At 62.6% G+C, this 53,398-nt stretch carries 50 protein-coding genes and 5 pseudogenes (1 of these 55 cut by a window edge); 19 read left to right on the top strand and 36 right to left on the bottom strand.

Going from position 1 to position 53,398, the window contains the following annotated elements:
* A protein-coding gene (locus ABIA65_RS31080; protein WP_354525971.1) for an amidohydrolase crosses the window boundary here: on the top strand, window positions 1-583 show its 3' end. 1,046 nt of this gene lie to the left of the window's left edge; 583 of the gene's 1,629 nt are visible here — the last part of the coding sequence; its start codon lies off the left edge, out of view; it ends in the stop codon at window positions 581-583.
* A 419-nt stretch (window positions 584-1,002) separates the two neighbouring features.
* Window positions 1,003-1,599: a TetR/AcrR family transcriptional regulator gene (locus tag ABIA65_RS31085; RefSeq protein ID WP_354526022.1), complete on the top strand. Its 597-nt coding sequence runs from the start codon at window positions 1,003-1,005 to the stop codon at window positions 1,597-1,599.
* A 41-nt stretch (window positions 1,600-1,640) separates the two neighbouring features.
* On the opposite strand, the gene ABIA65_RS31090 is transcribed toward ABIA65_RS31085, so the two are convergent.
* The 9 genes from ABIA65_RS31090 to ABIA65_RS31130 form a co-directional block, all read right to left on the bottom strand.
* Window positions 1,641-2,882, bottom strand: a complete 1,242-nt coding sequence (locus ABIA65_RS31090; RefSeq protein ID WP_354525972.1) for an argininosuccinate synthase — start codon at window positions 2,880-2,882, stop codon at window positions 1,641-1,643.
* Window positions 2,879-4,402 carry an argininosuccinate lyase gene (gene argH, locus ABIA65_RS31095; RefSeq protein ID WP_354525973.1) on the bottom strand — a complete coding sequence of 508 codons (1,524 nt, stop codon included), beginning with the start codon at window positions 4,400-4,402 and terminating at the stop codon, window positions 2,879-2,881. The genes ABIA65_RS31090 and argH overlap by 4 nt, the downstream gene beginning before the upstream one ends.
* Complete coding sequence (locus ABIA65_RS31100; RefSeq protein ID WP_354525974.1) at window positions 4,399-4,998, bottom strand: GNAT family N-acetyltransferase; 600 nt, start codon at window positions 4,996-4,998, stop codon at window positions 4,399-4,401. The genes argH and ABIA65_RS31100 overlap by 4 nt, the downstream gene beginning before the upstream one ends.
* Before the next feature lie 54 nt (window positions 4,999-5,052).
* On the bottom strand, window positions 5,053-5,907 hold the full coding sequence (locus ABIA65_RS31105) for an EamA family transporter (RefSeq protein WP_354525975.1): 855 nt from the start codon (window positions 5,905-5,907) through the stop codon (window positions 5,053-5,055).
* A 46-nt stretch (window positions 5,908-5,953) separates the two neighbouring features.
* The gene (locus ABIA65_RS31110) at window positions 5,954-7,351 is read right to left on the bottom strand and encodes an aspartate aminotransferase family protein (RefSeq protein ID WP_354525976.1); all 1,398 of its coding nucleotides are present in this window, start codon (window positions 7,349-7,351) and stop codon (window positions 5,954-5,956) included.
* A 16-nt stretch (window positions 7,352-7,367) separates the two neighbouring features.
* On the bottom strand, window positions 7,368-8,180 hold the full coding sequence (locus ABIA65_RS31115; protein WP_354525977.1) for a dihydrodipicolinate synthase family protein: 813 nt from the start codon (window positions 8,178-8,180) through the stop codon (window positions 7,368-7,370).
* Window positions 8,170-9,381 (bottom strand): aminotransferase class I/II-fold pyridoxal phosphate-dependent enzyme, encoded by a 1,212-nt coding sequence (locus ABIA65_RS31120; RefSeq protein ID WP_354525978.1) that lies wholly within the window; start codon window positions 9,379-9,381, stop codon window positions 8,170-8,172. The genes ABIA65_RS31115 and ABIA65_RS31120 overlap by 11 nt, the downstream gene beginning before the upstream one ends.
* A gap of 2,060 nt (window positions 9,382-11,441) precedes the next feature.
* Window positions 11,442-11,915 carry a hypothetical protein gene (locus ABIA65_RS31125; RefSeq protein WP_354525979.1) on the bottom strand — a complete coding sequence of 158 codons (474 nt, stop codon included), beginning with the start codon at window positions 11,913-11,915 and terminating at the stop codon, window positions 11,442-11,444.
* 455 nt (window positions 11,916-12,370) lie between these two features.
* Window positions 12,371-13,720, bottom strand: a complete 1,350-nt coding sequence (locus ABIA65_RS31130) for a hypothetical protein (protein ID WP_354525980.1) — start codon at window positions 13,718-13,720, stop codon at window positions 12,371-12,373.
* Between the two features lie 323 nt (window positions 13,721-14,043).
* Here ABIA65_RS31130 and ABIA65_RS31135 point away from each other — a divergent pair, with 323 nt between their 5' ends.
* Together ABIA65_RS31135 and ABIA65_RS31140 are read left to right on the top strand one after the other, a co-directional pair.
* Entirely contained in the window at window positions 14,044-14,208 is a 165-nt protein-coding gene (locus ABIA65_RS31135) for a hypothetical protein (RefSeq protein WP_241404070.1), read from the top strand.
* Between the two features lie 28 nt (window positions 14,209-14,236).
* Window positions 14,237-14,727 (top strand): annotated as a pseudogene (locus ABIA65_RS31140) (IS30 family transposase); the annotation flags it as partial.
* Window positions 14,728-15,160: 433 nt separating this feature from the next.
* Here ABIA65_RS31140 and ABIA65_RS31150 read toward each other — a convergent pair.
* Both ABIA65_RS31150 and ABIA65_RS31155 read right to left on the bottom strand, forming a co-directional pair.
* Window positions 15,161-15,355, bottom strand: coding sequence for a hypothetical protein (locus ABIA65_RS31150; protein WP_354525981.1), 195 nt, complete (start codon window positions 15,353-15,355; stop codon window positions 15,161-15,163).
* Window positions 15,356-15,395: 40 nt separating this feature from the next.
* Window positions 15,396-16,595, bottom strand: a complete 1,200-nt coding sequence (locus ABIA65_RS31155) for an MFS transporter (RefSeq protein ID WP_354525982.1) — start codon at window positions 16,593-16,595, stop codon at window positions 15,396-15,398.
* 82 nt (window positions 16,596-16,677) lie between these two features.
* On the opposite strand from ABIA65_RS31155, the gene ABIA65_RS31160 reads away from it, so the two are divergent.
* Window positions 16,678-18,903: a S9 family peptidase gene (locus ABIA65_RS31160; RefSeq protein ID WP_354525983.1), complete on the top strand. Its 2,226-nt coding sequence runs from the start codon at window positions 16,678-16,680 to the stop codon at window positions 18,901-18,903.
* On the opposite strand, the gene ABIA65_RS31165 is transcribed toward ABIA65_RS31160, so the two are convergent.
* The gene (locus tag ABIA65_RS31165; RefSeq protein WP_354525984.1) at window positions 18,886-19,623 is read right to left on the bottom strand and encodes a helix-turn-helix domain-containing protein; all 738 of its coding nucleotides are present in this window, start codon (window positions 19,621-19,623) and stop codon (window positions 18,886-18,888) included. The two genes, ABIA65_RS31160 and ABIA65_RS31165, sit on opposite strands and share 18 nt — an antisense overlap.
* 378 nt (window positions 19,624-20,001) lie before the next feature.
* On the opposite strand from ABIA65_RS31165, the gene ABIA65_RS31170 reads away from it, so the two are divergent.
* Both ABIA65_RS31170 and ABIA65_RS33550 read left to right on the top strand, forming a co-directional pair.
* Window positions 20,002-20,697: a CPBP family intramembrane glutamic endopeptidase gene (locus ABIA65_RS31170; RefSeq protein WP_354525985.1), complete on the top strand. Its 696-nt coding sequence runs from the start codon at window positions 20,002-20,004 to the stop codon at window positions 20,695-20,697.
* 17 nt (window positions 20,698-20,714) lie between these two features.
* A complete protein-coding gene (locus ABIA65_RS33550; protein WP_502919643.1) occupies window positions 20,715-20,912 on the top strand; it encodes a hypothetical protein in 198 nt (65 codons plus the stop codon).
* Here the strand turns inward: ABIA65_RS33550 and ABIA65_RS31175 are convergent.
* Window positions 20,839-21,446: pseudogene (locus ABIA65_RS31175) on the bottom strand (IS3 family transposase); the annotation flags it as partial. The gene ABIA65_RS33550 and the pseudogene ABIA65_RS31175 sit on opposite strands and share 74 nt — an antisense overlap.
* Window positions 21,447-21,704: 258 nt before the next feature.
* A complete protein-coding gene (locus ABIA65_RS31180) occupies window positions 21,705-22,601 on the bottom strand; it encodes an NADP-dependent oxidoreductase (RefSeq protein ID WP_354525986.1) in 897 nt (298 codons plus the stop codon).
* Between the two features lie 69 nt (window positions 22,602-22,670).
* On the opposite strand from ABIA65_RS31180, the gene ABIA65_RS31185 reads away from it, so the two are divergent.
* On the top strand, window positions 22,671-23,273 hold the full coding sequence (locus ABIA65_RS31185; RefSeq protein WP_354525987.1) for a TetR/AcrR family transcriptional regulator: 603 nt from the start codon (window positions 22,671-22,673) through the stop codon (window positions 23,271-23,273).
* Window positions 23,274-23,327: 54 nt separating this feature from the next.
* Here ABIA65_RS31185 and lipA read toward each other — a convergent pair whose 3' ends face one another.
* The 14 genes from lipA to ABIA65_RS31255 form a co-directional block, all read right to left on the bottom strand.
* On the bottom strand, window positions 23,328-24,266 hold the full coding sequence (gene lipA, locus ABIA65_RS31190) for a lipoyl synthase (protein WP_354526023.1): 939 nt from the start codon (window positions 24,264-24,266) through the stop codon (window positions 23,328-23,330).
* The gene (locus tag ABIA65_RS31195) at window positions 24,250-25,134 is read right to left on the bottom strand and encodes an HpcH/HpaI aldolase/citrate lyase family protein (RefSeq protein WP_354525988.1); all 885 of its coding nucleotides are present in this window, start codon (window positions 25,132-25,134) and stop codon (window positions 24,250-24,252) included. The genes lipA and ABIA65_RS31195 overlap by 17 nt, the downstream gene beginning before the upstream one ends.
* Window positions 25,131-26,366, bottom strand: coding sequence for a CaiB/BaiF CoA transferase family protein (locus tag ABIA65_RS31200; RefSeq protein ID WP_354525989.1), 1,236 nt, complete (start codon window positions 26,364-26,366; stop codon window positions 25,131-25,133). The genes ABIA65_RS31195 and ABIA65_RS31200 overlap by 4 nt, the downstream gene beginning before the upstream one ends.
* Before the next feature lie 19 nt (window positions 26,367-26,385).
* A complete protein-coding gene (locus ABIA65_RS31205; RefSeq protein ID WP_354525990.1) occupies window positions 26,386-27,888 on the bottom strand; it encodes an aldehyde dehydrogenase in 1,503 nt (500 codons plus the stop codon).
* 107 nt (window positions 27,889-27,995) lie between these two features.
* Complete coding sequence (locus ABIA65_RS31210; RefSeq protein ID WP_354525991.1) at window positions 27,996-28,634, bottom strand: 2-oxo acid dehydrogenase subunit E2; 639 nt, start codon at window positions 28,632-28,634, stop codon at window positions 27,996-27,998.
* 1 nt (window position 28,635) lies between these two features.
* A complete protein-coding gene (locus ABIA65_RS31215) occupies window positions 28,636-28,875 on the bottom strand; it encodes a biotin/lipoyl-containing protein (protein WP_354525992.1) in 240 nt (79 codons plus the stop codon).
* The gene (locus ABIA65_RS31220) at window positions 28,865-29,935 is read right to left on the bottom strand and encodes an alpha-ketoacid dehydrogenase subunit beta (RefSeq protein ID WP_354525993.1); all 1,071 of its coding nucleotides are present in this window, start codon (window positions 29,933-29,935) and stop codon (window positions 28,865-28,867) included. Before ABIA65_RS31220 ends, ABIA65_RS31215 begins: the two co-directional genes overlap by 11 nt.
* A complete protein-coding gene (locus ABIA65_RS31225) occupies window positions 29,922-30,854 on the bottom strand; it encodes a thiamine pyrophosphate-dependent dehydrogenase E1 component subunit alpha (protein ID WP_354525994.1) in 933 nt (310 codons plus the stop codon). The genes ABIA65_RS31220 and ABIA65_RS31225 overlap by 14 nt, the downstream gene beginning before the upstream one ends.
* 167 nt (window positions 30,855-31,021) lie before the next feature.
* Window positions 31,022-31,882, bottom strand: coding sequence for an enoyl-CoA hydratase/isomerase family protein (locus ABIA65_RS31230; RefSeq protein ID WP_354525995.1), 861 nt, complete (start codon window positions 31,880-31,882; stop codon window positions 31,022-31,024).
* A complete protein-coding gene (locus ABIA65_RS31235) occupies window positions 31,882-32,874 on the bottom strand; it encodes a branched-chain amino acid ABC transporter permease (protein ID WP_354525996.1) in 993 nt (330 codons plus the stop codon). Before ABIA65_RS31235 ends, ABIA65_RS31230 begins: the two co-directional genes overlap by 1 nt.
* A 59-nt stretch (window positions 32,875-32,933) precedes the next feature.
* Complete coding sequence (locus ABIA65_RS31240) at window positions 32,934-33,806, bottom strand: branched-chain amino acid ABC transporter permease (protein ID WP_354525997.1); 873 nt, start codon at window positions 33,804-33,806, stop codon at window positions 32,934-32,936.
* Window positions 33,803-34,603, bottom strand: coding sequence for an ABC transporter ATP-binding protein (locus ABIA65_RS31245; RefSeq protein WP_354525998.1), 801 nt, complete (start codon window positions 34,601-34,603; stop codon window positions 33,803-33,805). Before ABIA65_RS31245 ends, ABIA65_RS31240 begins: the two co-directional genes overlap by 4 nt.
* Complete coding sequence (locus tag ABIA65_RS31250) at window positions 34,600-35,349, bottom strand: ABC transporter ATP-binding protein (protein ID WP_354525999.1); 750 nt, start codon at window positions 35,347-35,349, stop codon at window positions 34,600-34,602. Before ABIA65_RS31250 ends, ABIA65_RS31245 begins: the two co-directional genes overlap by 4 nt.
* Before the next feature lie 7 nt (window positions 35,350-35,356).
* Complete coding sequence (locus tag ABIA65_RS31255) at window positions 35,357-36,526, bottom strand: amino acid ABC transporter substrate-binding protein (protein WP_354526000.1); 1,170 nt, start codon at window positions 36,524-36,526, stop codon at window positions 35,357-35,359.
* 330 nt (window positions 36,527-36,856) lie between these two features.
* Here ABIA65_RS31255 and ABIA65_RS31260 point away from each other — a divergent pair, with 330 nt between their 5' ends.
* The 4 genes from ABIA65_RS31260 to ABIA65_RS31280 all read left to right on the top strand — a co-directional run bounded on the left by ABIA65_RS31260 (window position 36,857) and on the right by ABIA65_RS31280 (window position 40,431).
* A complete protein-coding gene (locus ABIA65_RS31260; RefSeq protein ID WP_354526001.1) occupies window positions 36,857-37,552 on the top strand; it encodes a helix-turn-helix domain-containing protein in 696 nt (231 codons plus the stop codon).
* 60 nt (window positions 37,553-37,612) lie between these two features.
* Window positions 37,613-38,626 carry an alcohol dehydrogenase catalytic domain-containing protein gene (locus ABIA65_RS31265; protein ID WP_354526002.1) on the top strand — a complete coding sequence of 338 codons (1,014 nt, stop codon included), beginning with the start codon at window positions 37,613-37,615 and terminating at the stop codon, window positions 38,624-38,626.
* Entirely contained in the window at window positions 38,623-39,735 is a 1,113-nt protein-coding gene (locus tag ABIA65_RS31270; RefSeq protein ID WP_354526003.1) for a zinc-dependent alcohol dehydrogenase, read from the top strand. The genes ABIA65_RS31265 and ABIA65_RS31270 overlap by 4 nt, the downstream gene beginning before the upstream one ends.
* 321 nt (window positions 39,736-40,056) lie before the next feature.
* Window positions 40,057-40,431 carry a hypothetical protein gene (locus tag ABIA65_RS31280; RefSeq protein WP_354526005.1) on the top strand — a complete coding sequence of 125 codons (375 nt, stop codon included), beginning with the start codon at window positions 40,057-40,059 and terminating at the stop codon, window positions 40,429-40,431.
* Between the two features lie 107 nt (window positions 40,432-40,538).
* Here ABIA65_RS31280 and ABIA65_RS31285 read toward each other — a convergent pair whose 3' ends face one another.
* From ABIA65_RS31285 to ABIA65_RS31300, 4 genes are all read right to left on the bottom strand, one after another.
* Entirely contained in the window at window positions 40,539-41,201 is a 663-nt protein-coding gene (locus ABIA65_RS31285) for an MspA family porin (RefSeq protein WP_354526006.1), read from the bottom strand.
* 155 nt (window positions 41,202-41,356) lie between these two features.
* A complete protein-coding gene (locus tag ABIA65_RS31290) occupies window positions 41,357-42,025 on the bottom strand; it encodes an MspA family porin (protein ID WP_502919640.1) in 669 nt (222 codons plus the stop codon).
* An 80-nt stretch (window positions 42,026-42,105) separates the two neighbouring features.
* On the bottom strand, window positions 42,106-42,648 hold the full coding sequence (locus ABIA65_RS31295; RefSeq protein ID WP_354526008.1) for an Rv2240c family protein: 543 nt from the start codon (window positions 42,646-42,648) through the stop codon (window positions 42,106-42,108).
* Window positions 42,649-43,348: 700 nt separating this feature from the next.
* Window positions 43,349-43,621 carry a hypothetical protein gene (locus tag ABIA65_RS31300; protein ID WP_354526009.1) on the bottom strand — a complete coding sequence of 91 codons (273 nt, stop codon included), beginning with the start codon at window positions 43,619-43,621 and terminating at the stop codon, window positions 43,349-43,351.
* 744 nt (window positions 43,622-44,365) lie between these two features.
* On the opposite strand from ABIA65_RS31300, the gene ABIA65_RS31305 reads away from it, so the two are divergent.
* On the top strand, window positions 44,366-44,728 hold the full coding sequence (locus ABIA65_RS31305) for a hypothetical protein (RefSeq protein ID WP_354526026.1): 363 nt from the start codon (window positions 44,366-44,368) through the stop codon (window positions 44,726-44,728).
* Window positions 44,729-44,764: 36 nt separating this feature from the next.
* Here ABIA65_RS31305 and ABIA65_RS31310 read toward each other — a convergent pair.
* Window positions 44,765-44,884: pseudogene (locus ABIA65_RS31310) on the bottom strand (TetR family transcriptional regulator); the annotation flags it as partial.
* Window position 44,885: 1 nt separating this feature from the next.
* Here ABIA65_RS31310 and ABIA65_RS31315 point away from each other — a divergent pair.
* Window positions 44,886-45,508: pseudogene (locus tag ABIA65_RS31315) on the top strand (alpha/beta hydrolase family protein); the annotation flags it as partial.
* A gap of 42 nt (window positions 45,509-45,550) precedes the next feature.
* On the top strand, window positions 45,551-45,745 hold the full coding sequence (locus ABIA65_RS31320) for a DUF3159 domain-containing protein (RefSeq protein WP_354526010.1): 195 nt from the start codon (window positions 45,551-45,553) through the stop codon (window positions 45,743-45,745).
* A 169-nt stretch (window positions 45,746-45,914) separates the two neighbouring features.
* Here the strand turns inward: ABIA65_RS31320 and ABIA65_RS31325 are convergent, their stop codons facing one another.
* Both ABIA65_RS31325 and ABIA65_RS31330 read right to left on the bottom strand, forming a co-directional pair.
* On the bottom strand, window positions 45,915-46,769 hold the full coding sequence (locus ABIA65_RS31325; RefSeq protein WP_354526011.1) for a class I SAM-dependent methyltransferase: 855 nt from the start codon (window positions 46,767-46,769) through the stop codon (window positions 45,915-45,917).
* A 118-nt stretch (window positions 46,770-46,887) separates the two neighbouring features.
* Window positions 46,888-47,481 (bottom strand): helix-turn-helix domain-containing protein, encoded by a 594-nt coding sequence (locus ABIA65_RS31330; protein WP_354526012.1) that lies wholly within the window; start codon window positions 47,479-47,481, stop codon window positions 46,888-46,890.
* Between the two features lie 107 nt (window positions 47,482-47,588).
* Here ABIA65_RS31330 and ABIA65_RS31335 point away from each other — a divergent pair, with 107 nt between their 5' ends.
* The 3 genes from ABIA65_RS31335 (at window position 47,589) to ABIA65_RS31345 (ending at window position 52,052) form a co-directional block, all read left to right on the top strand.
* A complete protein-coding gene (locus ABIA65_RS31335) occupies window positions 47,589-48,620 on the top strand; it encodes an NAD(P)/FAD-dependent oxidoreductase (protein WP_354526013.1) in 1,032 nt (343 codons plus the stop codon).
* Between the two features lie 109 nt (window positions 48,621-48,729).
* Window positions 48,730-49,164 carry an MmpS family transport accessory protein gene (locus ABIA65_RS31340; protein ID WP_354526014.1) on the top strand — a complete coding sequence of 145 codons (435 nt, stop codon included), beginning with the start codon at window positions 48,730-48,732 and terminating at the stop codon, window positions 49,162-49,164.
* Window positions 49,161-52,052, top strand: a complete 2,892-nt coding sequence (locus ABIA65_RS31345; protein ID WP_354526015.1) for an MMPL/RND family transporter — start codon at window positions 49,161-49,163, stop codon at window positions 52,050-52,052. Before ABIA65_RS31340 ends, ABIA65_RS31345 begins: the two co-directional genes overlap by 4 nt.
* A gap of 753 nt (window positions 52,053-52,805) precedes the next feature.
* Here ABIA65_RS31345 and ABIA65_RS31350 read toward each other — a convergent pair.
* Window positions 52,806-53,108, bottom strand: a complete 303-nt coding sequence (locus ABIA65_RS31350; protein ID WP_354526024.1) for an IclR family transcriptional regulator domain-containing protein — start codon at window positions 53,106-53,108, stop codon at window positions 52,806-52,808.
* A gap of 166 nt (window positions 53,109-53,274) precedes the next feature.
* On the opposite strand from ABIA65_RS31350, the pseudogene ABIA65_RS31355 reads away from it, so the two are divergent.
* A pseudogene (locus ABIA65_RS31355) lies at window positions 53,275-53,398 on the top strand (IS3-like element ISMyma8 family transposase); the annotation flags it as partial.

Genomic DNA, 53,398 nt, shown 5'->3' on the forward strand with positions numbered 1-53,398 from the left:
GGTGCGGGCCTCGCTGGACGCCGTTGAGGTTGCCCAGGTCCGTAACGGCGCTGGCGACAACCGTCACCACATCGCCCACGTTCAGCTGGTCCACCCAGATGACATCCACCGATTCCGCGCCCTCGGAGTAGTTGCCAACTGTCAGACGTTCTGGGCAAAAGCGGATGCGACGATCACTGACATGACTGCGCCCCAGATCGGAAAGAGTCGCCTCCGGGCGATGTATCCCTTCGGGGACCTCGCACGCGCGGGCGCCACGCTAGCAATGGGTAGTGATTGGGCGGTCACAACCGCCAATCCCCTGGAGCAGATCGAGGTCGCGGTCACTCGTACCGACCCAGCCGATCGCGGTGCACGTCCATTTTGTCCCGACCAAGCCCTCACACTGCCTGCCGCGTTGAGGGCTTTCACTGCCGGTAGTGCCTACGTGAACCACGACCGTGGCGGCGGTTCCATCGAGGTGGGAAAGCGCGCTGACTTCGCCATCATTGACCGTAACGTCTTCGACCCGAAGACTGGTTCGGTAGGCGAGGCCGAAGTCATCTACACGGTCCTGTCCGGCGCCGTCGTCTACGAACAGTAGGCAGATGCGACTTAGCCGCCGCGGCCCATCAACCGCTGGCGCGACGCTCCGTGCGCCACGGTCGCGCGGTGAGGAATCAATCCTCCAATTCCGTTCACATAAAACCAATCTGATGGTTGGCTGCGGCTAACGAGGTGTGAGACCAACTCGAATCTGACAGCGGCGGTTTGGTTGCAGGGACGCGACCGAGCGGTGAGGCCCCGCGATCGCTGAATACGACCGAGACAAGCATTGGCCGCAATCGTGCCATCGGCTGAGCAACCGCTGACCTGCCCGGGACGCTGCCGGTGGCCAATGCGATGGCGGGCAAACTCAGGCCGCGCGGCGCCCGGTCGTGGAGACGATACAATTGCAACCTGATTCACCGGTCAACCAACCCGGAGGAAGGAGAGGTCAGCGATGACCGCAACCCGCCGGTCATGACGGCTAAGAATCAGAGTCGCAGAAATGCGATCATCCACGCTGCAGCCTTGACGCTCATCGAGCGAGGATATAGCGACACCCGCATTGCCGACGTTGCCCAGCGGGCAAACGTCAGCACCGCCCTGGTGTTCTACCACTTCGAAACGCGGGAGAATCTCCTGCTGGAGACACTCAAGCGCTCGGAGTCCGACTTCCGCGAGGCGGCCCTGGTGAGGCTTGGCCGCGCGAAATCTGTCAAAGACCGATTGACCATACTCATCGAGATGGCGTGCGCAGCGGACGACGACGATACTCGTATGCAGTGGGGGTTGTACTTCGAGTTGTTGGCCCAGGCTCAACGCCACGTCGAGATAGCAGAGGCGCGCGCGTTCCATGCACGTGCGTGGCGAGACCTCATCACCCATGTCGTTCGCGAGGGCCAGATCAACGGAGACATCGATGCCTCCGTCGACGAGCGTGAGTTCGCGGTGGTAATGGCCGCAATGCTCGACGGCATGACAGCCCAAGTAGCCCTTAACGACTCGGAAGTCACCGAGAGTCGCGCACGGGAGCTTGCGCAGAAAGCCGGCTTTGAGCTTCTCGGTCTCCGGTGACGGACCTCTACGGAGGCCTACCATTCGGCGAGCGACTTGCCCTAGGCCATTGCGCTGAGAGGTGACGAGTGAACCTCGCTCCAGACGCGGTTAGAGAGACCGAAGATGTCGATGAACCCTTCGGCGCTGCTCTGGTCGAACTGCGACCCTGAGCCATAGGTGACGAGGTTGGGTCGATACAGGCTCTTTGGTGCGGTCCGCCGCACGACGGAGGAGCTTCCCTTGAACAACTTGATTGTGACTTCACCAGTGACGTAACAGTCTGTCCTGTCTATGAAGCCGTCGAGTGCCGAACGCAGGAGCGAGAACCACATCCCGTCATAGATCATCCTGGCGTACGCCGGCTCAAGTGCAGCTTTCTGGGCGAGCACATCGGCCGGCAACGCTAGGTTTTCGATCTCACGATGCGCCAATAGCAGCAGGTGCAGTCCCGGCACCTCGTACAGTTCGCGCGATTTGATACCTACGACGCGGTTCTCAATCATGTCGACGCGCCCGACGCCGTTGCGGCCGCCGATGTCGTTCAGTGTTCGGATCAACTCGAAGCCGCTTTGCAGTACACCGTTGACCATCGTGGGCCGTCCTCTATCGAAGGCCACGCTGACATACTCGGCGACGTCGGGGCAGCTCTCAGGATTGGTGACTAGGTGCCACACTTCTTCGGTCGGCTCCCATTCGAGGTCTTCTATTGAGCCTGCCTCCACGTTTCGACCCAGAATGTTCATGTCTATCGCCCACGGACTCTCGGTCGTGACATGTGGCGCTATCCCGTGCTTCAACGAGTATTTGATGGTGTCGGCACGCGAGAACTCCCACACTCGGGCCGGGGCGATCACCGTTAGCCGAGGGTCGAGCAGCCGGATCGCAAGGTCAAACCGCACTTGGTCGTTCCCCTTGCCCGTTGAGCCATGCGCGACGGCACCGCAGCCGTGGTCGTGGGCGATCTTCACCAGCTCGGATGCAATCAAGGGTCGCCCCAGGGCGGAGCACAAAGGATAATGACGGTCGTAAACCGCGTTCGCCGCAATTGCACGCAGCGCAAAATCGGACACAAGGGAATCCTTGCAATCGACGATAAGCGCCTGGTCCGCACCCGCATCGAGTGCCTTCTGCCTTAGCCCGTCGAGATCTTCGGGCTGCCCCAGATCGACGAGCACTGCGACGATGTAGCTGCACCGCATTTCGTGTCTCAGATACGGGATGCAGGCAGTCGTGTCAACACCCCCGGAGTACGCTAGCGCCACTCTATCGGTGCGATCTGTCGCAGATTGGCCGTTCGTCATCGGGTTGGACCTCCTTCACACTCGTCGAATAACGCCGTTGGGCATTGTCGGTATCTCGCACTGGCCTCACGAAGGCGTTCGGCCGCGACCCGCACGTTCTCTGGCGACGTGCCTCCCGGTGAACTGCGGCGGCGGATGGCATTTTCAACAGAGAGGAGTTCGGCCGGGGCGCCACCGAACAGCGGCTCAATGGATGCCAGCTCGTCGGTGTCGACGTCGGACAGTTCCAGTCCGCGTTGCGCCAACGTCTTGACGACGAGGCCCACTGTGTGGTGCGCCGAGCGAAACGTCAGCGATCGTTCTGTCACCAGCCAGTCCGCAAGGTCGGTGGCGAGCGAGTTTCCCACGGCAGCTTCGGCTCTCATCCGAACGACGTCAAAGCGCATGCCCTCGGTCAGACGCATGGCGGCCTCCGTGCACAGTTCCAGCGTGTCGGCCGCGTCGAAGAGCGCTTCCTTGTCCTCCTGGAGATCGCGACTGTAGGCGAGAGGAAGCCCTTTGAGCACGGTGAGCAATCCGATCAAGCTTCCGATAACGCGGCCAGCCTTCCCGCGGATCAGCTCGGCGACATCAGGATTGCACTTTTGCGGCATGATCGACGAGCCGGCTGACAGCCCTTCGGAGACGGTTACGAAGCCAAACTGCCGCGATGCCCAGATCACGATTTCCTCACCCAGGCGCGACAGGTGAACTGCGAGCTGTGCACCGGCTGCTAAGTAGTCGATGATGAAGTCGCGGTCGGAGACGGCGTCGATGGAGTTCGCGAAGAGACCAGAGAACCCTAGGTCGGCTGCAACAGCAGACGGATCGATCGAGTGACTGGTCCCAGCCAGGGCTGCGGCCCCCAACGGCGAGACGTCGGTGCGATTGCGGACGCAGACAAATCGGTGACGGTCCCGTAGGAACATCTGGGCATAAGCCAGCAGATGATGGCCTATGGTAACGGGTTGCGCCACTTGAAGATGAGTGAATCCGGGCATCGCGTCGTCGGCATGCTCCAGAGCGCGTATGGCGAGCTGCTCGATGAGACTATCGAGGGCGACGTCGATACGGCCGATCGCCTCCAAGGTCCACATCCGTGTGTCCAGCACCACCTGGTCGTTTCGCGAACGGCCGATGTGAAGGTTGCCGGCCACGGGGCCGATCAGCTCACTCAATCTTGCTTCGACGTTCATGTGTACATCTTCGAGTTCAGGATCGAGTCGAAGTGTGCCTGCCTCGGCCTCGGCGCGGATCGCCTTCAGTCCGCCAATTATGATGTCGGCATCGACCGGTTCAATGATGTTCTGCTGGCCAAGCATTCGTGCATGGGCGATCGATCCTTGGATGTCTTGAAGCAGTAGTCGCCAGTCGAAATGAACTGTGGAGTTGATTCTCGTCAGCAGGTCGCTTCCGCCGCCATCAAATCGTCCACCCCACATCGGATTCGGGACACGCTGATCGTCAGTCATTGGCGTCGAATGCCGTTCGCTACTATGCGAGAGCGACTGTCCATCACTCAGCTTCTCGTGGTCGCTCACTGCGGTTCCCCTCGTTCGATGACGCCAATCCTGAAGTCGAAGCCGCTGCCCAGCTCTCGGCGTTTACGGGCCATCTCGCGGATTCTGTATGTGTTCAGCAGCCAGAGCGGTTTGTACATGGCCGTGTAATAAAGGCGCCGGGACCACTGATAGGCACAGTAATCAGCCAAGCTTGGGTAGGTCGTGAACCCAGCTGCGGTGACGATCAGGTGCATCTGATCATCGGAGTAGAAGATGATCTTCGTGCGACCATCGCCGCGCATTGTTCGGAGACCGAAGCGGATCAATTGCTTGGCGAGGCCGAAACCGCGGAACTCCTCGAGGACAAACACGACGGCAAGTTCGCTCACGCCGCCGGGCAGTCGGTGGATCAACATGGCGGCAACTGCGCGCTGGCTGGCTCGGTCCACCGTGACGAACACATCCCGACGGCCCGTCCATTCGCGATAGCTGTATCCCGTGATGCACGAGGAGCTACGAATCTCGGCCATGAAGACTCGGGCTTCGTGGGCAGAGAGCGGTCTTCGTTGCACTTCCGTATAGCGCTCGCGGGCTTCCGATTTTGTGTCGAGACGTCCGTGCAGGAGATCAGACATGTCCACCCCCAGAATCTGTTCTTCATTTGATGGTTGGAAGGTCGCACCTGTGGTTTAAGAACTGAGCGCCAGTAGCGTCACGGCGAGCCCCGCAGTCAACAGCCCACCGAACTGGACTCGCGAGACCGTCTCTCGCAGCACGAGGCGAGCGAGCACGATGGTGCCCGCCGGGTAGAGCGCCGTGATCACAGCCACGACAGCGAGGTCGCCTGCGCGGACAGCGAGTAAGAACGCGATCGTGGCGAGTGAGTCCAGGACTCCAGCCGCGATGGCTGCGCTCCAGTCGCGCAGTCGTCCGTCGCTGCCGATGCGGGCGCGGACCAAGGGAACGGCAGTCCACACCAGCAGGGTCGCGACGGCACTGCCAGCGACTATCGGCGCCATGCCGCTCTCATGCGGTGCCCGATCGAGACATATGAGCTGCAATGCAACTGCCGCTCCGGCTCCGATCGCCGCTCCAAGGGTCAGCATTGTGGGGCGAGTGGATACCTCTCGCGATTCGTCGCCAGATAACCCCAATAGGAATACCGCCACGATCGCGATCACGGTGCCAGCGAGTCCCACGCTGGTCAGTGTCTCGCCGAAGGACAATCCCGCCGCCACTGGAATGAGTGCAGAAACAGTCGCACTGACGGGAGACAGCACGATGATCGGCCCGTTTGCCAGGCACCAGTAGAGCAGACCGAAACCCACGGCATAGGCCGCACCTGAGATCCCTCCCCATGCGGCGGCACTGACCGACCATGTGCCACCGAAGGCATGCCATGCCGCGAGATCGATGATCAAGGTGGCGGGCGCCGCCACCACCAGCACCTTGAGTGTTGCGAATCGTCGGCTGGCAAGCCCCCCGCAGAAGTCCGAACCGCCAAAGGCGATTGAACTTAGAGCGGCGAACAAGACTACGGTCATATGGACCCTGCGCAATGAGTGAGTGACGCTGGCAGCGTGGTCCTCATCATTTGACGAGTTCGGCCGCCATCGAGTCCAGGTTCGATATGTAGCGTTCTATGGCCTCTGGTGGATGAACGACCGACAGAGTCCATTCCTGATCCCTGTCCGGTGTCGTGAAGATGCCTCGGTTGAAGTTGAATAGCCAGGCGAGGTCGCTGAGTTCGTGATCTTCATTGGCGTGAAAGCTGGCGTAGTCCGTGATCTTCGAGTCAGAGAAGACGACGCACCCTTTCGCGCCCAGGCCCGTGGCGTATCCCCCGATCGAATAGCGTTGCAGCACCTTGTTGCAGCCGTCGACGAGCGACTGATTCAGTAGGGACATGCGTTCGTAGGCCTCGGGCGTAAGTACTTGTGTCAGGCTCGCTCGCGCAGCGGCGGCGACCAACGGATTCCCGTTGAAGGTGCCGACTTGGTAGACGCGGCCGTCCTCGACAACGGACATGATGTCCGCGGTTCCACCGATGGCGCCACTGGGTAGTCCGCCGCCTAGGGCCTTGGCCAGGGTCACCATATCGGGCATCACACCAAATACCTCGGTGGCTCCGCCGGCTGCCAGACACAGCCCTGTCTTCACTTCGTCGAATATCAAGACGATGTCATGGCGGCGGGTGATATCACGTACCTGCTGGAGGTAGCCGTCCTCAGGCAGGATGATCCGCATATTCATCAGCGCTGCCTCCATGATCAGGCACGCCGGCTTTCGCCCTTCCCCTTCGAGTTTCACGATCCGCGCTTCGAGTGCCGCAGCGTCGTTGAAGGGCACCGCGACCGTCAGTTCCACCGTCGAAGCCGGAATACCCGCCCCGTAGGGCAGGGACGCCAGGTTGTCGGGCGCACCGATCGGCTGGTCATAGCCAACCGCGATCGACACCATCACTGCGTCGTGGTGGCCATGGTACGAGCCAAATATCTTCAATATCGTGTCTCGGCCGGTGTAGGCGCGGGCGATCCGGATGGCGTCCATGGTCGATTCGGTCCCCGAGTTGGTGAATCGCCACTGAGGTAGGCCCCATCGCCGCTGCAGCTCCTCAGCGACGATCACGGCGTCCTCGGTGGTCGCGCAAAAATGGGTTCCGATCCTCGATCGCTCCGTGATGGCCGCGGCGATCACGGGATGGCCATGTCCTTGAACCATGGACCCGTATCCATTGTGGAAGTCCCACATTGCGTTGCCGTCAACGTCCCAGACGCGGGCGCCATACCCTGTGCTGAGGTACACCGGCCAAGGGTCGTGAAACTGGTAGGAGGAAGTCACCCCACCAGATAGCGAGCGCTTCGCACGGTCGAGCATCGCCGCAGACTTCGGCGTGGCTTCCCGAAACGCGCGTTCTTCGCGGGCGGTGAGATCCGCAATTCGCTCTCGATCAATTCGAACGGCGGCTGACTGGCTCATCTGCTGCATGAAAGTTCTCCTGGCTCTAGATGTTGGAAACGCGCGGATCCGGCGAGGGGGAGGTAGCCAGCGAGTCAGCCGAAGTGATGACTCGTCGCCGGTGCAGTTCTTCCTTGAGATGCTGATACCAATTCGGAGCTAGCAGTTGATATCGCGCAACTGCGGCTGCAATGCCTTCTGCCGCTCGCGGTTTAGACGTGAGAGTCTGCCTAATCAGTGCGGGTTCGAGGTTCGCCAAGCCAACGATTGCCCCATCTGCTGGGTCAGTGTGGAGCAGAGTTTCATTACCCTGCAGTCGCCGAATGGGCGGCAATCGTCTCCAGGGGTACGCACCGCCACTTCCGCTGGAGTCCTTGATAGCGGCTATATCGGCTCGCTGAATGACCTCCGCGAGTACATCACTGTCCAGCAAGGTCTTTGCGAGAGCATCTTCGTGGTAGAGAATGATCGGGAGCCCGCAGTCCTCGTAGATGCTGGCGAAGTGCCGGATGGCGTCGTGGGCGTCGACATGAATTCCGAATGGCTGGGTGACGACAACCCCTTTGACACCGAGACCCGGCGCTAGGCGCGCAAGGCGGCACACTTCATCTGTTGTCGGTCTCAAGATTCCGGCGTACACGGGAACTCTGCCCGCATGCGCGACAGCTGACTCGGTTAGCGCCACCCACTGCGATTCCGTGAGCTTCCAGCCTTCACCGGTGCTCAAGCCGGTGATGTAGCCGTCAACCCTGCCGGCCAGAGTGCCGATCAGCGCACTCAGACATGCCGTCGACACCTCACCCGCTGAATTGACGGGCGTGACGAGCGGCACGACGACACTGGCCGTGTCAGCGGTCACGGGCAATCTTGTTCAGCGCATCGGCGAGTGCGGCGACAGCCTCGCGAAACATCTCGGGTTCCCGCGCCAGCGCCACTCTCACATGCCGGTCGCCCAGTTCCGGTGAATTCCAGAAGAAATACGTTCCGGGGAGGACATAGACGTCGTGTTCGACCAGCATCTGTTGCAGCCGCGTCGCGTTCAAGTCAGGGTCCTGGATCGCGAACCAAGCCACGCTCGTCTCCACCACCGGTGGTACGTGCTCGAGGATTGTCCCCGAGAGTGCCTCAATCGCAGCCTGCCGGTTCGTTGTGATCGTTTCCCGAACGGACGCAAAGCCATCGGAGATGGAATCGCGCACATACCTCTCAAGGACGTTCAGCGTGAAGGGCGAAACATTGAGTATCACTGTCGTCTGCGTGTTGTAGACGTCGTCGAAGAGGTCCCTGCTCGTCGTCACCAAAGCGCACTTGGCATCTTGAACTGGCCATGTCTTGCCACTATCTTCGATGGCGATGTACGACACACCGGATGACTCGAGCAGTCCATAGATGGGGATCCTGCCGATCTTTGGATCACAGAGCGCGAAGGACGCGAAGCAGAAGTCCATGATCAGCGTCTTCTGGTAATCGACGCAGTACCGAATGAGCTCGGCGAAGGACTCCTCGCCGTTGGCCAGCATTGTGAACCCCGAGGGATTATTGGGGTCGACGATGCACACGGCGTCCGTTTGCACTGTGGCGACAAGCTTCTCGTAGATAGTTGAGGGATTCGCGAGGACATCTTCGGGAAGTGGGGACAGGCCCACCTGGAGTTCCTTCAAGAGATCCGCCAGGTTGTCGAAGCAAGGCTCGATCAACGACACAGTCAGGTTCCGCCGCTTGAGGTACATGCCGACGATCACCATGCTGACCGACGCCGCATATGCCAGCAGCGTCCGGTTCATGGCCGGCACATCCTTCTGGCCGTGAAGCTCAAAGAATGCTTCGATGAACTTCTGCTCGAAGTGGTGTTGGGATTTCTGCTCGGCTTCGAACCACAACGTGGGTAACGACTCAACGATGTCGCGTTGCGAACGCGACTGTTTCTGATGCGTGTGGGCGTCGGCCAGGTTGTGCTGGGTCCTAAGTGCCACGATTTCATGCTGCGTGAGGTCCTCGAAGGTCTTCTCTTCGTCCTGGCCGCTGGCGATGCGTTCAAGTCCGCTAACGCTCACTGTCATCTTCCCTTCCAACTTCTATCGCTGCAACGGATATCACTCAACGTCAGGGGACGTCAGGGGAATCTATGTGCCCGGGCCGGTAATTGATTCGCGCCGTACGAAGTTCGATTACGCAAGGACCGACTCATACTGGCTAGGTACGTGCGGCGTGGATGAGCACGATCTTGGCTCGACCCCGGATGGGGATCCGACGCCTGCGCCGTTCCAGGTCGTAAAGCGACGATTGCGGAGACTGGCGCTCCGCCGTCATCAGTCCGTCTCACCTTGGGTCCGGAGCTGATCTGATTCTGAGTTGTGCAGTGCCACCTTCCTCTCGATCGAGGACGTCGCTTCACCGTCCTGATCACACAATCAGTTTTTGAAAGAAGACACAATGTGAGCCAAATCACATTAGTGGCTGGGTTGCGGAGTATGCGCTGTCAAAATCGGTCACCCCAGCGGCGCGTGCCTGAAGGATCGGGGCGCGTCAAATCCATACCCAAACTTCTACGAACAAACTGTCGACGACAGGCCAGCTGCCACACCGCGAAGTTCCGAACATCCTGCGTTACAGGCGTTACGCTCTTTCATGTTTGCGGACGATGGAAAGTCGCGCGTACAGCGTGCAGGTACATTTGAAGCATCGATCCACGCACCCTCTACCGCATGTCGCATTTGACCGTTCCATTGCGGTGATTCTGCGGAGGCCTCGACACTCGGCAGACCTCGCGATTCACCCTTCCTCCGCCTCGCTGATCTGTGAATCAGTTTCTAGCCTCCGAGTTGACGGTGAGATCCCACTCATCCACTAGCTCGTCGCGATGCAAGCAGATGCCCTCGACGATGAGGACGGTGTCCAGTGGAGTTACCTGATACGGCGGGTTAACGATGGCGTCTGCGGCCGTATCCATAGGACTTGGTGCGGTAACGGCGTGATCCATCGGGCTCGAACAGTTCGAGTACATCAGCGCGGAAACGTTCGTAGTCGTAGGAGTCAGCCGAAAATCCCTCCGGGGAGTGACGGCCCTGTCGATGGTGCACCGATGCGGGGTGGTGCAAGCCATCGACGGAATCACTCACCCGGGTGGGACTGATCAACTGGTGTCACCCATCAACCGCTGCTTCTGCTTGGACGGCTTAAGGATTCGGCAACCAACCGTGCGGCTGGCCTGGATGGCCGACAACTCGCCCTCGTCGTCAAACCCGAGCCGGCCGGTCAGACGAAGGCTGGGCGTCCTTGAGCGTTGCCCTGAACTCCGCCAATGGCGAGGTTCTCACTCGATGTCCACCCCCTTTCGTGTCCACTCGCCGAATGGCGACCATGACACCCACACGCAACCGGATCGGCCCCTGAGTCGCATGGCACGCCGTCCTGTCACGTGATGCCAAACTCAGCTGCGACCTCGAGTTCATCTCAAAGGCCACACATTTCGTGGAGACGGACCACCATCTAGGAGGAATCGCTGCATTCGCGGAAAGTCCCTCGGCGAGAGCAAGACTCGATCACCGTGAGCGGCATCCAGAGCTGCCAATGTCCACCAGCGTTGGTTCAGAATGGCTTCACCGTCGGGGTGGCCGGCTGCTCCAACGGCAACCACTCACCGGATCGAACAGCGCAACTGGGTCGAGTTCGAGCTTGGGTAGTCTCATCGCCCCGACACTGCGGAGGTGAGACACGTTGTGTGTGACAAGTAGTGAGACACCACGACCTCGCACTACGCGGCGAGCACGCTGCCTTCGGTGAGTTGGCTCGCTTCTCTAGGAACGAGACACCGCCTAATCCTTCTTCCCCAGAGCGGCTTGGCCCAGAAGCCACCCATTCCTTCTGGGATGGCGTGCGGTGTCGGTTGCTGTCCGGAGCAGAGTTGCTGGAGGTTCATGTCGAAGCCCCAGGCATGCTCGGGCCCGTTAAACCAGGGCACGGCAACGCTCATCATCACAGTCCAGAAGGCACTTTCTCGTTGCGGCACCAATTCACCAGGCCGATTCAGCGGTGGATCGAGGCTAAACCTGGACGGTGTGGGGAGGCTCCAGCCTCCCCACACCGTCTAACCGATCAGCTGGCTGTCCGACCTACAGAGCTAGGTGACAGTCGTGGTGGTGAGCGTCGGAGACGGATTCGGGTAGCAGGCGGTTGCGAGGTCGACTTCAGGAACAATCGGCGGTTTCACCCTAGTGGTGAAGGTCATGCCGGGGTTGCTGTAGCTGGTGCCGGCGTATTTGCTGGTAATTGAGCCGGGAGCGTTGGCCGTCACGTTGATGGTGACCGCAGGCGGAATGTACGACGAGCCACCGGGAATTGGGCCGGGAACGGTAAGCACGACATTACCGCTCACGAGGGCCGTCGTGCCGGGGAAAGTTCCACCGGATGCGCTGGAGGAGACATATGTCGAGTTGGCCGGCACCGGGATGAGCATCTTCATGTTGCTGATCTTGACGACCGTAACACCGGCCGCCGACGTCGGAACCGTCGATGAACCCGGTGCAATGGTAATCGCCACCGGAGAACCCGCGGTCACCGAACCCGGCGCGGTGCCGGTAACCGAGGTTGTCATGCTCGACGTCCCAACCGTGGCCTGGCAACTCCAATTTACAGAGACGGCCGCATGTGCCGTCCCGGCGAAACAAAGTGCTGCGGCAAGGGCCATCGGCGTGACGGCACCGGCGCGAAGCAGCGTGGACGTATTCGATCGCATAGTTATCTCCAAGGGGTGAAGGTAACGACGTGGCGGGGAGTGCCGCGCCGCGGTAGTGCGAGGAAAAGATAACGCGCCTTCACTGAAATTCCGTGCACATTTTGGGCACGTTTCGGCAGCAATATCGGCTAATTGTAATTCGTTATTCGGTATTGATAATTAATGAAATAAAGTTATTACCGCAAAGACATAATGCAGAATCATCGTGGACGTGCACGCTGGGGTACTGCGCGAACTGTCGAGGACCTGTCGAGGCGGCAGCAATCGGCCCCTCCTCGTCGTTGAAGGAGGGGCCGATTGGTCAATCGATGCGGTTACTCGCTGCTGCTGCTTGCGCCTGCACCGCTGCTTGCGCTGTCGCTGTCACTCTTGCTGGACTCGGCTGGCTTGCCGAAACCGTTCTTGAGGCCGTCGCCGATCTTGTTCAACGAGGACCTCAGGTTCTCCCCCGCGGAGTCGATCGCCTTCCGCAGACCTTCCCCGGGATTGCCGCTCTTGGTGCCGGTCTCGCCGGGGATGGCCTTCACGCTGTCACGGACGATCTCGCCGGAATCGGACCCAGTCGATGCCTCCGAGCCCGTCTCGTCCGTGGCGTCGTCCGTGGTCGTCCCCGTGGACGGCGTGGCCGGCGTCTCGGGCTCCGCCTCGGCAGGCTCCGTCGCCACGGGCTCCGTCTCGGCAGGCTCCGTCGTGGCGGCTTCAGCCGGGGTGGTCTCCGTCGCTGCGGTCTTCGTCGCATCGGGCATCGCTACCTGCTCGGCGCCCAGCGTGGCAGTCGCAACCGACAGGGCGGCCGACGGCAGGGCGGACGGTCCGGTATCGGCCACCTTCGCCGCGAGGGGGGACGCGGCTGCCGTCGCGGCTGGCACCGGTGCGCCCAGCGCCTGTGCGATGGCGTCGCGCAAGGTGACCAACGTGGGGAAGAAGCCCAATCCCATAGTGATCGGGGTCAGAATCCCCCAAGATCCCATCGTCGGGTCATACCCGTTGAGGAAGGCGTTGGTGAGCACGGCGGGGGCGTTGACGATCGCGTTCACCACCGCCCCGAGGTCGCCGGCGCGCACGCCGTCGTACACCGCTTGCGCGGTATCGCCAAAGGCACGCTGGACGCCGCCAACCGTGCCGAGCACAGAAAAGCCCATCCCGGTAATAACCTCGGGGAGCATTTTGACGACGTTGGTGAGGTTCTGCATAACCTGGCCGGGGATGCTGAATATCGGACTCTGCATCAGTGCCATGCCGGGGTTTACCACCAAGTTGAGCATGGCTTGAAATGCCGTGGTCAGGGCTCCGCTGATCTGGCCGGCGGCCAGTTCTTGAGCTGCGTGGCGGAGAGCCTGCGGAAGTTCCGTCAGGGTCGTGACGAAGCTGTTGCCGGCGGCGCCCAGCGCTGTGGAGATGATGTTCGCGTAGCCGATCTGGTTGATGATGATCTGGTTCAGGATGGGAGCCGGGTTGGCCCACACCTGCTGGCCGAGGGCCGAGATGTTGTTGAACGTTGTCGTGAGGACCTGCACCCACTCGCTGATGGGATCGACCGACGCGGTCAACGTCGTCGCGATACTCGACACCGGGATCGTCGGCAGGTGCACCTGCTGCGGTGTCACCACTATCGGTGACAGCGCGATGACACTCGCTCCGATCAGTGCCACACCGCTGGTCATACTGGTCCGTGTAAACGTTTGCATAACTCTCCCTCAGTAATCGGTAACCCGAACCCGCAAATTACTTCATACTGATCGCCGCGTGGGACTAATTCCGCCAGAAACTTTGAGAATTTCAGCTGGGTTGAGGGTTCTCCCTGGGAACCTGGCGTCCTTTTCGTTATTCGATGTTGAAATTTAACGGCAGAAAGCTACTTACCCGAGATAGTTAACTGCATAAAGCTATTAATGCAAAGATGTTGAAATACCGAATATTCCCTGCCATAACCGTAAACCCCAACATTGCTTGGCCTCTTCACCCTTAACCCTCGAAAGGCTCCCCGATGCAAAAGTCCGCCCGCTCCTATCTGACCGCCGCCCTAGTCCTGATCACGGCCACCGGCAACGCTATGGCGCCCCTGACGGTGCCCACCGCACCGCCGCACGTCGCGGGCGACGCCGGAGCGGCCGCGCCGACCGGCACCGAGGCCCCCCGCCCGGACGCCTGATAGGAGCCACTCCGTGAAGACCCCGCCGCGCTCGGCGATCGGCACGCTGGTCGAACGCACGACCCGTTTCACGATGCTGGTTCACCTGCCTCGCGAGCAGGGCTACCGGCACGGGCACAGCGTCAAGAACGGCCCTGCGCTGGCCGGCTACGGGGCGATCATGCTCTCGCGGCCACGATGAGCACTCTGCCGCAGCAGTTGAGGCGCTCTGGGACCTGGGACCGTGACAAGGAACCGTGTGCCCACGCCGCGTTCACGGTCGAGACCGGAATCCCGGCCTTCTTCGCCGACCCGCATTCGCCGTGGCAGCGCGGTACCAACGAGAACGCGAATAGGCTTCTCCAGCAGTGCTTTCTGAAAAGCACAGGCCTGTCACGATGGAACGTCAATGACCTCGAAGCAGTCGCTCAAACACTCACCACCCGGCCCCGTGAAACCCTCGGATGGAAGACCCCCGCCGAAGCCCTCAACGACCACCTACTATTACTCGAACAAGCCGGTGTTGCGACGACCGATTGAATCCGCCCCTGCGATCCGCGGGCGGACTGATGAACCAACTCGGATAGATCCGAATCTGACTGCCACGCAGCATGATTAAATGCCTGCAGTGGAAGATCCTCGGTACGCATCGTGGTTTCCATCGCCCAGCCGACGATCTTTTTGGTGCAGACGTCGGTGACGAACGCGGTTTAGCAGACGCCCTGTCAGGTCCGTACATAGGTGATGTCGGCAACCCACAGCCGGTTGGGTGCGCAGGCGTTGAGCTGGCGGTTGGCCCGCCAGCTGATCAGTTTTCGGTTGCCGTTGACAGCCGGTCGAATCCATCACGCGCCGTGCCCAGTTCAGTTCTTACGCTGAAATCCAAGACAAGGCTCCATCGGATCACGCGTGCTGCGCTCCACCGTGTATCGCCGGCGCTCGTCACGGTGCTGTCGTTCACAGGGCGGCTCCCTCATTCGGCAATCTGACCAATGGACAGTTCTTCGAACTGCCCGTCAGCATGAGCGCATGCGCGGTGAAGCTGACCTTGGTCAATGAGCAGCGCGGCATCATAGCCAGGGTGGTCATGGCCGGTGGCCCGTAGGTGCGCGGCAAGTAGAGCAGCGATGGAGTCGCTGCGCAGGAACTCGTCGATGACGGTGAGCACTGCTGCGATGCTGCTTAGCCTCTACGGCCTGCGGGAACGCTCAGGTGCTAGGCACCAGCCGGCTGCCGCGACACCGCCCCGCCAGGACCACCACCGAAAGCCAAATGGCGAACAGTGCGAGCCCGGCCGCGACCGGCGAGCCCCACTCGGCCACCAGGCCCGCCAGTCCGACTCCGGCCGGTACGGCCACCTGAAGACAGGCGTTCTGCAGGCTCAATACGCGGCCCCGGATTCCGTCCGGGATGCGTTGAGCCTGCAGCACACCCAGCACCGCCCCCAGCACCGAGTTGCCGATACCGAACAGCGCGGCGCCCGCGAACACCCAGCCCGGACCGACCAGTGTCGCGAGCAGCAGGAATCCCGCAGTCGTCCCAGTCAGCGCGCACATCAGCCACCGCCGCCGCGACATCCGCGCGCTCACGGCGGCGAACACCGTGGTGCCGACCAGCATGCCGACTGCCAGTGCGGTCAGCACGAAACCCAGTAGATCGGGTCGGGACAACTCGCTGAAGTACAGCGGTAGCACCAGGCCCTGCAGTCCGCCGAGCGCGACCGCCAGCCCCACGGTGAGGGCGACGGTGCTGATCAGGAATCGGCTGCCCCGCAGGGCAGTCGCGCCGGCGGCCAGTCGACCCAGCAGCGAATCGTGATCGGCGGCCTCACTTTCCACGGCTCCGAGACGGCCTGGCAGGGTCGCGGTGATCAGAGCTGCTGCCGCGGATGTCGCCGCTGTCACGAAAAGCACCGTGCTGCCCTCGAACAACGTCAGCAGCGTGCCCGCCGCGGCCGGCCCGATCATCAGCGCTGCCGAGGTCATCGACTGACGCAGGCCGAGCAGTCGCTCCAACGGCACCCCGGCGTGCCGGGCCACCGCCGGCACCATCACCTGCCGGGCGGTCATACCGGGGACGTCGCCAAACGACCCGAGGATCGCCAATGCCACCAACCACCCGATGGTCAATCCGGTCGCCAGGTCCACCAGTGGGATGGCTGCGACCGCCCCAGCCGACACCAGATCCGAGATGATCGAACAGGTACGCCGGTTCACCCGGTCGATCAGTATCCCGGCGCACAGTCCGACCAACAGCGCAGGCACTGCGGTCGCAGTCGAAACCGCGCCGACACTGAGCGGGCTCCCGGTGGCCTGCAGCACGATCAACGGCAACGCCACCGCCAGGATCCCGTTGCCGAGGAAGCTCAGAAAATGCGAACTCAGGTAGGCGACGGCAATCAACGGCATTCGTCCACCAGACGCTGTGCCGCTGCGGCACGGTCAAGTCGCTGTTGACTGTGCCGCTACGTCCGGGTGTTGCATGGCCAGTGTGACGACATTGCTGACCGATTCCGATTACGCGCGCGCCGAGCAGATGCTTTTCCCGCACCGCGCCCGGCGAGTGCCGGGCATGGTGCTTACACCGCAGTGGTTCGCCGACGGTGCCCGATTCTGGTACCGGATCGGGACCCGCTACGTCGCGGTCGATCCCGATGCGAAGACGCGTCGCGCCGCCTTCGACCACGACGCGCTGGCCGCCGCACTGTCGGTGGCGGCCGGGCAGGCGGTGACCGGTGCCGATCTACCGATTCTGGCCGTGGATATCCGCGCCGACGACACGGTGCTGTTCAGCGCGTTCGGCCGGAATTGGAAGTGGGCGGACGGTGCCTGCACTGAATCCCAGACGGCTACAACCATTCCGGGTGGGATTCCGTCACCCGATGAGCGGTGGGTTGCGTTCTGCCGCGACGGCAACATCTGGGTCCACAACCGGGCCGATGACACCGAGCATGCCCTTACCGAGGACGCCGAAGCGTGTTTCGACTACGGCGGCCTGCCCGGCACCACCGGCGCACGGGCGCTGACCCGTGCGCTCGGCCTACCGCCGCCGATGATCCTGCACTGGTCACTCGATTCCACCCGCATCCTGGTTGCGCGCATCGATCAACGCGAGGTGCCCGAACTGGTGCTTGTGGAATCAAGTCCGGCCGACGGCGGTCGGCCGGTAGAACACCGCACCCGCTACACGATGCCCGGCGAGAATGCCGTCGCGACGATGACCTGGAACGTGCTCGACGTCGAGCAACGCACGATCGTCCGGCAGCAGACCGAGCCGACACCGATCATGCACAATGTCGCACTCGTCTACGCCTGGTGGAGCGGCAAAGACGTGTACTTCCTATACCAAGCACGTGATGCCCGCACCCTGGAACTGCGTCGTCTCGATCCGTCGACAGGTGCGGTCAGCACGCTGATCACCGACACGAGCGAGACGCGGGTCGACCCCACCGTCCTGCTCGGCGACCCGCACATGGTGCGGGTGCTGGACACCGGCGAGATCGTGTGGTGGTCGCAGCGCGACGGTTGGGGCCACCTGTACCTCTATTCGGCCGACGGTGCCCAGGTCAGCCGAATCACCGTCGGGCCCTGGCTGGTGAGCAGTCTGTTATGGGTCGACGAGAAGGCTCGACAGGTGTACTTCGCGGCCAACGGGCTAATCGAGGCCGATCCGTATCTGCGGCAGCTTTGTCGAATCGGATTGGACGGCAACGGGTTCACCCGCCTCACCGATGATCAACTGGACCATGACGCGGTCAGCCCACCGCAGGGTGGCTACCTGGTGGACCGAGCCTCGTACCCGAGTCAGCCGCCACGCTCGGTGGTACTCGACGGGGACGGTCAGGTGGTGGTGGAGGTGGAGGCACCTGACACCGAAGACCTCAAGATTCTGGGCTGGCAACCCCCGGAGCGGTTCCGGGCGACCGCAGCGGACGGTAAGACCCCCATCTACGGTCTGCTCTGGCGACCGCACGATCTGGACCCGGACCGCACGTACCCGATCATCGAACACATCTATCCGGGGCCGCAGCTTTACCGCGCCGGACCGATGTTCAACCCGCCGCACTATGGCGAGCCGGAGGCCTTCGCAGCGCTCGGATTCGCGGTGGTGGCCATCGACGGTCGTGGAAGCGCGGGGCGCAGCAAGGCATTTCATGACCACTCGTATGGGGATCTCGGCAACGCCGGCGCCCTGGACGACCATATCGCCGCAATCCGCGAACTCGGACAGCAGTATCCCTGGCTGGACACCGCCCGAGTCGGGATCACCGGACAGTCCGCAGGAGCGTTCGCCGCGGCGCGTGCCGTGCTGCGCTATCCGGATTTCTACTCGGTGGCCGTCGCGGTCTCGGGTAATCATGACAACGCGCTCAACCTAGCGATGTGGGCCGAGCACTACCACGGCGATGTCAGCGCCGAGGGCAAAGCGGCGATCTCCAACGCCACGCTGGCCGCCAACCTCGCCGGCAAGTTGCTGCTCATCCACGGCGAACTCGACGACAACGCGCACCCGTACATGACGATGCGGCTGGCCGATGCACTCATCAAGGCGGACAAGGACTTCGACCTGATCATGATTCCGGGTGCCGAGCACTCGCTGATTGGTTGGCTGCACTATTCGCTACGTCGCACCTGGGATTACTTTGTGCGGCATCTGCACGGCAGCGAGCCGCCCGGTTACCGACTACAGCCGTTGCTGCTACCCTCCCTCGGCTGACCGGCGCACGATCTCACCGGACCGCTTCAGCACATCCAGCTGCGCCGGGTTGTAGAGATCGGACATGGCCAGGTCGATCGCCCTGTCCGCAAACCTTTTTCCCCGTGGTGCGTCGGCGCGTGAGGAGGTCAGGTCGGGATGGGCGTCCAGGACTGACTTGATATAGGGCGCCAACCGTTCGGCGAGGTCACGGCGGGTGGGCTCGTCGGCATCGGCGGGCAGGTTGTCCAGTTCGGCGGCTGCGGGATCCTCGGTCCTTTCCCGAATGATGTCGGCGTAAACCTGCTTGCCGCGCGGCCCGAGCACCCGGCTCATCACGACCACCAGGGACCGGTCGGCGTCGGTCAGGTTCGCCGCGGCGTCGGCCGACACGAAATCTGGCGGCAGGTCGGTGAGCGACGCTGTGTCCAGCAGCTCGCGTAGTTCATCGCGGGCGCGCTGCAGCCGGACGATGGTCTCGGCGAGTTCGGCGTCCAGTTCGCGTAGCGCCTGTTCCGGATGTTCGTCGGTATCGCCCATCGCCGCGATCTGGGGCAGCGAGAATCCCAGATCGACCAGGCGTTTGATGCGCACCAACCGGACCAAATGCGCGACGCCGTACTGCTTGTAGCCGTTGGACCGGCGATCGGGCTCGTCGAGCAGGCCCACCTGGTGGTAGTGCCGGACGGCCCGCAAGCTCGTGCCGGCGAGTTCGGCGATCTCCCTGGTGCTCCACGCCATGGTCCCATCTTGCCCAGTACGCGCACTTGACTGTGCCGTTGCGTCCGAGTGTGCGATGGAGGCATTGCCAACACCCGAGTTGCTCTCCGTCGACGATCTGTTCGCGCCGCCCGCCCGGGCGCAGGCATCGATCTCACCCGACGGCACCCGTATCGCCTACCTCGCGCCGTGGCGGGACCGCCTCAACATCGCGAGCCCACCCCAAAACCCTCAACGCCACACCGGACACAGCCCGGCCTGGTCAACTTCAGGCCCGAAACCCCACCACCCCAGGGGACTTACCCAAGCGGAGAACTGGAGAATGAGATGTTGCTGAGGTAGCGCCGCCGCGCAACGAAGCTTGAGTGTGCCCTTGGGGCACAGCTGATACTACTGCGCATGGGTGTTGTACAGGACACTGGCGTGGCGAGCGGATCCGCTCGGCCCGGCTGGCTGGAACTTGGTGTAGCTGCGGTCACCGCTGGCTTTCTGTATCTAGTGGGCGGCGTAACCGCATACTTCTTGCCGGAAGATCTCCCCATTGCCCTCGGACATGTGAACTTCCTGATCTCAGGGCTTGCGCCGTTGGGAGGGTTTGCTGCTGCAGTCCTCGTTCGGATCCGTGATGTCCGTCCGTTCGGGTTGCGGCATACGAGTCTCGTGTGGCTACTGACCGGCGTCGCAATCGGCCTGGCGTGCTTCGGGCTGAGTTGGCCCGTTTCGGCGATTTTTGATCCGCTGTTTCCGGGGTCGGAGGGTGTTCAGCAGCCCTACCGTGATGCTGCTCGGTCGGGAGTAGTGCCTCTTATCGTGACAGTGGGGCTGGGCGGAATCTTGACGCCGCTCGGTGAAGAAGCATTGTTTCGTGGCGTGCTTGCCACGTTCCTGTTCCGCTGGGGGAACTGCATCAGCGTGGTCTTCAGCGCGGCAGTTTTCGCTGCGGCACATGGGATCAACAGCGTGATGCCTTTGGCCCTCATGATCGGCTTGGCCACTGGTGTCCTGCTGTGGCGCTCGGGTTCGATCTGGCCTGCTGTGCTGGTGCACGTCGCCTATAACAGTGCGGGCATGCTATATCACGGGCTCGGATACTGACCGCGGAGATTAGGGGAATGACGGCCAGGTACGACGCGGTGAATATCTTCGGCAAACCCTGCCGGAATACCGGCGTGATCGCCATCCCGATCGATGTGAGCGCCGCGGCGACGTCGGGACTCGTGGGGTCGACCACGGTGACCGCTTCTTGGCGAAGACTGACCGATGCGCTCCTGCGAACACAGCCGCGCGACGCAATTCTCGCCTGGCAGTGATCCCGCACCCAGGCAACTCCTCGGCAATGAACCGGTATCCGAAAGCGGGGGCCATCGCCGTGGATGTCACGCGCGGCGTTGATCAGGTGAGCATCGTCCCAATCTCGCTGCGACACAGGCGCTTTACGCCATCTGTAGAACACCTGAGCGGAGAAGCCAAGAACCCGGCAGGTCACCGTGACGGGCACACCGTCATCGGCAAGGTCAAGGACCAGCGGGTACATCATTTTGGGTTGGCATCCCGGGACAGGTAGCCGACCGCACGACGCATCACCTCAGCCTCCTGCTCGAGGAGCTTGATCCCCTTGTGCGCCTCGCGCAGCTGCGCCGATACGTCATCGGACACCGCTGGCGACCGGGGCCGGTCGACGCCGTCTTGGCGGTCAGCGATCTTGAGCAGCGATGCAGGCAGGCCTCCGAGATCCCAAAGTCCTTCGCGATCTGGCGCAACGGCGCCTCACCCTTAAGGGCCACGGCGATGACATCAGCACGGAACTCAGCAGGAACGAATTCGGCACGGAGCGATCCTTCCAGCAAGGACGAATCCTCACAGGTCAGGAGTCAACCAAACCGGAGGCAGTCCCGGTAGTTGGCCGAGTGCTGCACGGGTGTGTCGCGGAAGCCGTGATGGCTTACCACAGTATTCGACGAGATCCTCTACAAGCAGCGCAATCTCGTCGAACGATCGTTCACGCTACTCAAAGAATGGCTCGCCCTGGCCACCGGCTACGGCAAACGCGCTGTCGTCCTCAGCGCGTGCATCACCTGGACACGCCATATAGGAGACACGCTCTAGTGGATGAGCATGACTCGACGGCCGCGCGTGTGACCGGCGCGGCTGTCGCGGTGCGCAGAAGCGGCCTCGGCCAGGGTGTACGACTTTTCGACCGGTATGTGCAGCTTCCCGGCTGAGATGAGCCGGGCGGCCTCGGCAAGCGCCTCTGGCACGCTTCCGGCCACCCCGGAGAACTGAGCACCGAACTCGGGAGCATCCAGATCGGCAATGGAGATCACCTTCTGCGGATTTCCGGTCAGCTCGACGAGTTCATGGATCACACCTGAGCCGGCGACGTCGAGAGCCGCATCGACAGGGCCGAGTTCCTTGGCTCTTTCAAACCACCCCTCGCCGTACGTGATGGCGGCGGCACCAAGTGACCGCAGATACGCCTGATTGCCAGCCCCGGCCGTCCCGATCACAGCGACGCCCCTGTCACGGGCGATCTGCAGCACCGCAGAACCGACACCTCCAGACGCACCGCTGACGAGCAGTGTCTGCCCCGCCTGTACGCCCACCTGACCAAGAATGCGCAGCGCGGTCTCGACCACGGAGGGGTACCCAGCTGCTTCCTCAAACGACAGCCCGTCAGGCATCCGTGCCCACGCCGTCAGAACCGCGAACTCGGCATAGGTGCACGCACCCTCGCCGAAGACTCGGTCACCGATCGCGACGTCCTCAACCCCGTCGCCGATCTCGTCCACGATTCCGGCAGCGTCCAGGCCGACTCCTGCGGGCAACTCTATCGGCCGTGTCTTCTGGAATTGCCCTTCACGGAGCCTCCAGTCGACGGGATTGACACCCGCCGCGTGTACGGCGATGCGCACTTCGCCTGATCCCGCATGCGGCTCTTCGGAATCGATCAGTTGCAACACATCCGGACTGCCGTACTCGGCGAAGCTCACCATCCTCATATCAATAACTTAACACTAACAGATAGTGTTTCGTAACGGATATGGTTAAAGAGTTGATAGTGTCGACCAATGACCGTGCCGCCGGGACGCCGCGAGCGGAAGAAGGCGGCCACCCGCGCGAAGATCGCCGACGCCGCGCTTCGCCTTTTCGCCGAACGCGGTTACGACGCCGTCGGCATCCGAGAAGTGGCTACCGAGGCCGACGTGGCCGTGACGACGCTCTTCTCCCACTTCTCCTCGAAAGAAGCGCTGGTGTTCGAACAGGATCAGGATTTCGAACAACGCCTCGCGCAGACTGTCACTGATCGGGCGCCGAACGAATCACTCATCGACGCGTTGCGCCGCGAGATCCTGGCCCTCGTGCGACATTGCACCACGGAGAGCGCCGCACCAATCTGGCGCATGATCGATGAGTCACCCGCCCTGCGCGCGTATGAGGTGGCCATGAGATTGCGCCATGCTGAGGTGCTCGCATCCGCCATCGCCGCGGATCTCGACACGTCGCCGTCGGACACAACCTGCCGCACGATCGCGCGTTTTGTTGTCGACGCTCATTCACTTGCCCGCGACGCGGCCGACCCGGAGGCGGCGGTCGACGAGATCTTCCCGATGATCGAGGCGGCGTGGGCGGCAACGGGCAAGGACGCCACCAGTCGTCGTCCCTACAGCTGAACGTCCGGCCGTCCTACAGACGCTGCGAGACCAAATCCTCAGCGCCGCAGCCGATTACTGTGAACCAGCGCCGGACACGGCGTTGATGTGCTCCCGGTACAGCCTTCCTGCGCGGTATGACGAGCGAACCAACGGCCCCGACATGACACCCGAGAAGCCAATCCTCTCGGCCTGCGCCTTCAGCTCGATGAACTCCTCCGGCTTGACCCAACGTTGCACCGGATAATGGCGCACTGACGGGCGCAGATACTGCGTGATCGTGACAAGATCACAGCCCTTCTCACGCAGGTCTGCCAGCGTCTGCAAGACCTCGTCGCGCGACTCACCCAGGCCGAGAATCAGATTGGACTTGGTAACCAGGCCGTAGTCGTGAGCCTGCGCGATCACATCGAGCGAGCGCTCGTAGCGAAACGCGGGTCGGATGCGCCTAAAGAGGCGCGACACTGTTTCGACATTATGAGCCAGGACTTCCGGTCGCGAATCGAACACCTCACGCAGCAGTCCTGCATAGCCGCTGAAGTCGGGGATGAGGTTCTCGACGCCCGTGCCCGGGTTTAGCTCGTGGATCTTGCGCACAGTCTCGGCGTACAGCCACGCGCCGCCATCGGCCTGGTCATCACGCGCCACGCCCGTGACAGTGGCGTAGCGGAGACCCATCTTCCGGACGCTCTCGGCAACACGGCGGGGTTCGTCGCGATCGATCGGATCGGGTCTCCCGGTGTCGATCTGGCAGAAGTCGCATCTCCTCGTGCACTGCCCACCGCCGATGAGAAACGTGGCTTCACGCTCCTCCCAGCATTCAAAGACATTGGGACAACCAGCTTCCTGGCAAACAGTATGCAGACCTTCGGTGCGCACCAGGTCCCTGAGTGCGTTGAATTCGGGCCCGACTGTCGCCCGTATCTTGATCCACTCCGGCTTCTTCTCGATCGGACTCGCGGCGTTACGGACCTCAAGCCGCAATCGCCTGGCACCTTCAGGAGGAACGATCATCATTCATCCCTTCCACCTTGCGCATCATCTCCTCTTCGGCTTGCCGCAGAATCGATCTCGCGCGCGCGAGCACCGGGGCATCCACCATAGCCCCCGCCACGACGGAGACGCCTTCATCAGGAGCACTGCCCATGATCGTTCGTGCCCAGTCGATCTCGGCTCCCGACACAGAGAACGCACGGTTGACGTGTCGAACTTGGAAGGGGTGCACACAGACCTTGCCGGCGAAGCCCAGTCCTTTCGCCGAGCGGGAGTCATCGATCAACCCTGTCGCGTGCGAAAGATCCAGCGTCGGACCGTCTATCGGTGGCGGTAGACCCGCGGCACGGCTACCGGTGACGAGCCGCCCCCTGGCATAAGCCAGAGCTTCACGATTAGCGGGATCCGTACCGATATCGGTTGCGTAGTCGACAGATCCGAACATCACCCGCTCGACGCCGTCGATCGCAGTGAGGTCTTCCAGCTTCGACAACCCTGTCGCAGACTCCACCAAGACAACCGCCCGTGAGGCGCGGGACTGTCGAACTACCTCTGCAACCCACCCCGGGTCCTCGGCCTTCGGGATCACCGGGACAGCATCGATATCTCGCATGAGTTCGAGATCTTGCTCCCACCAGATCGATTCGAAGGAGTTCATCCTGACAAACGACCGATGGTCGTACCCGTCCCACATGCGCAGAATCTCCCGAGATGCGTCCTTCTCGGATGGAGCCACCGCGTCCTCCAGGTCGAACACCACCGCATCCGCCCCACTGCCCAAGGCTTTGGAGAACCGATCAGAGCGAGATGCAGGGACAAACAGCCACGATGCGCACAACAACGTTGCACGACGCTCGGTATCCGCGTTCGCAGCGCCGATCTCGTTCATCCCGCAGTCCAGAATTCTCGTCTTGCGGAACTGACCACCCCGGTGTCGAGCAGTGTGCGAATCTCGCCGTCACTAACGCCCAACTTCGTCAGAAGTGATTCAGTGTGCTCTCCCAATGCCGGGACAGCGCCCATTGCCGATTCCAACGCCCCGATCTGGATCGGCGGTAGAGTCGCGCGCACCTCCCCAGACTCTGTGCGCACCGATCTCCACCGGTCCCGTGCCGCCAGCACCGGATGATCGAGCACATCGGTCAATGAATTCACCTGGGCGTTCGCGATTCTGCAGTGATCCAGCAGGGCGATGGCTTCTTCACTGCCGAGCTCGCTAAAACGTCGGGACACGATAGCGTCCACCTGATCACGATGAGCGACCCGCAGTGTGTTCGTCGCGAACCGCTCATCGGTTTCTAGATCAGGCTGCTCTAGAAAGCCGACACAGAACGAGCGCCACTCGCCTGCATTCTGCACCGCCATTACCACCGGTTGCCCATCGGCGCAGATGTATTCGCGATAGGGCGAGATCGTGGCGTGTGCTGTGCCGGTGCGACGAGGAGGCTCACCATAGCCCTCCGCGTACTGCATCGGCTGACCCAGCCATTCCACCAGCGCTTCGAACAGCGACAGTTCTATGCAGTCGCCGACACCGGAGGTCCGTCGCTGGTAGAGAGCGGCCAGCACTGCGCTGAATGCGTACATCCCTGCGGCGATGTCGGCCACCGGGATTCCGGCCTTCGCGACATCGCGGTCACTACCGGTCAGTGCGACGACGCCGGCCTCGGCCTGCACGAGCAGGTCATAGGCTTTGCGTCCCGCCCACGGGCCGTCACTCCCCCACCCAGAGATCCTGCACGCCACCATCGTCGGATAGCGCGCAAGGAGCTGAGAGGGACTCACATCGAGCCGTTCCGCCGCACCGGGCCCAAGATTCTGGACCACGACGTCGGCAGCAGCGAGCAGTCGTTCGAGAATCTCTCGGCCCTGCGGCGACTTGAGGTCGAGGGCAATGGACTCCTTACCGCGATTGACCCATACGTGATAGCTCGAGAGACCGGCCACCGCCTCGTCATAGTTGCGCGCGAAGTCGCCTCCGACAGGCTTCTCCACCTTGATTACGCGGGCTCCCAGATCGGCCAGTTGCCTGGTCGCGAATGGCGCAGCGACGGCGTGCTCGAGCGCAACGACTGTCAATCCGTCCAGCGGGCGCTTCAGTTTCGTGTCAATCAATTCCACGGAAGGGGCCATGTCTGCGTCAGATCTTGATACTGAACGGGTCGGCGGTCACCTGGGCCGTCTCGACCCAGACTGATTTCGTCTCGAGGAAGTCCGTAACGGCATCGAGCCCGTTCTCCCTGCCCAGGCCACTAGTTCGACGGCCACCGAACGGCATGTTGTGCGCGATCGCGCGGTACGTGTTCACCCACACCGTCCCAGCATGAAGATGCTTCGCTACTGCATGCGCCCTTGACACATCCGAAGTCCAGATCCCCGCTGCGAGACCGTATTCGGTCGAGTTCGCCAGAGAGATCGCTTCTTCGTCGGTTGTGAAGGGAGTTGCGCAGAGCAGCGGCCCAAAGACTTCCTCCCGGAAGATCCGCATATCGGATGTCACACCACCAAAAACCGTAGGCGCGAAGTAGTTCCCGGACTCGCCACCTTGAACCGTCAACGTCGTTCCCCCCACGAGGAGTTCGGCGCCCTCGCCGTGGGCGATCTTCACGTACTCCGAAACCTTGTCCAGCTGCGGCACGTTGGCTATGGGCCCCATCTCCGTCGTTTGGATCCGCGGGTCACCGACTCGAATGCTCTTCGCACGCTCGACGACACGGGAAACGACCTCATCGTAGACATCGGCATGAATCAGCGCGCGCGATCCCGCCACGCAGGTCTGCCCCGCTGCGGCGAAGATCCCCGCCAGAATCCCGTTCACCGCCGCGTCGATCGACGCATCGGCAAAGACGATGTTGGCTGACTTGCCCCCGAGTTCCAATGCGACGTGCGCCAACCGGGCCGACGCACGCTCGGCTACCAACCGACCACCATCGACGCTCCCGGTGAAGGTGATCTTGCGGACGTCGTGGTGATCGACGAGCGCACGTCCGGTTGAGGACCCGCTCCCCGTGACGACGTTGAACACACCTGGCGGAAAACCCGCGTCCTCGAAACACTGCGCAAACAGGAGAGTGGACATCGACGCATGCTCGCTTGGCTTCACGACCACTGTGTTCCCGGCCGCCAGCGCCGGCGCGAACTTCCACGCCCCGAGTAGCAGCGGCGAATTCCACGGTGTGATGCAGCCGATGACACCGAGCGGTTCTCTAGTCGTGTAGTTGAACAGCGACGGCGACTCCATGGGAACTGTAGTGCCTTCTAACTTGTCCGCGAGCCCCCCGAAGTACCGATACCAGCGGGGAACGGCGTGGATCTGACCCCGCATCTCACGCACGACTTTGCCGTTGTCCTCGACCTCGGCGTCGATCAACTCGCCGGCCCGCGACTCGATCGCAGAAGCCAGCGCATCAAGCAGACGCGCTCTTCCAGCGGGTGTCACATCCGCCCACTCCCCCTCGAACGCCTGCTGGGCCGACGCGACGGCAGCGGCGACATCCACGGCGTCGGAGTCAGCGATCGTCCCGAGGGTTTCGCCGCTGATCGGACTGACGACTGACAGGCGGGCCGAAGAGTGCGCCTCTGTGTACTCCCCACCGATGTAATTGCCGCGATCACCCACGTGATAGCGCTTGGTTGCGGTCATTTTTGTCCTCTTTTGATGTCGCGAATGATTCCCGAAGTGTCATGGCGAAGGCCGCGTGAGGCCCCGGGGAGAATGTCAGGTAATGTCAATCTGCTTGAACAGCAACGTCACCCCGCTTCGAGAAGGCGTCGGAAGTCCGCCGCGAACTGACAGGCCGCGGCACCATCGACGCCCCGATGGTCAGCGCTGATTGTGATGGACATGGTCGGGCGCACTGCGACCGTGCCGTGTATGGCCACCGGGCGATCGATCACAGCGCCGGCACACAGGATTGCCAGCTGCGGCGGCACGATGATCGATGTCCCGCTGGTCACCCCATACTTTCCGATATTGCTCAAAGTGAATGTCGCCGGCTCAAGATCCGAAGCCTTCAAACCGGCCGACCGCGCACGTGAGACCGCTCCGCGCAACCGGTCTGCGATCTCGGACGCCGAACTCATACCGATGTCAGTCAGCGTCGGCGCAACCAGTCCGCCTTCTGTCGACACCGCAATACCGATGCTCACGACCTCCGAATAGTCCGGACCATCCGTGGTCCAGATGCCATTTAGTGTCGGGTTGGCACGCAGAGCTGACGCGATCGCATGGACCATCACCGCGGTAGGACCAATGCCGTCCCTGGCTCGGGTTAGCGCAGCGCTCATGTCAACATCCGCACTGATATACAGGTGAGGGATCGTGCTCTTGCTCAACGCCATGCTCCTCGCCACAGCGCGTCGCACTCGACCTAAGGGGGCGACAGCCACTTCAGTCGCCCTCGATGTATGCGATCACCTGTCCGACGGTCACCTCACCGCCGGCCGGGACCGCGATTGCCGTCAGCACACCCGAATGCAGCGACTCCATCTCCACATTTGTTTTATCAGTGGTGATCTCAGCCAAGACCTCGCCGCGCTCCACTGTGTCTCCGACCTGTTTGAACCATGCCTCCACGACACCGGACTCCATTTCGTGGCCCAGCTTCGGCATCAATACCTCATACTGCATGTTCATCTCCTCTGTCATCACCGCGAACGATCCTTGCGATCTTGGCCGCGACACTCCCGGCATCCGGCAGCATTGCCATCTCGACTACCGGGCTGAAGGGCACAGGTAGGTCGTCGGGCAGATGCACCACCTCCGGTGCGGCCTTCAATCGCGTTCCTCGCATGGTGATCTCAGCAAGCAATGTGCTCGCCCAGCTGCCGGGGAAGTAATCCTCCATCAGCACGAGAAGGCGGCCAGTCCGACTCACGCTGCCGATTACGGTCGCGACGTCCAGAGGCCTTATCCACGCGATGTCGATCACCTCGACCGAGACACCTGACTCGGCTAGTGAAGCAGCTGCGGCCAAAGCGGTCCAGACACATTCGAGCGAGGCCACCACGGTGATGTCACGACCTGCTCGGAGGACCTCTGCCCGCCCAATCGAGCTCGCGTCAGGCGGACCGACCTCGACAAGCTCCTTGCGCGCAATGGGCAGCTTGTGCTCAATGATCAGGACAGGATTGTCCGAATGCACTGCTGCACGTATGTTCCGGTATGCGCTGGCAGGCCGCGCCGAGACCGCGATTCGCAGACCAGGCATACCCTGGAACCAGGATTCGTACGTCATGGAGTGCTGCGCACCGAAATGCCAGCCCAGACCCCCCACTGTCCGAATCGTGATGGGCGCCTTCATCTGTCCGCCAGAGGTGAGTCGGTACCTCGGGAAGTCAACCGCAATGGCGCTCGCGGCCACTCCGAGGAAGTCAGCGAACATGATCTCAACGATCGGCCTCATACCCGAGATGCCCATTCCGAGAGCTACTTCGGCGAATCCGTACTCGGCGATCGGCATGTCCATGACCCTGTCCGGGCCGAAGGTCTCGAGCAGACCTTCGGAGCACTTGAACACGCCGCCAGCCGCTGCGACATCCTCACCGATGAAGATCACATCGGTGTCGGCTCTGAGAGAATGCTCCAGGGCCAGCTGGATAGCCGCCTTGTATGTCAGTTCCACTGATCGTCGTGTCGAACCATCGTCTGACACCTCGGTGCCAGGTTCGGCATCACTAAGCAAAGACATGGGCACGGGCCTCCTCCATCGTCGGGAACGGGTCTTGTGCTGCTTGTGACGCGGCAGCATCGACTTCCGCGACGGTACGTACCCGCCACGCGTTGAGTTCGTCGTCCGTCAGCGCCGCCTGCGCACTGAGTCGCGCTGCCATCACGTCGATGGGGTCGGCCATCTTCCACCGCTCCAGCTCTCCCACAGGCCGGTACTTCGCGGGATCAGTTCGCGAGTGGCCGCTGTACCGGTAGGTCTTGGCCTCGATCAACGACGGTCCACCGCCGGAACGTGCTTTGTGGATCGCCTCGGCAACCACGTTATGAACCGCTACGGCATCCTGGCCGTCGACACTACGACCACTCATGCCGTACGAGACGGCGCGAATTGCGAGGTCGGCGACCGAGGTGCCGATGTGGGCCGGCGTGTACTCGGCGTACTGATTGTTCTCGATGATGAAGACAACGGGGGCATTCCACACAGCTGCCATGTTCAGACCCTCGTGAAAGGCCCCCGTGTTCGTCGCACCGTCCCCGAAGAAGGACAGCGTGACCCGACCGTCTCCCTTGAGTTTTGACGTCATCGCGGCGCCTACCGACATCGGAATGCCCGCTCCGACAATCAAGGACGTACCCATCAGGTTGTGGTCGACCGATGTCGCCGCGTGAGTGGACCCGCCCATACCGCCACAGTTGCCCGTCGACCTGCCCAGCATCTCAGCGAACAACACGTACGGGTCGAGGCCCACGGACAGCGCGTGGTGATGTCCACGGTAGGTGCCGAACACTCTGTCCCGGGTCTGCGCAGCTGCGAGCGCTCCCACTGACACCCCTTCGTGTCCCTGGGCCAGGTGAGTCGTGCCCGGAAGCAACCCCTCCATGAACAGCTCTTTGACTTTGTCCTGGACCGCCCGGATCTGGATGGCCTTTTGGAGCAACAACCTCAACTTCGGTACATCTAGAGGACTTGATTCGACACCGGGACTTCGTACGTCCCAGGTGGTCGGCATTTCATTCATACGAACTCCTTCATCACACTTCGTGTCCGCACGGACAACGATCCGGATACGAGCCAACGCATCGACGATCCACCACTTACTGCACCTCAGTCGAACGGAAGCCGGCGGCCGTCGCGGACGTAGTCCGCCTGGGACGCGATGTGCTCCTTGGAATGCACGGCCGCACCCTTGGTCATATGACCGAACAATTGGATGCCGAAGCCGACTTCGAGGTCGTCGACAATTCGCTTCTTCCACGGGCGACGGATAATTTGCGTCGTCAGACGCCGGATGGTGCGAGGCTGCGTCATGATGTAGTCGGCGATCGTGTAGGCGCGCGAGATCAGATCCGCTTGGGGCAGGATTTCGTTAACCATTCCGTACTCCAGTGCGGTTGGGGCACTGATGGATTCGCCCGTGAGCAAAGCGAATGCTGCACGCTTGACACCGAGAAGCTCGGTGAAGCAGCTGTGAATACCGTCTCCGGGAACGGAACTGATGCCGTAGTGGAGATCGTAGATCCGCGCGTCCTCGCTCATCAGCGTGAGGTCACACATCAAGAGGATCTCGGAATGGAACCCCGACCCGTTGAAGACACCGATGGTGGGAATCTCAAGATCGTTGATCAACGAGCTGACGTTGATCCGACCGTCCTTGAATCCGTACTCGTACGCCCAGTGTGGAAGATCGGCCTCTTCCAGTTCAAATCCGGCAGGATCGGAGTCCATCATGAACTCGTCTCCGGATCCCGTGAGGATCAGGAGTTCGTTCTCAGGATCTGCGCCAACTGTCTTGAGGAACTGCCCGAGGGCGCGGTGGTTCTGCACGCTGAGTTGCACTGGGCCGCCCAATGTGTGGGCCCGTGCCAGCAGGACGCCGTCCTGCCGCCGCTCGAGTGCGAAGTAGTCTTTGAAGAACTCTCGATACTCCTCGAATCGAGGCGTAGGCAGAAATTCCTGCAGAGACATCAATTGCTCCTTTGATCTTGGCCGGTTACGGCCGTGGGTGTTGACTGCGATCTGGTCCGTGCCTTGCGAATGAGGCCCGCGACACCTCGGGGGGCAGCGAGAACGCCGACGACAAGCAGGGCTCCGAAAATGATTTGGTTCCAGATACCATCGAGGTTGACCAGCAGCAGTTGAAGTGTCAGCTGCGTGACGACGGCGCCTATCACCGGGCCGTACCACGTGCCTGAGCCGCCGAGGACTACGGCCACGACGACCGCCAGCGAGACCTGGAAGTCGAACGTGCCGATCGGTTCGATGAACTGCAACTGCGATGCGTACATCGAGCCGGCGACACCTGCGATCGCCGCTCCCGCGACGAAGGCGAACAGCTTGATTCTCAGCGTCGGGATGCCGAGCACTTCGGCGGCGTCCTCGTCCTCTCGGATTGCTGTCAAGGCGCTGAACCAACGGGTCTTCTCGACACCCCAGTTGAGTGCAGTCACGCACACGCCCAGAATCAGGAAGAGCACGCAGAACAACCTGACCGAGGACTCCAGCGACACCATCGGGCTAGTCACGGAGAGCCCCGTTGAGCCGCCTGTGATGTCGATGTTCGCCGCGAGTTGCTGCAGAGCGAGGGTGAGAACGAATGTCGCGACTGCGAAATAGTCGCCTCGCAACCGGAAGCCGGGAACCCCGACGAGCAATGCGCCAAGTCCCGCCACAATCGCCGCAAACGGCAATGTCAGAAGCGGATTCACCGCGAAGGTGGTCGACAGGATACCCGTCGTGTACGCGCCCATGCCCATGAACATGACGGTGCCGAAGTTGAGGTATCCGGCATAGCCACCCAGAAGATTCCACGCACCGGCCAACGCGACGAACATGAACACCGTGCTGGCAATCTTGATGCTCGTCAGGTCGTCTGACAGCAGACTCCACAGCACAGCGGCCGATGTCCCGGAAACGATCGCAGCAGGCGCCAACAGTGGGTGCGCCGTCCCGGCCGGCATCCATGTCGGTCGCTTCTGTGCTGACTCTGTCGTAGAGGTTGCGCTCTTGCCGTACAGAGTCATATCGCCCGCTCCCGTGCGGCGGCGAGTCCGCCTCCTCGAGCCACCATGGCAACCAGCAACAGAGCGTAGACCACAACCGACACCCACTTAAGCGAGAGAAGTTCGTTGAAAAGAGCTTGACCGAGCCCGAGTGCCAGACCGCCGACGAGCGCCCCGAGCACCCCGCTTGTGCCACCTACGAGCACGACGATGAACGCATACGTCAGCCAAATCATCTGGGTGGCAACGGAGAACGGGATGATCGTGGATAGGAGTGCACCAGAGGTGCCGGCAATGCCCACGCTGGCGGCGAACACCAGGCTGGAGTAGAGATCGACGTCGATGCCAAGTGTCGCTGCGGCGTCTGGACGTTGAGCCAGCGCCCTGATGGCGCGACCTGTCAGAGAGAATCGAAGATACGTGTAGATGATGCCCAGCAGGACCAGTGACACTGATGCCGCCACCAGATAGTCCAGAGGCACGACCACTGATCCCAGCTCCAGCCCCTTGTTGGAGTAGGCGGCGGTCACTGATTTGATATCGCCAGACCAGAATTCAGCCGTGACCGCCTGAAGGAAGATCATTGCGCCGAAGAGCACAAGGAGCGCAGATTCCGGAGAGACCGCCTGCGCTCGACGAACGAGCGTGACGTACAGGATCCAGCCGAGTAACGAGAACAGTGGCAAAGCGACGAGCCCTGCGGAAATTGGGCTTACACCCCACGTCTGTTGGAACTGGTAGGCCAGCACGCTCCCACCCAGGACGGCCATGCCGTGGGTGAGGTTGAGTACTTTGAGAACGCCCATCGACAGCGTCATCCCCAAGCCCGCGAGGGTGTAAATGAGTCCCAACAGGCCACCGAGTACCAACACTTGCGCCACGGTGGTCATCGGACCTCCCTGTCTGCTACAAGCGGGGATCGGGCAGTAGCGGGGTCCGGCGGCGGGTCGACTGCCAGCCATTCGCGGACCAGACCGTCCAGATCGGTCCCGAATCCGGCTGCGGCGCCGATCCGGTCGATCCTGCCCGACCGCAGAACACAGACGGTGTCTGCGATGGCCAGTGCGGCCCTCACATCCTGGTCCACCAGGATGATCGTCCGGCCCTCCTCGCGGAGTGCGCTCAGCTCGCGGTACATCACTTCGGCGACGGCAGGTGCAACTCCTGCCGACGGTTCGTCGACCAGGAGAACCCTAGGATCGGAGACAAGCGCCCGGCCCAGCTCGAGGATCCGCTGCTGCCCGCCCGACAGGGTCCCTGCCGGCACATCGCGCTTCGGCACAAGTGCGGGATACCGCTCATACATGGCTGCGACGGCCGCCACTACTGTCCTGCGTGCTCGGCGCGCCGACCATCCACCGAGAAGCAGGTTCTCGTGCACTGTCATCGAGGGAAACACCGAATGTCCCTGGGGTAGATAGGCCACGCCCGCGCCACTGCGCACCCGGGTTGGCTGCTTGGTCAGATCAGTGTTCTGCGCATCGACACGCAGGAGGACCTCACCGGCCGACGGCTTGAGGAAGCCGGCCATGACCTTCAACGATGTTGACTTACCGGAGCCGTTCGGCCCGATAATCACGAAGACTTCACCGGGTGCCGGTGAGATCGTCAGACCGTTGAGCACGGGCTGACCGGGTACGTACTCCGCGAAGACGTCGCGGAGTTCCAGCGTTGCACCGCCTGTCATGACGCAGCCTTCACGGGCGTCCCCAGATAGGCGTCGATCACCCGGGCATCTCCACAAACATCCGCCGGCGTTCCCTCTGTGAGGATCTCGCCGCCAGCCATGCATACGAAGCGGTCGGAGAGTTTTATCAGGTCTGGTATCTCATGACTGACAATGACGAAGGTGGTGCGATCGTTGACCGCGTGCTGCGAGATCTGCTCATGAAGTACCGCTTTGACGTGGGGATGGACTCCGGCGAACGGCTCGTCCATCAGAACCACGGACGGCTGGTGGACCATGGCGCGGGCAAACTCAACCAGCTTCTGCTGGCCGCCCGAGAGTTCCTGCGCGACCCTTCCCGAGAAGGCCGTCAGCCCCGTGCAGCCGAGCCACTTCTCGATCTGTTGGTTGAGCGAACCACCGCTGAGCCCAGAGCGACGGTGCGCAACAGAGATCACCAAGTTCTCCTTGACAGTAAGGGTTTTGAACACTCGGGGGTTCTGGAAGGTTCGGGCCACACCCCACGTGACGAACTCATGCGCGGGCCGACCGGTTGCTACGTGGCCTCCGATGCTGATGCTTCCGCTGTCGAGCTTGTACGCACCGCTCAGCAGGTTGATGGTTGCGGTCTTTCCCGAGCCGTTCGGTCCGATGACACCTAGCACCGAACCACGGGCTGCTTCGAAACTCACGCCCTTGACAGCGTGAATCCCCCCGAAGCGCTTATGAATCGACTCTGCTTTAAGAGCCGGAGTATCGGCGATCATCCTCTCCTCACTCACTGCCAGCGATGGTCAACTTGGCCTCGGCGACATCTGCGGGCCATACGGGCCGGACGTCGCCGCTGACTGTCTGAAGCACCACCTGACGAAAAGGGTCGACCGTTCCGTTCTCGCGGAACTTGACGGGTCCGACCACCGTGTCGAAGGTGTGGCTGTAGATGTATTCCTTGAGGGTCGTCTGGTCGAGGGACTGCGTACCCTCCACCGCCTGCCGAAGTACCTGCAGATTCGCGAAACCCACGGCTGCGTAGCTGGGAATGACCTTCCAGCCCTGATCGTCGGCGAACTTCACGACGAAATCCATTCCCTCGAAGGGCTGGTTCGGCCACGCCGCGGTGTGTCCGACTACTCCGTCGGTGGCATTTCCGAGTTCGCTCCAGCTCGGCAGGGTCAAGACTTGAGAGCCACATGCACACACGATCTTCGGCTCATACCCGACCGTCTTGACGCTCCTGATGATGTTGTTGGAGTCCTCGGGTAGGCCTAGCACGACAAATAGATCAGCGCCCGCATTCTTGGCCGCACTCACAGCAGAAGTGAAATCTGCTGTCCCAGGGCTGTATTCCTCGTCGAGTACGATCGTCATCCCTGCCCGCTTCGCATAATCGCGCACTCCCCCCTTGCCCTCGAAACCGTTCCTGTCAACCAATGTGAAGGGATCGTTGTTCGTCAGGATCGCTACTTTGGTCGGCCGTTGTGGGCCCGGTAGTTCGGCGATGGCCTCGAACGCACCTCTCGAATACTCCTCAGGTTGATACGGGAACGCCGAGACCACCTGCCCGTCCGCCAGATCGTTCAATCCGGTGTCCGAAAATGAACCGTTGAACATCAACTTGCCCGAGGACTTGACCAACGGGACCACCGCAGCGGCAACGTAAGTGGCGAACGGTGCCAGGACAAGGTCGACCTGGTCCTTGGTCAGCAGCGACTGGTACAGCGTTGTCGCTGTGGCTGCGGTGCTGTTGTCGTTCTTGATCAGCACTTCCACATCGCGGCCGAGTAAACCGCCGTTGCCGTTGACTTCGGCCGCCCACGCCTCATAGACCTGATTGAGGACATTCGAGGGGCCGGCCAAGGCACCCGTGAGGCCGAGAGTGCCACCGATCCTGATCGGGGCATCTGCCCCCGAACCGCCTGCCCCACCACAGGCGGTGATCAGCACGGCGAGAGCGACGGCCATCACCGTCGCCTTGAAGCATCTCAACCGCGATCCTTTGGAAATTGGCCTCATCAGAGGGCGCCCCTTCGTCGATCTGGCATGGTGTGTGTGAGCGGTGCCACACAGCTGTGCAGTAATCTGAACACATGTCGTGGAATGCTGTCAACGCTGTTCTTTAAACTGAACATGATTGGTCGTCGATCCAGCTCCGGATACCCTCTACTGCCCTCTCTTTCCATGCTTTCCGCACAGGGCGCAGATTCTTTCGCGCCACGCGGCTGTACAACGTAGGATGTGCAGTATCATCAACAAAACTGCACACTAGGGGGACGTATGACCGCTGAAGAGGCCGCCAGTGAGGCGGTCGGCCCTGGGCAGCGGATACGTGAGTTGCGGATGGTGCGACAGATCTCGCTGCGAGAACTGGCCCGACGGGCAGGGTGCTCGGCGAGCCTTCTGTCGCAGATCGAGCGCGGCATCGTCGCGCCCTCGGCGCGAATCGTGTACGCGCTCGCCAACGAACTCAGCGTGTCGTTGGATTCTTTGTTCGGTGCAACTGATTCGGATACGTCGGCCACACTCGTACCGCCGGAGCTGGGTGCGGCGCCGGCCGACGATGTCTCAGAGCTGACTACCGAGTCGGCGCCATCGGGAGCTTGGGGGCGAGCGACCGGTGCCGACGGTCAAGGAATCGTTCAACGCGCCGACACTCGCCAGGTCATCGAGCTGTCATCTGGCGTTCGGTGGGAACGACTGACCCCGAACCACGACCCCTACGTCGACTTCATCGAAGCGGTCTACCGGCCAGAAGGACGATCGTCCGAGACTGGTCAGTCGATACGCCATCAGGGCCGCGAGTATCTCCAGGTCCTTGAGGGAGAGATCGAGGCCGTCATCGGTTTCGAGACGATTCGACTCTGCGCCGGAGATTCAATCTCATTCGACCCGAGCACGCCCCATCAGTACCGGAATCCTTCACGATCGGCGATCGCCCGATGCCTGTCGGTCGTCGTCAACTACGCGACCTGAGCTTGGTCGCGCCACCTTTCCAGAGCTTCAACACACCTCAACGATCGAAGGGTACCGACCATGCGCGCCGCCGTCCTGGAACAGTTCACCGACCCTCTGAACGTCACCTCACTGCCCGACCCGTCGCCCAGGCAAGGGCAGGTGGTGATCCGAGTGCGTGCGGCAGGCGTGTGCCGGACCGACATCAAGATCATCGACGGAGGTGTGCCGAGCGTTTCGACGCCCCGCATCATCGGGCATGAGCCAGCCGGTGAGGTCGTCGCCCTTGGCGCCGACGTGACCGAAGCTTCCATCGGGGATCGCGTGTTCGTCAGTCCCGACGTCACATGCGGTCAATGCGCCTACTGTCGCGACGGCATGTACAACTACTGCGCGCAGCTGCGCCGGCTGGGTTTCGAACTCGACGGGGCTCTCGCCGAGTACATGGTCGCACCGGTCACCAGCTTGATTCCACTGAGCGAGGAGATCTCCTACGAAGTCGGAGCGACTCTCCCCGATGCTGTCGGCGCCTCCTATCACGCCGTCGTATCGCGTGCTCAAGTCCGCCCCGCGGAGACAGTCGTCATCAACGGACTCGGCGGACTCGGTCTGTGCGCCGTCCAGATCGCCGCATTGTGCGGGGCACGTGTCATCGCCGTCGCACGCAACGCCGAGCGGCGGCTGCTAGCGGAGAAGCTCGGCGCTGCACGCACCCTGGACCCCCGCGAGGATCTCATCGGTCAGCTGACTTCGCTGACATCGGGCCTTGGAGTTCACTCCTTCCTCGATTTCGTGGGTACCTCGGATTCACTGGACCAGGCGGTGCGCGCGTGCCGCAAAGGTGGCCGAGTTGTGATCGTCGGCTACATCGCACCTGAACTTCGAACTGCGCCGGTTGATCTCGTGTATCGCGAGGTTTCCATCGTCGGATCCCGTAGCTCGACTCACGCGGAACTCGCCGCAGCGGCGCGCCTTGTGGCAGAAGGACGAATAACCCCGCTCATCGGGCAGACCCGCGAACTCGTGGACGTCAATGATGCGATCGCTCTCTTGCGGGCCGGCTCAGTGATCGGACGTATCGTGGTGAGCCCGTGACGTCCACTGCCAATCCAGTGCCGACGCGGGACGAACGCCTAATCATGGAGGCGGCAGTACTCCATGGTCGCCGAGACCTACGGATCGAAACGCGGCCCATCCCCGAACCCCAGCACGGTGAGGTCCTACTGGCGGTCAAGACGGCAGGGGTATGCGGCTCGGATCTGGGTGAATTCGCCCATGGTCCGGTGCTCACGCCAATCGAACAGCGACACCCAATCACCGGACACCTGGGTCCCTTGGTGCTCGGTCATGAATTCTCGGGCGAAGTCGTGGCGTTGGGCTCTGCCGTCGACGGTTTCGGACTCGGACAACTTGTCGCGTCGGGAGCATCGTCGTGGTGCGATCGGTGCTCCCATTGCCGGAGGGGCCACACCAACCGATGCCCGCACTATTGGGCTGTCGGACTCCAGCGCAACGGTGGCCTCGCCGAGTTCGTTTCGGTTCCCGCGCATAACTGCTTTCCGCTCGACGAGTCCGGCATCACCGCGGATGCAGGCGCGCTGGTGCAGCCGATGGCGATTGCCGTCCACACCGTCCGGCGCGCGAGCGTCCGCTCGGGTAGCCGTGTCTTGGTGTTGGGTGCAGGTGGGATCGGGGCGTTCGTCGTTGCAGCCTTGCGATCGCTGGCCGACGTCGGTGAACTTGCTGTGTGTGAGCCGAGTTCAGCGCGCAGGGACACAGCACGAGCCCTGGGCGCCTCCGAGACCGCTTCCGAGCACAGCGCGCTCGACGGTGGGTATGACACGGTGTTCGAGACCTCGGGGACTGCCGCCGGCCTCGGCGCCGCTGTATCACTCGTCGACACCGGAGGCTCGGTTGTGCTTACGGGCATCCAGCCCCCGGGGACCATGTCGACGGAACTACTGCGCCAGGTCACTCTGCGCGAACTGACGTTGATTGGGCCGATGGCGTGCATCGTCCGCACTGATGTTCCCGACGCCATCGGTGTTCTCGCGGGCAGAGACAGCTGGCATGACGTGGCCCCGGTCGTTTATCCCTTGACGGATATAGGTGCGCTGTTCGTCCGAGAGACCGACACTGCGCGAACGGCACTCAAACCCTTATTCGCACCCGGCCTCCACAAGCCGCGAAAGTCCCAATACTGAACGACTTCGGCTGAACGTGGCCTGGCCGCGCGGCGCGTCGCCCCTCCGCGGGCAGTTGTAGGACATCGCGCCGTCGCTGACCGCCTCGGTGTTCACCGACGAGGGCGGGAAGTAGCAGTTGCCCTCGACGGTGATTAGGTCCGAGCCGGGTGACTCAACGACCACGATCCCTTCGATAGCTACTCCGCCAGCAGGGCATCAACAAAACCGGATGGACCTGCTCTGCACGGCGCCGCACGTGTCCAATCGCACCGCCTACCAACATTTCACGAACTGATTGCCGAGTATCTGCGTCGGCATGACGTCGACACGATGCCCGAGGTGTTCGAAAGCACAGAGCTGACGCCACGCCAACGGCTGCTCGCGGTGTTCGACAAGCCTGCGGAGTTCACCCATGACGGAATGCCTCTCCACTCGTTCGTCGCCGCTGCGGTGCAGATCGCCGACCCCGAGCATCCCGCCCGCGTGCGAGCCCGCGAGTACAAGGAATCCGTCACCGCCCGAATGACCGAGACCGCCCGGGAGGCTGGTGCCGCCGATCCGGAACCGCTCGGGGAGCAGCTGGCGTTGCTGCTCGACGGCGCCTCGGCCCGGCCCGGGCCCTCGGCACTGACGCCATCCCAGCCGACGACGCAGCGCCCCTTTGCCTTCACACCTTCCTCATGCTTCTACAGTCGAGCGGTCGCCTTTGATTGACCTGGCGGTGCTCATCGGCCGTTCGGCATGGTGTGGTCCGGGTGCATTCATATTGCACTGTGGGCTGTTTCTGAGTTGTGGTCTTTTGTGGTGAGAGTTGTTGGGGTTTATACGGTCTTGGTGGTGCCGTAGTAGGCGACGACGTCGTCGGTGATGTCGTTGTTGCTGGTGAGGATCGCGTAGGAGCGTAGAAAGGATTGGCCGACGCAACCGTCGAGTTTGATGTGGAGGTCGTGGAGGCTGACGCGGACGTCGGTTCCCTTGAACTCCTTCTTGGTGGCTTGGACGTTGGTGACGTCTCCGGGTTTCAGTGTCACTTCCACGGTGCCCGAGATCGGGAATGACAGGCCGGTGGGCGCGCCCAGGAGGCTGCCGGCCGGGGCGATACCGGCTGAGGCAGTGAGTTTGACCTTGTCGGCCACGATGCCGCAGCCGATCTGGTAGCCCACTTCCAGAGTGCCTCCTGCGAGTTCGGTCGTGCCGTCGCCGGTCACCGAGCCCGCGAAAGTGGCCTTCACCAGGTACTCGCGAGAGGAGATCGCGGTGGTCAGCGGATTGACCGCTATCTGGGACTCGTCGCGTGCGCCGACGGTCAGGTGCCAGCCCTCAGGTGTGATCAGCACGCCGGACGCCGCGGAGGCGACAGCGCCTTCTAGTTGCGGGGCAGGGCTGTCGGCAGCGGAGGAGGGATCGGGTTCTGCGCGTGCAGGGCCAATCGGCCCGAGTGCGAGGAGGAATCCGGTGGCGATGGCGGCGGTGGTTCTCATCATTGGGCGAGTGCCCCCTTCTTGTGAGTCTGTCGAATGGGTTTCCGGCGGGCAGCAGAGGCGCGATGTCCGCCGCCAGTTGGCAGTGCTCTGCGGGCATCCTGGCTTGGGAATCAGTTTGGGCCAGAGGCTTTCGGCTAGCCGTGGGCAGCCAACGGTCAGACGACCTTGACCGTGCCGAGGTAGGTGGTGAGGTCCTCGGTGTCGGTGGTCGAGCTGCTCAGCGTGGCGTAGGACTGGATAAACGATTGGCCCGCGCAACTGTCGATCTTGACCCGGAAGTCTGCGATGTTGACTCTGACCTCGGTCGCCTTGAACGACTTCTTGGCCACCGGCACGATGTTGACGACACCGGGCCGCAGGTGCACGCGCACCAGACCCCCCACCGATGGGAAGTTGCTGTCGCCGGTCAGAGGGAACTTCAGCGTGGGGCTGATACCGATGGAGCCGGCGAGGTCGACCACATCGGCGGTGATTCCGCATCCGATCCGGAAGCCGACCTCAAATGTACCGCCGCTCAGCGTGGTCGATCCGCCACCGGCCACGTTGCCCACGAAGGTGCCACCGACGGCGTACTCGCGCGATGAGGCCGCGGTCGTCAACGGTGCCACCGGCAGGAGAGTCTCATTCTTGGCCGACACCGTCAGCTGCCAGCCGTCAGGGGTCTGGAAGAAGCTCGCCTCGGCCGGCGCCATCAGCCCGGCCGGCGCAGGTGGCTCATCGCTGACCGCAGGTGCCGGCGGCGGGGGGTCGGCCGAGGCGACCGGGCAGGCAACCGCAGCCAGGACGGACACGACTAGAGCGCCCAGACGAACTCTGTTGAGCATCACAGTGACAAGCCTTTCGTTGAGATCAGGTGACTTTCGTTGAGATCAGGCGATAGGAAGGGCGCCTGTGCAGCGGGTGGCTAGCCCGTAGCGGCCGATTGGTTTTGCGCACAAGCAAGTTGCACCGAATAGGTGTCATCATTGAGTGCGACAGCCGCGGTGTTGATCCGGTCGTCGCCGCTGCGCAGACCCATCAGGACCAGCAGTTTGGACGCCTGAAGTGACCACTTGCGCATCGGGCCGGCGATCTCTGGCTGCACACCCGGGGTCGCCGATGCGTCCAGCGCCCGGGCAGCCGCCATACGTAGAGCCGTCCTCCCGGTGACGTTCGCGTCACGAACAACGGGGTCGTCGTATCGCCACTGATCACCTGAGGTCACATCAGCGAAGTCCGAGTACGTGCCCGCCGCGAGATCCAGTGCCTCAGCGAATTGCTGGCACGCACGACCAGCGCCGTCCTGACCAACAGGATCCACAGCCGCGGCAACCACGTCGGGAGCTACTGGGATCGGTTGCGTCTCATCAGGGTCAGCGCCGGCAAGGGGCGAGGAGACCAAAGCCAGCGCGATCGCGACCGCTGTTGTCGCAGTGACGCCACGTCGTGTGGTGACTAACGAGCTCACCGTCGCCCAACCTCGCGACCTGCCAATGGACACCACGCCCGGCATGACCGGTACAGGTGTCCTCGGCAGCATCCGCCGACGATGCAAACGCACCGCCCCTCTGGACCGGTGGCCAACCGTGGCGTACCTCGTAGCATAGTTGCATTGCTGCTCAAGCGTTTTCACGCGAGTCCTCATGTTGAATGTGAATGTGGTTGTGCAGAGTTCTTATTCAAAGGCGGCATGCCAGCATCGACGCTGCCACCGATGGAGGCGTTCCTGCGTTGCCGCACTGACGCGGTGTGCGATCTTCTGAGCCTGTTGGAAGTTCGCCTCCCCTACGCCTTCGTCGATCTGACATGTTGAGTGTGAGCGGTGCCACATAGGACTGTGCAGTAATCTGAACATAGGCCGGGAAAGCTGTCAACACCGTTCCCTAAACTGAACACAATTGATCGTTGGCTTGAACTACCTGATGCTGCGGGGAAGTCGCGACCGCACCGTGTTCCGCGAAATCTTCAACGTTCGGCGATCAACTTGATCGGCCGTCCCTCCGCTCGATGCAGCCTGCAGATCTCAGCCCAATCCACCAGTGTCTCTCCGTCAACATTCCCACCGCCACACCGAGGATTGCACGTCCTACGGCGGGCACTTCGACCTCTGCGGAGGTAGAGCGCCCGTCGATATCCCTCTATGGCTGTTTCGTCGCCATGGGTGCGTGCTAGGGCTGCTGCGACGGTTTGGTGGAGCAGGACGGTGATGGTGGTGGGGCGACTCCCCCCGGGACGGGTGTGATCAGGTGGACGCGCTGGGCGGCGGTGTCGTATTCGACGTCGCCGATGTTGCCGGGGTTGTAGCCTGCGCCGATGACCACCGCTCCGGATTTGATCCAGGCACCCTTGATGAGTTCGGGTCGGCAGACTGCGGCGACCACGATGTCGGCGCCGCCGACGATGCGGAAGCAGGTCGATGGTTCGTGAATGGCATGTTGCAATCGGCGATGCGATTTCGTCACGTCACACGCAGCGCGCAGGGGTAGTGCTGATTTCGAGATATGTTGTTTACCAACTTATTTAAGATCGGCGTGCCTCTTGCGGCTTAGCGTGCTTGGCAGCCTCTGGCGGAGCTTCAGGAGAAGGGCGGCAAACTCCGCCGCGGCGAACTGGGCCTGAAAGCGGCTGTCGTGCTGCTGGAAATAGAAGTCAGTGAACAAGAGCTGCGATCTGCTGTTGGCGGCCAGGGACGACGGCGGTTTGAAGCGTCGACCGGCATCCGCGGCGGGCCTTGTTCTCAGCGTCTGTCGCACCCGGCGGCGCGCCGGCTACCACGGAGACGAAGGGGGTGAATCGAGAGTCCCGGCCGATCAAGCAACTGCGGAACGATACGTTTGATTGCGCGGTGCAGACCACCTAGGGGCCAGCCGCTTGGGAATCTTTATGGCACATCGCCTTTCGGTCGTTCGTCGGATCGACCAGCTTGCCATACTCGACGAGCGGCGGATCATGGACGTGGGCACGCTCACCGCATTTGTGTCCCGGCTGTACCCCTGCGGGCGAACGCCCGCCAGCAGCGGCTCTGCGGCGCGCTCGCTCATGACGCCAATCGGAATGCTCCCGCTCGGCCGTCCCCAAGGCTCGACTCCTGATCCCATGGCCCGTATCCAGATAGGGCTCAATCGATCTCAGACGCCTTCGGCGAGAGGTTGCATGATTCGCGTCGACAGTTCGAGGAGCGCTCGGTGCAGATCGGCATCATCGATGTCGCCGAGCGACGGATCGGAGGCGGTCTTGCCCATTACAGCGAAAAGCACCGAGCACGCGATCCGCGCGGTGGGGTGACGATCGGGACCCTCCAGCAGCTCGCGAAGACGGTCGGTCACAGCTCTCATTTCAGGCTGCGCGAGGACCATGTTTTCGATAGCGGGATCGCCGTGGAACATGACGGACAAGCACCGATGGCGCACGGCCATTTCTACGAGACCGCTGATGACGACGGCCCGGCGAGCCTCCCAATCCGGGAGAGCTTCAGCGATCCTGATGACTCGCGCGAGGTCCCCGACGGGGGTCGGATCACGTCGAGGGCGATCTCCTCCTTTGACTGAAACTGGTAGTAGATCGCCGCTTTGCCGACCCGACCCGACGCGGTCAGCGATCATTTGCAACGACGTCCCGTGCACTCCGTGCTCGGCGAACAGGGCCGATGCGGCATTGAGGATGCGTTGGCGGGCGAGGCCCCGCGGTGCCACTGGTTTGGCCACGTACGCGGTACTACAGATCAACTTCCGTGGTTCGTCCGGGACAGCAAAGCGTTTCAGAAGGCGGCAGTCGGCGAATTCGCCTGCAAGATGCACGACGACCTCCTCGACGGCGTCGAATGGGCGATCGCGCAGGGCTACGCCGACCGCGATCGCGTCGCCATCTTCGGCGGATCGTACGGCGGCTACGCCACGCTGGTCGGCGTCACCTTCACCCCCGATGTGTTCGCCGCGGCGATCGACTACGTCGGCATCTCGGACCTGAGCAACTTCGTGCGCACCCTGCCCGAGGTCGCCCGCCCGCTTCTGGCCAACAACTGGCATCTATTCGTCGGCAACCCCGACGATCCGGAGCAGTTGAAGGACATGCTGGCGCGCTCGCCGATCACGAAGGTCGACCAGATCAAGACGCCGCTGCTGGTCGTCCAGGGCGTCAACGATGTTCGCGTCGTACAGGCCGAGTCCGACAACCTCGTCGCGGGACTGCGGGACCGCGGTGTCGAGGTGGAGTACATGGTCAAGGAGGACGAGGGCCACGGATTCGTCAACCCGGAGAACGTGATCGACATGTTCAACACCGTCGACCGTTTTCTCGGCGAGCAGCTCCGTGAGGGCAAGAGGGCGTGACCGAGGCGCGCACGCCCGGCTCTGCTCGAACAGATGCGCGGGGTGTCCGGGCTGGTGTATTCCAGTGCTCCCCACCTCGCCTACGTCATCGTGAACGTGATCGCCGACCTGAATGCGGCGGCGCTGGTGTCGATCTGCGTGGGGATTGTGCTGACCGCCGTCAGAATTGTGCGCATGGAATCGGTGCGACCAGCCTCCTGCGCGGCTTCGAGCCCCACCGCCGGCCACACTCGATGAACGGGCAGAATCGCTCGCGCGAGTGCGTCTCCGCGCCGCCGGCACAGACAATGCTGCCGAGCCTCCCGCATAGCGACTGGACACCATCAACGGGGCCCCCTCACTGCCGCCATTCGCATCGGCAAGTGATTACCGGGGAAGAGCGCAAACAGGTGACGACGGTCGAGGCTCACGTGCGGCGCGCGGCCCATACGGCGCGTTCAGTGCGCACAGCGAGATCATCGCGGCCCAGGATGCTGTGCGGGCCTTCAATGTCGATCAGCTGATCCAGCGCGACGAGATCGTCGACCGAGAGCGCGTCGGCGACGGCACCGCGCATACTGCGGAAACTGTGGAGTGCGTAGCGGCCGACCGCCTCGAAGTGGGAGTGCTCGATGTTGACGGCGATCGTGCGTTCGCCTTCGAGGGTGAATCCCGCAGCGGTGAGCCTGGGTCCCCAGTCGGCGCCGCGGTGGGGCACTTGGCCGGCGTGGTGGCGCTTGTTCGCGGCGTGGCAGCGTTCCTCCAGGCCGGGTCGGGCCTTGGGGGCGTCGTCGGGCAGGAACCGGGGGAAGCCGGCGAGTTCGACGACGGCGAACAGCCCGCTGGGGGCGAGAGTGTCATGGACTCGGCGCAACGTGTCGTCGGGATCGGCCATGTGGTGCAGGGCGGCCGATGCCCACACCAAGTCAGGTTTGCCGAGGTCCGGCCATGTCGCGTTGAGATCGGCCTGGACAGTGCGCACGCGGTCGGCCACTCCTCCCTCGCAGGCTTTTTCTCGCACGCGGTGCAGGTGACTGACTGAGGAGTCGACGGCAGTCAGATGCGCCTCGGGAAAGCGTGTGAGCAGGGCGAAGGTACCGGCACCGGTCCCGCAACCCAAGTCCAGAATCTGGCGAGGGTTAGCTTTGACGGGCAGCCACGCGGTGATGGATGCAATGTGCTCGGCGAGTAGTTCCGCGTCGAGGTCGAGGATTTCCGCCTGGCCCTGGACGCCACACCGATCTGCGTGGTGTGCGCCGTGGTCGTGCACGGAGAACGTCATGGCCCGACGGTAAGTCGATCATGCGGTCAATGCGCCACGTCTTGCGCAAGCGGCAAGACGTGGGGTGTTCGGGCCGCTGGACACGCAAGTAATCCGGGGAGGCGAGAGGGCGAACTGGTCACTGTGGCCGGTGTTCCTGTGCGGTCGCCTCCTTATCGGATTGGTGTGCCCGGCGGGCGTCGCGGTCGAAGATGCCCAAGATCTCACACGGTCCACCCTCGGCACCGATCGCGTGCGGCAGCATGGTGGGAAACTCAGCGGCCTCGTTGGTCTCCACGCGCAGGCGACGGTGGCCCAGCATCAGCACCGCGGTGCCGGACAGGACGACGAGCCACTCTTGCCCCGGGTGAGCACGCATGCGTGCGGGATTCTCCGGGGGCGGCTTCGTCATGCGCGTACGCACAACGGTCATGCCGGAATTCGCCTTGATCGGCCACCGCAATATCCCGTGGGCTGCATCGATCGCCGGGTGGGAGATCACGTCGTCGGCCTCGGTCTCGACCAACTGGTCCAGAGAAGTATCCAGGGCTCGAGCGAGCGTGACGAGTTGGTCCAAGGCCAGGCGCCGTGGGCCGGTCTCGATGCGGCTCAGCGACGACGGACTAATTCGTGCCCGGGTGGCCAACTCATCCAAGGACCAACCCTGCGCAACGCGTAGGGCGCGGATGCGTTTGCGTACCAGGCTGTCCAGATCACCACTTTCTTGCGCCATAAGCATCATCGTATGCCCATGCCGCAAGGCGTGCCTAGGCTCGTCACATACCGACCCGCGATCGGGCCGGGTCCAACTGACACGAGGGAAAGGGTGGGACGACGCCTGTGACAATTGCCGACAAGGTAACCGACACACTGCCGGGTGACGTGGTTGACGCCGTGGTGATCGGCGGCGGGGCCGCGGGCCTTGGTGGCGCGTTGATGCTCGCCCGCTTACGACGCTCGGTCGTCGTGATCGACAGCGGCACTCCCCGCAACGCGCCCGCGGAGGGCGTGCACGCCGTGCTCGGCCTGGACGGCACACCGCCGGCTGAACTGCTGCGCCGCGGCCGCGAGGAGGTGCGGCACTACGGCGGGCGTGTCGTGGCCGGCGAGGTGACCTCCGCTGCCCCGGGTGTGCCCTCTGCGGAGGGAGATCCCCGCTTCACCATCACGCTCACTGACGGTCGAGCCGTGAAGACGCGCCGCGTGCTGGTCGCCACCGGACTGCGAGACATCCTCCCGGACATCCCCGGACTGGCCCCGCACTGGGGCAAGGGCGTCGTGCACTGCCCGTTCTGCCACGGATGGGAGGTGCGCGATGAACCCATCGGCGTCGTGGCGGGGGGCCCGGGCTCGATCCTTCACGCTCAGCTGTTCCGTCAGTTGACCGAAGACCTCGTGTACTTCACCCGCGGCACCGACCTGGACGAGGACACCCGCGCCCGATTTGCTGCCCGCGGCATCCGTGTCGTTGACACCCCGGTCGCGGAGATCCAGTCCGACGAGACGGGCATTACAGGCGTGCGGCTCGCCGACGGACAGGTCGTGCCCCGGCGCGTCCTGTCGGTGCTCACTGGGATGCTGGCGCGCACCGACGGCCTCGATGGCCTGCAGCTGCCGATGGCGGACCTGCCGGGCGGCCTCGGCCGCGGCTTCGTCACCGGTATGGCAGGCACCACCGAAGTGCCGGGTGTGTGGGTCGCCGGCAACGCCACTGACCTGGCTGCGCAGGTCGGCGCCGCTGCCGCCGCCGGAGCCCTCGCCGCCTCTCACATGAACGCCGACCTCGCCATTGCCGACACCAACGCAGCCCTCATCGCCCGCCAGTCCCACACCACGCCCCCCAGGTTTGGGCTGGAGGAGAACAGCAGATGACGCTCACCTGGGCGGCCCCCTCTGGTGACGTCGACGAACTAGCAAGTCGCAGTGTGGAACTCATCGCGATGGACATGTTCTGCTACACAGGCGACAGCGAAGGCATGCGGTGACTGGCCTCCTCAAGCGGGCGTGGATTCCGCTGCTCATCGTGGTGGTCGTCGCGATAGCGGGATTGGTGGTCTATCGCATGCACGGGTTGTTCGGCTCGAACAACGAGATCACCCGCCCCGGAGCCGGTCTCGCGCAAGACCCCGAGCCGTTCAACCCCAAAGTGGTGACATACGAGATCTTCGGAATGAAAGGCGCCGTGGCGACCATCAACTATCTCGACCTAGACGCCCAGCCGCAGAGGGTTAGGGACGCCCGCCTGCCCTGGTCGATCACCCTCAGCACGACTGCACCCTCGGCGAGTGCCATCGTCGTCGCTCAGGGTGACAGGGACAGCATCGGCTGTCGCATCACCGTCGACGACGAAGTGAAGGATGAGAACACATCCGTCGGCGTAAGCGCTCAGACCTTCTGCCTGGTGAAGTCCGCATGAGCGACGACCGCGTCGGCAAGCACCCGGCGATTCCCCGGTTCATTCGCCTGTTCTGCGTGCCGGTTCTGTTGGGCTGGCTGGCGCTGACAGCCGTCGTGAACGTCGCCGTACCCCAGCTGGAGGTCGTCGGCCAGGAGCACGCGGTGTCCCTGACTCCCGACGACGCGCCGTCGCTACAGGCCACGATGCTGGCGGGCAAGGTCTTTGAGGAGTTCGACTCCAATAGCTCTGCCATGATCGTCCTGGAGAGCGACAAACCACTCGGCGAGGAAGCTCACCGCTACTACGACGGCCTGATCAAGAACCTTGAAGCAGACGCCAAGCACATCCAGCACGTGCAGGACTTCTGGGGAGATCCACTGACCGCAGGGGGCGCGCAGAGCGCCGACGGCAAGGCGGCCTACGTGCAGCTCTACCTGGCCGGCAACCAGGGCGAGGCGTTGGCCAATGAATCCGTCCAGGCGGTGAACGACGTGGTGGCCGCCACTCCGCCACCGGCGGGCTTGAAGGTCTTCGTCACCGGATCAGGTCCAATGGCCGCGGCTCAGCAGCACGCGGGAGACAAGAGCCTGCAACTGGTCACAGCAGTCACCATCGGGGTCATCCTGCTCACGTTGCTTCTCGTCTACCGCTCCGTCGTGACCGTGGCCCTCGTCCTGTTCATGGTGATGTTTGAGCTAATGGTCACCCGTGGGATCGTGGCATTTCTCGGCTACCACGAGGTGATCGGGCTCTCGACGTTCGCGGTCAATCTGCTCACCATGCTGGCGATCGCGGCGGGAACCGACTACGCGATCTTTCTCATCGGCAGATACCACGAGGCGCGGCAACTGGGAGAGGACCGCGAGGCTGCGTTCTACACGATGTATCAGGGCACCGCCCACGTGATCTTGGGGTCAGGCCTGACGATCTCCGGAGCGACCCTCTGCCTCAGTTTCACCCGATTGCCGTATTTCCAGACCCTCGGTGTCCCCTTGGCGATCGGCATGCTCGTCGTCACGTTAGCGGCACTCACCATGGCGCCTGCCCTGCTGACCGTGGTCAGCCGATTCGGCCTACTGGACCCCAAACGCACCACGAAAACCCGCGGCTGGCGCCGGGTGGGCACCGCCGTGGTGCGCTGGCCCGGCCCGATTCTCGTGGCGTCCATTGCGGTCGCCCTGGTCGGCCTCCTTGCTCTCCCGTCCTACACGACCAGCTACAACGACCGGAAATACGTGCCGGCCGACATCGAGGCAAACGAGGGCTACGCAGCAGCGGACCGGCACTTCTCCCAAGCCCGCCTCAATCCCGAAATGCTCCTGGTCCAGGCCGACCACGACCTCCGCAACTCCGCAGACATGCTCATCGTCGACCGGATCGCCAAGGCCGTCTTTCACCTTCCCGGCATCGCCCGAGTTCAGACCATCACCCGACCACTGGGCACCCCAATCGAACACACCTCGATCCCGTACCAGATCGGCATGCAGGGCGTCACTACCCAGTTGAACCAGTCCTATTCGGAGGACCGAACAGCGGACCTGCTGGGCCAGGCCGACGACATCTCCAAGACGATCGACATCCTGCGACAACAGATGGCGCTGCAGAAGGAAACCGCTGCGGCCCAGAATGAGCAAACCACCGCCTTTCGCGACATCATCCCGGTCATGAACGACCTACGCGACAAGATCGCCAACTTCGACGACTACTTCCGGCCGCTGCGCAATTACTTCTACTGGGAACCGCACTGCTTCGACATCCCCTCCTGCGCGGCATTGCGATCGGTGTTCGATGCCATCGACGGCATCAGCCAGCTCTCCGACCAGTTCGGAACTATCACCGCCAGTTTGGACAAGCTTGCCGCCGCCCAATCGGAGCTGAACGCCCTGCTTCCGCCCCAAATCGCCAGCCAGGAGGCAAACCGCCACCGGATCCTGACCAACTACGCGACGCAGAAGGGTCTGCAGGACCAGCAGGACCAGCAGAATCAGAACTCGAACGCGATGGGTCAGGCGTTCGACGAGTCCAAGATCGACGACTCCTTCTACCTACCCCCCGAGGTCTTCGACAATCCCGACTTCAAACGTGGCATGAAACAGTTCGTGTCGCCGGACGGCAAGGCAGTGCGCCTCATCATCTCCCATCAGGGAGACCCGGCGACCCCCGAGGGCATCACGCACATCGGGCAGATCAAGAACGCCGCGTTCGAAGCCATCAAGGGCACACCACTGGAAACCTCGAAGATCTACCTCGGAGGCACCGCAGCGACCTACAAGGACATGCAGGAGGGCACGACATACGACCTGATGATCGCCGCCGTATCCGCGCTCGTCCTGATCTTCGTCATCATGCTCATCATCACCCGAGCAGTCATCGCCGCACTGGTGATCGTCGGCACGGTGTTGCTCTCGCTGGCGGCCTCATTCGGGTTGTCCGTCCTCATCTGGCAACACATCATTGGACTCGAGTTGCACTGGATGATCCTGGGCATGTCGGTGATCATCCTGCTGGCCGTCGGATCAGACTACAACCTACTTCTAGTGGCACGCTTCAAGGAGGAACGCGGGGCGGGCTTGAAGACCGGCATCATCCGGTCGATGGCCGGCACCGGCAGCGTGGTGACATCAGCCGGCCTGGTTTTCGCCTTCACGATGATGACATTCGCAGTGAGCGATCTGCGCGTAATGGCTCAGGTGGGCACCACCATTGGCCTCGGCCTGCTTTTCGACACCCTGGTGGTGCGGTCATTCATGATGCCAACCATCGCAGCACTGATGGGTCGCTGGTTCTGGTGGCCGCAAAACGTTCGAACCCGACCCGCGTCGGGCCAACGCGAACCCACCATGGCCGTATCGGTCGGACGGCACACCGCCGACGCAGCACCCAGCGATGAATGGAAGGCGGAATGAATGACGCAGTCGATGGAGCCAGCCTGCCCCTCCTGGGAGTCTTGGCGAGTCATGCGCGTTGACAAGCACCCTGGTGAACGGGGAATCGCCCGTGTCGTCGCAGCGCTGTTTGGGATTGGCGCGGCGGTGATGGGCGTCCTCTGGCTGGCGCCGCGAACGCTCCGCCGAAACTGGATCACGTCAGTCGCAGCGACACGCTGATGCGCGCTGAAATGGAACAATCGCAGCAGGCTCAAGAGGGCGGGCAGCAAACGTTCAACTACCGCAATCCTCAGCCACGTCGGGCGTCGCAGTGGGCGGAGGTATCAGACACCTGTAGGTGCTTATGTCTACGGTGATGGCTTCGCGCTAACGCTGATCTACGGCAGCACCCAGAGCGACTGGTGCCGCAACGTGATGGCCGCCGGGACCTGCACACTAATCTTCTGCGGCTGGCCGCGTTATCTGCCATTTCTGTGATTGGCCCCTGCGAACCCGAGGAGTTCACATAGAACCGCGCCAGCGGTGTGGTCGAGAATCACGACGTGGCCGGATCAATCTCGACGATAGCGACCTCGGCACTTGCAGCACTTCTCGATGCGGATTACGCATTCTCGATAGTTGATGTGCCTCAGCGCAATCGGTCAGCCATGTTGCTGGGACCCGCACCGTTGCCGCGACCACAGGGCTTACGCCTTGACCGGAACCGACGGCCGCGCCAAGCATGAGAATGTTCCTGCCTAGCTGGCCCCGCATGCATCACCTGCAACTCAGCTAATACAGTTGATCTATCTGCGGCGAAATGCCTTGCTGGACAACGGCGCGATCTGTCCGGCGGGCGATACGTAGGTACTCCTCAAGTCGGTACTGCATTCGCTCTGTAGGCATGCTGATCGACAACGCGGCGATCGGGCGCCGCTCAGCCTGGTAGACGCCCACAGCGATGCACGACTGCCCAACGACAGTCTCGCCGCGCGAACTCGGCGGGGCGCCGAGCTGAGCATATTGCCCTTCGCCCTTCCCGAGTCCTGTCCGAACGATGGGCTCTTTTAGGGTAAGGGGGAAGGGCTCTAGCACCTGCTTCAATGAGCGGTCTCAACGAAGTGTGCGCACATGTGATACCCCGAATTCCGCAACAGCCGTATGCCTTTCGCCAGAATCCGTGAGGTGAGCCCGTCGTAGTGGTCCAGTCGTTGTGGGACTCTGATGCCCGGTCTGCGGGCAAGGAAGAATCGACAACGACATGGCATCGAACAAGCGCCGGCAGCACACGCCGGAGCAGAGTATCCGCAAGCTCGCCGAGGGCAACAAACTCCTGGCCTCAGGGCAGGAGCTGGCCAAGGTGTGCCGGCACCTGGAGATCGCCG

Source organism: Mycolicibacterium sp. 624 (assembly GCF_040548615.1).
In the GTDB taxonomy this organism is placed as follows: domain Bacteria; phylum Actinomycetota; class Actinomycetes; order Mycobacteriales; family Mycobacteriaceae; genus Mycobacterium.

What these genes read in the sequence shown, in the direction of transcription:
- ABIA65_RS31330 (WP_354526012.1), bottom strand. Translation starts at nt 47,481, where the DNA reads ATGGCGCAAGAAAGTGGTGATCTGGACAGCCTGGTACGCAAACGCATC.
- ABIA65_RS31345 (WP_354526015.1), top strand. Translation starts at nt 49,161, where the DNA reads ATGAGCGACGACCGCGTCGGCAAGCACCCGGCGATTCCCCGGTTCATT.
- ABIA65_RS31110 (WP_354525976.1), bottom strand. Translation starts at nt 7,351, where the DNA reads ATGCAGCAGATGAGCCAGTCAGCCGCCGTTCGAATTGATCGAGAGCGA.
- ABIA65_RS31265 (WP_354526002.1), top strand. Translation starts at nt 37,613, where the DNA reads ATGCGCGCCGCCGTCCTGGAACAGTTCACCGACCCTCTGAACGTCACC.
- ABIA65_RS31155 (WP_354525982.1), bottom strand. Translation starts at nt 16,595, where the DNA reads ATGCCGTTGATTGCCGTCGCCTACCTGAGTTCGCATTTTCTGAGCTTC.
- ABIA65_RS31180 (WP_354525986.1), bottom strand. Translation starts at nt 22,601, where the DNA reads ATGAGGATGGTGAGCTTCGCCGAGTACGGCAGTCCGGATGTGTTGCAA.
- ABIA65_RS31250 (WP_354525999.1), bottom strand. Translation starts at nt 35,349, where the DNA reads ATGATCGCCGATACTCCGGCTCTTAAAGCAGAGTCGATTCATAAGCGC.
- ABIA65_RS31120 (WP_354525978.1), bottom strand. Translation starts at nt 9,381, where the DNA reads ATGACAGTGAGCGTTAGCGGACTTGAACGCATCGCCAGCGGCCAGGAC.
- ABIA65_RS31130 (WP_354525980.1), bottom strand. Translation starts at nt 13,720, where the DNA reads ATGACCAGCGGTGTGGCACTGATCGGAGCGAGTGTCATCGCGCTGTCA.
- ABIA65_RS33550 (WP_502919643.1), top strand. Translation starts at nt 20,715, where the DNA reads ATGACGGCCAGGTACGACGCGGTGAATATCTTCGGCAAACCCTGCCGG.
- ABIA65_RS31085 (WP_354526022.1), top strand. Translation starts at nt 1,003, where the DNA reads ATGACGGCTAAGAATCAGAGTCGCAGAAATGCGATCATCCACGCTGCA.
- ABIA65_RS31240 (WP_354525997.1), bottom strand. Translation starts at nt 33,806, where the DNA reads ATGACCACCGTGGCGCAAGTGTTGGTACTCGGTGGCCTGTTGGGACTC.
- ABIA65_RS31100 (WP_354525974.1), bottom strand. Translation starts at nt 4,998, where the DNA reads ATGTCTGATCTCCTGCACGGACGTCTCGACACAAAATCGGAAGCCCGC.
- ABIA65_RS31220 (WP_354525993.1), bottom strand. Translation starts at nt 29,935, where the DNA reads ATGTCTTTGCTTAGTGATGCCGAACCTGGCACCGAGGTGTCAGACGAT.
- ABIA65_RS31165 (WP_354525984.1), bottom strand. Translation starts at nt 19,623, where the DNA reads ATGGCGTGGAGCACCAGGGAGATCGCCGAACTCGCCGGCACGAGCTTG.
- lipA (WP_354526023.1), bottom strand. Translation starts at nt 24,266, where the DNA reads ATGATCGTTCCTCCTGAAGGTGCCAGGCGATTGCGGCTTGAGGTCCGT.
- ABIA65_RS31285 (WP_354526006.1), bottom strand. Translation starts at nt 41,201, where the DNA reads ATGATGAGAACCACCGCCGCCATCGCCACCGGATTCCTCCTCGCACTC.
- ABIA65_RS31290 (WP_502919640.1), bottom strand. Translation starts at nt 42,025, where the DNA reads ATGCTCAACAGAGTTCGTCTGGGCGCTCTAGTCGTGTCCGTCCTGGCT.
- ABIA65_RS31235 (WP_354525996.1), bottom strand. Translation starts at nt 32,874, where the DNA reads ATGCCGGCCGGGACGGCGCACCCACTGTTGGCGCCTGCTGCGATCGTT.
- ABIA65_RS31135 (WP_241404070.1), top strand. Translation starts at nt 14,044, where the DNA reads ATGCAAAAGTCCGCCCGCTCCTATCTGACCGCCGCCCTAGTCCTGATC.
- ABIA65_RS31090 (WP_354525972.1), bottom strand. Translation starts at nt 2,882, where the DNA reads ATGACGAACGGCCAATCTGCGACAGATCGCACCGATAGAGTGGCGCTA.
- ABIA65_RS31170 (WP_354525985.1), top strand. Translation starts at nt 20,002, where the DNA reads ATGGGTGTTGTACAGGACACTGGCGTGGCGAGCGGATCCGCTCGGCCC.
- ABIA65_RS31205 (WP_354525990.1), bottom strand. Translation starts at nt 27,888, where the DNA reads ATGACCGCAACCAAGCGCTATCACGTGGGTGATCGCGGCAATTACATC.
- ABIA65_RS31260 (WP_354526001.1), top strand. Translation starts at nt 36,857, where the DNA reads ATGACCGCTGAAGAGGCCGCCAGTGAGGCGGTCGGCCCTGGGCAGCGG.
- ABIA65_RS31230 (WP_354525995.1), bottom strand. Translation starts at nt 31,882, where the DNA reads ATGTCTCTGCAGGAATTTCTGCCTACGCCTCGATTCGAGGAGTATCGA.
- ABIA65_RS31195 (WP_354525988.1), bottom strand. Translation starts at nt 25,134, where the DNA reads ATGAACGAGATCGGCGCTGCGAACGCGGATACCGAGCGTCGTGCAACG.
- ABIA65_RS31245 (WP_354525998.1), bottom strand. Translation starts at nt 34,603, where the DNA reads ATGACAGGCGGTGCAACGCTGGAACTCCGCGACGTCTTCGCGGAGTAC.
- ABIA65_RS31185 (WP_354525987.1), top strand. Translation starts at nt 22,671, where the DNA reads ATGACCGTGCCGCCGGGACGCCGCGAGCGGAAGAAGGCGGCCACCCGC.
- ABIA65_RS31105 (WP_354525975.1), bottom strand. Translation starts at nt 5,907, where the DNA reads ATGACCGTAGTCTTGTTCGCCGCTCTAAGTTCAATCGCCTTTGGCGGT.
- ABIA65_RS31215 (WP_354525992.1), bottom strand. Translation starts at nt 28,875, where the DNA reads ATGCAGTATGAGGTATTGATGCCGAAGCTGGGCCACGAAATGGAGTCC.
- ABIA65_RS31125 (WP_354525979.1), bottom strand. Translation starts at nt 11,915, where the DNA reads ATGACAACCTCGGTTACCGGCACCGCGCCGGGTTCGGTGACCGCGGGT.
- ABIA65_RS31325 (WP_354526011.1), bottom strand. Translation starts at nt 46,769, where the DNA reads ATGACGTTCTCCGTGCACGACCACGGCGCACACCACGCAGATCGGTGT.